This is a genomic window from Neorhizobium alkalisoli, from assembly GCF_007829835.1.
In the GTDB taxonomy this organism is placed as follows: domain Bacteria; phylum Pseudomonadota; class Alphaproteobacteria; order Rhizobiales; family Rhizobiaceae; genus Neorhizobium.
In genome coordinates, this window is the sequence record NZ_VIWP01000006.1 from 114177 (window position 1) to 171569 (window position 57393).

At 60.7% G+C, this 57393-nt stretch carries 50 protein-coding genes, 1 tRNA gene, 1 pseudogene and 2 riboswitches (2 of these 54 running past the window's edge); of the genes and pseudogenes, 19 read left to right on the plus strand and 33 right to left on the minus strand.

The genetic code is table 11. The annotated features are described in order from the left end of the window. Positions 1–2120, plus strand: the final stretch of a protein-coding gene (locus tag FHW37_RS22180) for a GH36-type glycosyl hydrolase domain-containing protein (RefSeq protein WP_145640343.1). Its footprint begins 6331 nt before the window's first position; only the last 2120 of its 8451 coding nucleotides appear in the window; its start codon lies beyond the left edge, outside the window; it ends in the stop codon at positions 2118–2120. A gap of 104 nt (positions 2121–2224) precedes the next feature. On the opposite strand, the gene FHW37_RS22185 is transcribed toward FHW37_RS22180, so the two are convergent. The 6 genes from FHW37_RS22185 to tesB form a co-directional block, all read right to left on the minus strand. Then, on the minus strand, positions 2225–3025 hold the full coding sequence (locus FHW37_RS22185) for an exodeoxyribonuclease III (protein WP_145640345.1): 801 nt from the start codon (positions 3023–3025) through the stop codon (positions 2225–2227). Between the two features lie 105 nt (positions 3026–3130). After that, positions 3131–3736, minus strand: a complete 606-nt coding sequence (locus FHW37_RS22190; RefSeq protein WP_246690878.1) for an outer membrane lipoprotein carrier protein LolA — start codon at positions 3734–3736, stop codon at positions 3131–3133. 118 nt (positions 3737–3854) lie between these two features. Continuing rightward, positions 3855–6545, minus strand: a complete 2691-nt coding sequence (locus tag FHW37_RS22195) for an FtsK/SpoIIIE family DNA translocase (protein WP_145640348.1) — start codon at positions 6543–6545, stop codon at positions 3855–3857. A gap of 232 nt (positions 6546–6777) precedes the next feature. Beyond that, complete coding sequence (locus tag FHW37_RS22200) at positions 6778–8139, minus strand: ammonium transporter (RefSeq protein ID WP_145640349.1); 1362 nt, start codon at positions 8137–8139, stop codon at positions 6778–6780. 28 nt (positions 8140–8167) lie between these two features. Next, the gene (locus FHW37_RS22205) at positions 8168–8518 is read right to left on the minus strand and encodes a P-II family nitrogen regulator (protein ID WP_186458356.1); all 351 of its coding nucleotides are present in this window, start codon (positions 8516–8518) and stop codon (positions 8168–8170) included. Positions 8519–8727: 209 nt separating this feature from the next. Continuing rightward, the gene (gene tesB, locus FHW37_RS22210; protein ID WP_145640353.1) at positions 8728–9615 is read right to left on the minus strand and encodes an acyl-CoA thioesterase II; all 888 of its coding nucleotides are present in this window, start codon (positions 9613–9615) and stop codon (positions 8728–8730) included. Between the two features lie 85 nt (positions 9616–9700). Between tesB and FHW37_RS22215 the strand changes: the two are divergent. Beyond that, a pseudogene (locus FHW37_RS22215) lies at positions 9701–10918 on the plus strand (ubiquinone biosynthesis hydroxylase); the annotation flags it as partial. A 40-nt stretch (positions 10919–10958) separates the two neighbouring features. On the opposite strand, the gene FHW37_RS22220 reads toward FHW37_RS22215, so the two are convergent. The 4 genes from FHW37_RS22220 to FHW37_RS22235 all read right to left on the minus strand — a co-directional run bounded on the left by FHW37_RS22220 (position 10959) and on the right by FHW37_RS22235 (position 13520). Then, the gene (locus tag FHW37_RS22220; protein WP_145640356.1) at positions 10959–11147 is read right to left on the minus strand and encodes a Trm112 family protein; all 189 of its coding nucleotides are present in this window, start codon (positions 11145–11147) and stop codon (positions 10959–10961) included. Positions 11148–11155: 8 nt separating this feature from the next. After that, positions 11156–11830, minus strand: a complete 675-nt coding sequence (locus tag FHW37_RS22225; protein ID WP_145640358.1) for an LON peptidase substrate-binding domain-containing protein — start codon at positions 11828–11830, stop codon at positions 11156–11158. A 138-nt stretch (positions 11831–11968) separates the two neighbouring features. Then, positions 11969–12952 (minus strand): thioredoxin, encoded by a 984-nt coding sequence (gene trxA, locus FHW37_RS22230; RefSeq protein ID WP_145640359.1) that lies wholly within the window; start codon positions 12950–12952, stop codon positions 11969–11971. 58 nt (positions 12953–13010) lie between these two features. Further along, entirely contained in the window at positions 13011–13520 is a 510-nt protein-coding gene (locus FHW37_RS22235; RefSeq protein WP_145640361.1) for a prolyl-tRNA synthetase associated domain-containing protein, read from the minus strand. Between the two features lie 278 nt (positions 13521–13798). On the opposite strand from FHW37_RS22235, the gene FHW37_RS22240 reads away from it, so the two are divergent. Continuing rightward, a tRNA-Gly gene (locus FHW37_RS22240) sits at positions 13799–13873 on the plus strand. 136 nt (positions 13874–14009) lie between these two features. Here the strand turns inward: FHW37_RS22240 and FHW37_RS22245 are convergent. Together FHW37_RS22245 and metA are read right to left on the minus strand one after the other, a co-directional pair. Next, positions 14010–15032 (minus strand): aldose epimerase family protein, encoded by a 1023-nt coding sequence (locus FHW37_RS22245; RefSeq protein WP_145640363.1) that lies wholly within the window; start codon positions 15030–15032, stop codon positions 14010–14012. 763 nt (positions 15033–15795) lie between these two features. Then, on the minus strand, positions 15796–16716 hold the full coding sequence (gene metA, locus FHW37_RS22250; protein WP_145640365.1) for a homoserine O-acetyltransferase MetA: 921 nt from the start codon (positions 16714–16716) through the stop codon (positions 15796–15798). Positions 16717–16788: 72 nt separating this feature from the next. Then, a riboswitch (SAM riboswitch) is annotated at positions 16789–16866 on the minus strand. A gap of 306 nt (positions 16867–17172) precedes the next feature. Between metA and FHW37_RS22255 the strand changes: the two genes are divergently transcribed. The 7 genes from FHW37_RS22255 to FHW37_RS22285 all read left to right on the plus strand — a co-directional run bounded on the left by FHW37_RS22255 (position 17173) and on the right by FHW37_RS22285 (position 25644). Continuing rightward, positions 17173–17829 (plus strand): thiamine diphosphokinase, encoded by a 657-nt coding sequence (locus FHW37_RS22255; RefSeq protein WP_186458357.1) that lies wholly within the window; start codon positions 17173–17175, stop codon positions 17827–17829. A gap of 6 nt (positions 17830–17835) precedes the next feature. Then, positions 17836–19659: an ABC-F family ATP-binding cassette domain-containing protein gene (locus FHW37_RS22260; protein WP_145640369.1), complete on the plus strand. Its 1824-nt coding sequence runs from the start codon at positions 17836–17838 to the stop codon at positions 19657–19659. 181 nt (positions 19660–19840) lie between these two features. Continuing rightward, on the plus strand, positions 19841–20293 hold the full coding sequence (locus tag FHW37_RS22265; RefSeq protein ID WP_145640371.1) for a response regulator: 453 nt from the start codon (positions 19841–19843) through the stop codon (positions 20291–20293). Positions 20294–20347: 54 nt separating this feature from the next. Further along, a riboswitch (TPP riboswitch) is annotated at positions 20348–20453 on the plus strand. Positions 20454–20492: 39 nt separating this feature from the next. Next, positions 20493–21503, plus strand: coding sequence for a thiamine ABC transporter substrate binding subunit (gene thiB, locus FHW37_RS22270; protein WP_145640373.1), 1011 nt, complete (start codon positions 20493–20495; stop codon positions 21501–21503). Positions 21504–21521: 18 nt separating this feature from the next. Continuing rightward, positions 21522–23150: a thiamine/thiamine pyrophosphate ABC transporter permease ThiP gene (gene thiP, locus FHW37_RS22275; RefSeq protein WP_145640792.1), complete on the plus strand. Its 1629-nt coding sequence runs from the start codon at positions 21522–21524 to the stop codon at positions 23148–23150. After that, positions 23143–23859, plus strand: coding sequence for a thiamine ABC transporter ATP-binding protein (locus tag FHW37_RS22280; RefSeq protein WP_145640375.1), 717 nt, complete (start codon positions 23143–23145; stop codon positions 23857–23859). The genes thiP and FHW37_RS22280 overlap by 8 nt, the downstream gene beginning before the upstream one ends. A 327-nt stretch (positions 23860–24186) precedes the next feature. Continuing rightward, on the plus strand, positions 24187–25644 hold the full coding sequence (locus FHW37_RS22285) for a M48 family metalloprotease (protein ID WP_145640794.1): 1458 nt from the start codon (positions 24187–24189) through the stop codon (positions 25642–25644). Between the two features lie 104 nt (positions 25645–25748). Here the strand turns inward: FHW37_RS22285 and FHW37_RS22290 are convergent, their stop codons facing one another. The 5 genes from FHW37_RS22290 to FHW37_RS22310 all read right to left on the minus strand — a co-directional run bounded on the left by FHW37_RS22290 (position 25749) and on the right by FHW37_RS22310 (position 31976). Next, complete coding sequence (locus FHW37_RS22290; protein ID WP_145640376.1) at positions 25749–26612, minus strand: RNA polymerase factor sigma-32; 864 nt, start codon at positions 26610–26612, stop codon at positions 25749–25751. 310 nt (positions 26613–26922) lie between these two features. Continuing rightward, the gene (locus FHW37_RS22295; RefSeq protein WP_145640378.1) at positions 26923–27498 is read right to left on the minus strand and encodes a CarD family transcriptional regulator; all 576 of its coding nucleotides are present in this window, start codon (positions 27496–27498) and stop codon (positions 26923–26925) included. 392 nt (positions 27499–27890) lie between these two features. Next, positions 27891–28229 (minus strand): ferredoxin FdxA, encoded by a 339-nt coding sequence (gene fdxA, locus FHW37_RS22300; RefSeq protein WP_145640380.1) that lies wholly within the window; start codon positions 28227–28229, stop codon positions 27891–27893. A gap of 236 nt (positions 28230–28465) precedes the next feature. Continuing rightward, complete coding sequence (locus FHW37_RS22305) at positions 28466–28873, minus strand: RNA-binding S4 domain-containing protein (protein WP_145640382.1); 408 nt, start codon at positions 28871–28873, stop codon at positions 28466–28468. A 4-nt stretch (positions 28874–28877) separates the two neighbouring features. Beyond that, positions 28878–31976 carry a helicase-related protein gene (locus tag FHW37_RS22310; RefSeq protein WP_145640384.1) on the minus strand — a complete coding sequence of 1033 codons (3099 nt, stop codon included), beginning with the start codon at positions 31974–31976 and terminating at the stop codon, positions 28878–28880. Positions 31977–32481: 505 nt separating this feature from the next. On the opposite strand from FHW37_RS22310, the gene FHW37_RS22315 reads away from it, so the two are divergent. Then, positions 32482–32637, plus strand: a complete 156-nt coding sequence (locus tag FHW37_RS22315; RefSeq protein WP_145640386.1) for a DUF3309 family protein — start codon at positions 32482–32484, stop codon at positions 32635–32637. Positions 32638–32676: 39 nt separating this feature from the next. After that, complete coding sequence (locus FHW37_RS22320; RefSeq protein WP_145640388.1) at positions 32677–32931, plus strand: YMGG-like glycine zipper-containing protein; 255 nt, start codon at positions 32677–32679, stop codon at positions 32929–32931. Positions 32932–33122: 191 nt separating this feature from the next. On the opposite strand, the gene FHW37_RS22325 is transcribed toward FHW37_RS22320, so the two are convergent. Then, positions 33123–33851 (minus strand): beta-ketoacyl-ACP reductase, encoded by a 729-nt coding sequence (locus FHW37_RS22325; RefSeq protein ID WP_145640390.1) that lies wholly within the window; start codon positions 33849–33851, stop codon positions 33123–33125. Between the two features lie 146 nt (positions 33852–33997). After that, on the minus strand, positions 33998–35179 hold the full coding sequence (locus FHW37_RS22330; protein ID WP_145640392.1) for an acetyl-CoA C-acetyltransferase: 1182 nt from the start codon (positions 35177–35179) through the stop codon (positions 33998–34000). Between the two features lie 254 nt (positions 35180–35433). On the opposite strand from FHW37_RS22330, the gene phaR reads away from it, so the two are divergent. After that, positions 35434–36018, plus strand: a complete 585-nt coding sequence (gene phaR, locus FHW37_RS22335; protein WP_145640394.1) for a polyhydroxyalkanoate synthesis repressor PhaR — start codon at positions 35434–35436, stop codon at positions 36016–36018. Positions 36019–36036: 18 nt separating this feature from the next. On the opposite strand, the gene FHW37_RS22340 is transcribed toward phaR, so the two are convergent. The 4 genes from FHW37_RS22340 to mtgA all read right to left on the minus strand — a co-directional run bounded on the left by FHW37_RS22340 (position 36037) and on the right by mtgA (position 38322). Continuing rightward, on the minus strand, positions 36037–36444 hold the full coding sequence (locus tag FHW37_RS22340; protein ID WP_145640396.1) for a hypothetical protein: 408 nt from the start codon (positions 36442–36444) through the stop codon (positions 36037–36039). Positions 36445–36569: 125 nt separating this feature from the next. Then, a complete protein-coding gene (gene rpmF / locus FHW37_RS22345) occupies positions 36570–36755 on the minus strand; it encodes a 50S ribosomal protein L32 (protein ID WP_118850970.1) in 186 nt (61 codons plus the stop codon). 166 nt (positions 36756–36921) lie between these two features. Continuing rightward, on the minus strand, positions 36922–37569 hold the full coding sequence (locus FHW37_RS22350) for a glutathione S-transferase family protein (RefSeq protein WP_145640397.1): 648 nt from the start codon (positions 37567–37569) through the stop codon (positions 36922–36924). 69 nt (positions 37570–37638) lie between these two features. Further along, positions 37639–38322, minus strand: coding sequence for a monofunctional biosynthetic peptidoglycan transglycosylase (gene mtgA / locus FHW37_RS22355; RefSeq protein WP_432442890.1), 684 nt, complete (start codon positions 38320–38322; stop codon positions 37639–37641). A 243-nt stretch (positions 38323–38565) separates the two neighbouring features. On the opposite strand from mtgA, the gene FHW37_RS22360 reads away from it, so the two are divergent. Beyond that, positions 38566–39480 carry a polyprenyl synthetase family protein gene (locus FHW37_RS22360; RefSeq protein WP_145640401.1) on the plus strand — a complete coding sequence of 305 codons (915 nt, stop codon included), beginning with the start codon at positions 38566–38568 and terminating at the stop codon, positions 39478–39480. A 22-nt stretch (positions 39481–39502) separates the two neighbouring features. Beyond that, the gene (locus tag FHW37_RS22365) at positions 39503–40144 is read left to right on the plus strand and encodes a LysE family translocator (protein ID WP_145640403.1); all 642 of its coding nucleotides are present in this window, start codon (positions 39503–39505) and stop codon (positions 40142–40144) included. A gap of 30 nt (positions 40145–40174) precedes the next feature. Here FHW37_RS22365 and FHW37_RS22370 read toward each other — a convergent pair whose 3' ends face one another. The 3 genes from FHW37_RS22370 to FHW37_RS22380 all read right to left on the minus strand — a co-directional run bounded on the left by FHW37_RS22370 (position 40175) and on the right by FHW37_RS22380 (position 43603). Further along, positions 40175–40834, minus strand: a complete 660-nt coding sequence (locus tag FHW37_RS22370; RefSeq protein WP_145640405.1) for an OmpA family protein — start codon at positions 40832–40834, stop codon at positions 40175–40177. A gap of 180 nt (positions 40835–41014) precedes the next feature. Then, on the minus strand, positions 41015–42265 hold the full coding sequence (gene ispG / locus FHW37_RS22375) for a flavodoxin-dependent (E)-4-hydroxy-3-methylbut-2-enyl-diphosphate synthase (RefSeq protein ID WP_145640407.1): 1251 nt from the start codon (positions 42263–42265) through the stop codon (positions 41015–41017). A gap of 147 nt (positions 42266–42412) precedes the next feature. After that, positions 42413–43603 (minus strand): MFS transporter, encoded by a 1191-nt coding sequence (locus tag FHW37_RS22380; protein ID WP_145640408.1) that lies wholly within the window; start codon positions 43601–43603, stop codon positions 42413–42415. 212 nt (positions 43604–43815) lie between these two features. Between FHW37_RS22380 and FHW37_RS22385 the strand changes: the two genes are divergently transcribed. After that, complete coding sequence (locus FHW37_RS22385) at positions 43816–44715, plus strand: DMT family transporter (protein WP_145640410.1); 900 nt, start codon at positions 43816–43818, stop codon at positions 44713–44715. Here the strand turns inward: FHW37_RS22385 and pyc are convergent. Further along, positions 44703–48164: a pyruvate carboxylase gene (gene pyc, locus FHW37_RS22390; protein ID WP_145640412.1), complete on the minus strand. Its 3462-nt coding sequence runs from the start codon at positions 48162–48164 to the stop codon at positions 44703–44705. The genes FHW37_RS22385 and pyc overlap by 13 nt on opposite strands. A 122-nt stretch (positions 48165–48286) precedes the next feature. After that, positions 48287–49024, minus strand: a complete 738-nt coding sequence (locus tag FHW37_RS22395) for a LuxR family transcriptional regulator (RefSeq protein WP_145640414.1) — start codon at positions 49022–49024, stop codon at positions 48287–48289. A 300-nt stretch (positions 49025–49324) separates the two neighbouring features. On the opposite strand from FHW37_RS22395, the gene FHW37_RS22400 reads away from it, so the two are divergent. Further along, positions 49325–51100 (plus strand): glucan ABC transporter ATP-binding protein/ permease, encoded by a 1776-nt coding sequence (locus FHW37_RS22400; RefSeq protein ID WP_145640416.1) that lies wholly within the window; start codon positions 49325–49327, stop codon positions 51098–51100. A 110-nt stretch (positions 51101–51210) separates the two neighbouring features. Here FHW37_RS22400 and FHW37_RS22405 read toward each other — a convergent pair whose 3' ends face one another. Together FHW37_RS22405 and FHW37_RS22410 are read right to left on the minus strand one after the other, a co-directional pair. Further along, complete coding sequence (locus tag FHW37_RS22405; RefSeq protein ID WP_145640418.1) at positions 51211–51666, minus strand: cyclic nucleotide-binding domain-containing protein; 456 nt, start codon at positions 51664–51666, stop codon at positions 51211–51213. A 22-nt stretch (positions 51667–51688) separates the two neighbouring features. Beyond that, positions 51689–52369: a response regulator transcription factor gene (locus FHW37_RS22410; protein WP_145640420.1), complete on the minus strand. Its 681-nt coding sequence runs from the start codon at positions 52367–52369 to the stop codon at positions 51689–51691. A 114-nt stretch (positions 52370–52483) separates the two neighbouring features. Between FHW37_RS22410 and FHW37_RS22415 the strand changes: the two genes are divergently transcribed. Then, positions 52484–53035 (plus strand): L,D-transpeptidase family protein, encoded by a 552-nt coding sequence (locus tag FHW37_RS22415; protein ID WP_145640422.1) that lies wholly within the window; start codon positions 52484–52486, stop codon positions 53033–53035. Positions 53036–53239: 204 nt separating this feature from the next. On the opposite strand, the gene leuC is transcribed toward FHW37_RS22415, so the two are convergent. Next, the gene (gene leuC / locus FHW37_RS22420; RefSeq protein ID WP_145640424.1) at positions 53240–54649 is read right to left on the minus strand and encodes a 3-isopropylmalate dehydratase large subunit; all 1410 of its coding nucleotides are present in this window, start codon (positions 54647–54649) and stop codon (positions 53240–53242) included. Positions 54650–54974: 325 nt separating this feature from the next. Between leuC and ppk2 the strand changes: the two genes are divergently transcribed. Next, positions 54975–55889 carry a polyphosphate kinase 2 gene (gene ppk2, locus FHW37_RS22430; RefSeq protein WP_145640428.1) on the plus strand — a complete coding sequence of 305 codons (915 nt, stop codon included), beginning with the start codon at positions 54975–54977 and terminating at the stop codon, positions 55887–55889. 9 nt (positions 55890–55898) lie between these two features. Here the strand turns inward: ppk2 and FHW37_RS22435 are convergent, their stop codons facing one another. Together FHW37_RS22435 and FHW37_RS22440 are read right to left on the minus strand one after the other, a co-directional pair. Next, positions 55899–56699, minus strand: a complete 801-nt coding sequence (locus FHW37_RS22435) for an amino acid ABC transporter permease (protein ID WP_145640430.1) — start codon at positions 56697–56699, stop codon at positions 55899–55901. Positions 56700–56759: 60 nt separating this feature from the next. Next, on the minus strand, positions 56760–57393 hold the 3' portion of the coding sequence (locus FHW37_RS22440) for a basic amino acid ABC transporter substrate-binding protein (protein WP_145640432.1). The gene runs 164 nt beyond the window's last position; only the last 634 of its 798 coding nucleotides appear in the window; its start codon lies beyond the right edge, outside the window; the stop codon is at positions 56760–56762.

Consider the following 57393-nt stretch of genomic DNA (forward strand, 5'->3'; position numbering starts at 1 on the left):
GTCCCGGCGAAGGTTTCTATGTCGCCGACACCGAGACGTCGAAGGTCTACACGCCGTTCGCGGCCCTGTCGCGCCGGCCGGAAGTCACGTTCGAGACCCGCCACGGCCTCGGTTACTCCGTCTTCACGGCGGAAGAGGATGGCCTGAAGCTTGAAGTCACCCAGACCGTCGATCGCAAGCGCCATGCGAAATTCTCGCAGATGGTGCTGAAGAACTCCGGTTCGGAAACGAAGAAGCTGCGCCTCTACGGTTATGTCGAATGGCTGCTCGGCTCCAATCCGGCAAAGACGGTGTCCTACATCCTGCCGTCGCGGGACGAGGCGACCGGCACGCTTCTCGCCACCAACCCGTTCAGCATCAACTTTGCCCGCTTCGCCTTTGTCGGCATGGCGGAAATGCCGAGCGGCTTCACCGTCAGCCGCCGCGAGTTCATCGGCCGCTTCGGCTCGGTGCAGCTGCCGGCAGCCGTCACGAGCGGTTCGGCTCTCAGCGGTTCGCTCGATCTTGACGGCGATCCGTGCGCAGCACTTGCCTATGATGTCGAACTGGCGCCGGGCGAGGAAAAGAAGGTCACCTTCTTCCTCGGCGATGCCAAGACGCGCGAAGAGGCCGTCAGCCTCGCTGCCGAGTTGAAGGTGGCGAAGTTCGACGAGATGCTGGCGGCAAACCGCGGCTTCTGGACCGAGTTCACCGGTCGTGTGAAGATCTCGACGCCGGACAAGTCGCTGAACAACATGGTCAACCACTGGCTGCCCTATCAGGCACTCGGTTGCCGTATCATGGCCCGTACCGCCTTCTACCAGGCATCCGGCGCCTTCGGCTTCCGCGACCAGCTGCAGGATACGCTGGCCTTCCTGGTGCACGAGCCGTCGCTGGCCCGTCGCCAGATCATCAACGCCGCTTCGCACCAGTTCCGCGAAGGCGACGTGATGCATTGGTGGCTGCCGCATAACGACTCCGGCGTCCGTACGACCATCTCGGACGACGTCGTCTGGCTCGCCTATGCGATCCATCAATATGTCTCGGTTACGGGCGATGCGTCGCTGCTCGAGGAAAAGCTGCCCTTCCTGGCCGGCCCGATCCTCGAAAAGACCAAGCACGACGCCTTCATCCAGCCGGAGGTCACCGACGAGATCGGCAGCCTCTACGAACATGCCGCACGGGCGCTCGATCTTGCGATCGACCGGACCGGCGACATGGGCCTGCCGCTGATCCTCGGCGGCGACTGGAACGACGGCATGAACCGTGTCGGCGTCAACGGTCGCGGCATGAGCGTCTGGCTCGGCTGGTTCCTGGCAGCAGCCCTGCGTAACTTCATTCCTTATGCGGAAGAGCGCAAGGACGCCAAGCGCGCCGATCGCTGGCGGAAGCATATCGATACGTTGCGGGACGCGCTGGAAACCGACGGCTGGGACGGCACCTATTATCGCCGCGGTTATTTCGACGACGGTTCACCGCTCGGCTCTGCCAAGAGCGATGAATGCCGCATCGACAGCCTCGGTCAGACCTGGAGCGTGCTGTCGGGTGAAGGTAATCACGAGCGTTCTGTCCAGGCGATGGACGCGGTCATGGAAAAGCTCGTCGACGACGAGGCCGGTATCATCCGCCTCTTCACGCCGGCCTTCCAGAACACCCGTAAGGATCCGGGCTATATCAAGTCCTATCCGCCGGGCGTGCGTGAAAACGGTGGCCAGTATACCCATGCTGCGATCTGGGTGGTGATGGCCATGGCCGGGTTGAAGCGTGGTGACGATGCCTGGAAGTGCTTCCAGATGATCAACCCGATCAACCATGCGCTCGACCATCAGTCGGCCGAAAAATATCGCGTCGAACCCTACGTGGTCGCCGCCGATATCTATGGCGCCGGCTCTTATGAAGGCCGTGGCGGCTGGACCTGGTATACGGGTTCCGCAGGCTGGCTGCACCGCGCGGCGATCGAAGGCATTCTGGGCATCCGCCGCCAGGGCGACCGTCTTCTGGTCAATCCGGCGCTGCCGAGCGAATGGCCGGGCTTCACCGCTGAGATCACCATCGAAGGCAAGGCACACAAGATCGCCGTCGAGGATGGCAAGGTGACCGTGGATGGCACCGCGGTCGGTGAAGAGGGCTACAAGCTGTAAGGCTTGAGGCCCGCCGATCCCGAAACAGAAAAGCCCGCCTTTCGCTTCCGGAAGGCGGGCTTTTTATTGGTCGGTAGGGAGGCGGTGGAGTTCTGCCCCGAACTTCAGAACTTGAACGTGGCCGTGACTGGCACGTGGTCGGAAGGCTGGTTCCAGCCGCGTGCTTCCTTCAGCACTTCGATATTGGCGAGGAACGGCCCGAGATCCGGCGAGGACCAGATATGGTCGAGGCGGCGGCCCTTGTTGGCGGCTTCCCAGTCTTTCGCGCGGTAGCTCCACCAGGTGTAGATCTTTTCCGGCTCCGGCGTGTGCTGGCGCATCAGGTCCAGCCAGCCGCCCTTGGCGATGACGTCCTTCATGCCCTCGGTCTCGACCGGCGTATGGCTGACGATCTTCAAGAGCTGCTTGTGCGACCAGACGTCGTGTTCCAGCGGGGCGATATTGAGGTCACCGACCAGGATGGAGGAAACGCCCGGCATGTCCGCCTTCAGCGCCTTCATCTCTTCGAGGAAATCGAGCTTGTGGCCGAATTTCGGATTGATCGTCCGGTCCGGCTCGTCGCCGCCTGCCGGCACGTAGAAATTATGCAGGCGGATGCGGCGAGAGCCGCGTTCGAAGATCGCCGAAATGTGTCGTGCATCACCGACATTGCAGTAATTCTGGCGATGGTCTTCGAGAAGCGGCACTTTCGAGGCGATGGCGACGCCGTGATAGCCCTTCTGGCCGTGGATGATGATGTGCTCGTAACCGAGCGCCTTCAGCGGTGCGAGCGGGAATTCCGGCTCCTGGCACTTGATCTCCTGCAGGCAGAGGATATCGGGCTGGTGGCGGACGATGAACTGCTCGACGATCGGCATGCGCAGCCGCACCGAGTTGATGTTCCAGGTGGTGATCGAAAATGTCATGGCCTGCCCTCTGTTTGAGGAGAGGTCTAGGCAATTTCATGGGGCGTGAGAAGCAAAAAGGGCCGCCGAAGCCGCCCTTTGCACGAAGATCGACAGGTAGACGCCTCAGCGGACCTGATCGTAGGGAATGGTGAAAACCTTCTCGTCGAGGTTCACGCCGTTCTGGACGTTGTAGACCATGACCGACGTGTCCTTGTTCTGTGCATCGGTGATCGTCCACTGACGCAGGTCGTAGGTCTTGCTGTCGAACATCATGGTGATGGTCGAATCGCCGAAAATCGTCTTGTTGCCGAGAATGATCGTCGTCAGATCCGGCTCTTCCTTGACGCTGCGAACCGTCTCGTCGCTCAAGTCGATCTTGTCGGCGAGAAGCAGCGTCAGCGGCGTCTTCGACAGCGGATAGATATCCCAGGTCTTCAGCTTCACATTGCCGATGACGACATTGCGGCCGTCGGCGATGACGCGCAGCGGTGACGGATCCTCGAAATTGAAGCGCAGCCGGCCGGGCCGCTCGATGTAAAACTTGCCGCCAGTCTGTTCGCCACGCGGGCCGAACTGCACGAACTCGCCCAGCATCGTCTTCACGGAGGAGAAGTGGTCGGCGATCTTCTGCGCTGCGGCGCCCTTGGCGGCCTGCGCATGAGCTGCGACCGGAAGCATTCCGGCCATGGCCACGCCAGCCAGCCCGAGCGAAAACTGCCGGCGGCCCATCTTTGGGGCTATATTGGCGGAAAGAGTGGTCTTTTCTTGTGTCATTCAGGTCTCCTTCCTGTCTTCCTGCGTCTCAAACACGGCACCTTGATGACGGCCATCAAGGATCACGCAATCCTTACCGTTCGAGGATATCCGCCTCGGTCGGCACCAGGATCTCGCGCTTGCCGGCATGGTTCGCCGGCCCGATCAGGCCTTCCTTTTCCATCCGTTCGATCAGCGAGGCGGCGCGGTTGTAACCGATGCCGAGACGGCGCTGGACGTAGGACGTGGACGCCTTGCCATCGCGCAGCACGACGGCCACTGCCTGATCGTAAGGATCATCCGAGTCCGACAGGTTGGACGTGCCGGCCGGGCCGCCATCATCCTCATCGTCGTCCTCGTCGACCGTGATCGCATCGAGATATTGGGGTGCGCCTTGGGTTTTCAAGTAGGCAACGATCTCCTCGACCTCGTTATCCGAGACGAAAGGTCCGTGAACGCGCTGAATGCGTCCGCCGCCGGCCATATAGAGCATGTCGCCCATGCCGAGCAGCTGTTCTGCGCCCTGTTCGCCAAGGATGGTGCGGCTGTCGATCTTCGACGTCACCTGGAAGGAGATACGGGTCGGGAAGTTTGCCTTGATCGTACCGGTGATGACGTCGACCGAGGGACGCTGGGTCGCCATGATGACGTGGATGCCGGCGGCACGGGCCATCTGCGCCAGACGCTGCACCGCGCCTTCGATATCCTTGCCGGCGACCATCATCAGGTCGGCCATTTCGTCGATAATGACGACGATATAGGGGATCGGCTTCAGATCGAATTCTTCCGTCTCGTAAACCGCCTCGCCCGTCTGGCGGTCAAAACCGGTCTGCACGGTGCGGGTCAGAACCTCGCCACGCTCGATTGCCTGCTCGACGCGGGAATTGAAGCCGTCGATATTGCGGACGCCGATCTTCGACATCTTCTTGTAGCGCTCTTCCATCTCGCGGACGGTCCATTTGAGCGCGACGACGGCCTTTTTCGGATCCGTGACGACCGGAGAGAGAAGATGCGGAATGCCGTCATAGACGGACAGTTCCAGCATTTTCGGGTCGATCATGATCAGGCGGCACTTCTCCGGCGTGTAGCGGTAGAGCAGCGACAGGATCATCGTGTTGATGGCGACCGATTTACCCGAACCGGTGGTACCGGCGACGAGAAGATGCGGCATCTTGGCGAGGTCGGCGACAACGGGCTCACCGCCGATCGTCTTGCCGAGCGCCATGGCGAGCTTCGCCTTCGAGCCCTCGAAATCCTTCGAACCGATCATCTCGCGCAGGTAGACGGTTTCGCGGGTGCGGTTCGGCAGCTCGATACCGATCGCGTTGCGGCCGGGGACAACGGCGACGCGGGCGGCGATCGCGCTCATCGAGCGGGCGATATCGTCGGCCAGACCGATGACGCGCGATGACTTGATGCCCGGTGCCGGCTCGAGTTCATAGAGGGTGACGACCGGGCCGGGACGGACATGGATGATCTCGCCCTTGACGCCAAAGTCTTCGAGCACGCCTTCGAGCATGCGTGCATTCTGTTCCAGCGCATCGGCAGACAGCGAGGCATCGCGGGCGACGGCCTTGGGTTCGGTCAACAGATGCACTGAGGGAAGCTGGAAGCCATCCGGGGCGATGAAGGAGCCTTGAGCATCGCGGCTGACGCGGGCGCTCGGCTTCGGCGGGGCAGCGGCCGGTGCGACACGTTGGCTGCGCTGCGGACCTGCGCCGCCGATCGGTTTTGGCGCACGCGAGGCGACGAAAGGCGCATCGTCATCCTCGTCATCGGAAAGAATGCCATGCGGCCGGCGCGGCATGTCGTCCATGTCGAAGGGCGGATCGTCGTAATCGTAGTCTTCGTCGTCATCGGCCATGGGCGGGGCCGAAACGATGCGGCGGGACGAGCCCTGATCCATGGCCGGTTCGCGGCGCTGACCGCCGATGGACGGAGACTTGGCACGCACCGGCTCGTTCAGCTTGCCGAATTCGTCGTCGTTGAAATCGTAAGGCTGGTCGAAGGCGACGCGGGCACGCGGCTTGACGCCGAACAAGCGGCGCATGCGGGCCTGGGTCATGTACCAGTGATGCGCCATGACGCCGAGCGGAGCTGTCAGGCGGGCAAAGAAACCGTCGCCGTCGTCTTCGTCCATCTCCTCATGGCGATGGCGCGAGCTGACGGCTGCGACCGGCTTGTCGTCGTCTTCGCTTTCCTCTTCGGACAGTTCACCGACGAGACCGGAGGCAAACAGCATCAGGTAGATGCAGGGAATGGTGAAAATGCCGCCGAGCACGGTTGCGACCATGCCGGTGGGGTAGGCGCCGACGAACAGCGCCGGAAACCGCAGGATCATGTCGCCGATCACGCCGCCGATACCGTTCGGGATCGGCCAGGTATGCGGTGCCGGAAAACAGCCGAGTGTCGCCGAGGCAAGCAGCGTTCCGCCGCCCCATGCGGCCAGACGCGCCGGGATACGGTCGTAGCGGCGGCCGGAAATCAGCGCCAGCGCGAAGGACAGGATCGGCAGGAGGGCGAAGACGCTGGCGAGACCCAGGAACTGCATCATCAGGTCGGCAAAGGCAGCGCCGGTATAACCGAGGATGTTAGCGGGCGGATTGTCGGTGGCGTAGGAGAAGCTCGGGTCGGAAATGTTCCAGGTGGCGAGGGCTGCGACGGCTGCCGCAAGAAGCGCAAAGATCGAAAAACCGATCAAAGCCATGGCCTGGCGCCAGACGAAGGCGGTGAGAATCAGGCGGGTGGAACGGTTTGCCATTGCCGCCGAACTGCTTCTGCCCATCTTGCCTGCTCGCTGTTCCTGAAACGTATCTACGAATCGGCCATGCCGCCGATCACGCAATTCCAGAGAAAAGTAGCGCGACGATGGTTAATGCGGCTTTAACCACGAAGTTTTCCACAACCTGCGGGCTGCACGCAAACGGAAAAGGCCCGAACGATTGTCCGGGCCAGTCAGCCTCATGAGAGGCAAATCCTGATTTCGAATGGCCGGCCGAAGCCGGCCATCCTGGATATTACGAGTGATAGGCAGCTTCGCCGTGGGAGGCGAGGTCGAGGCCTTCGCGCTCTGCTTCTACCGTGACGCGCAGGCCGACGATGAGATCGACAACCTTGTAGAGGATGAGCGAGCCAACGCCGCACCAGATGATGGTGGTGACGATTGCCGTCAGCTGGGTCATGACCTGGCCACCCATCGTGACGCCTTCGGCATAACCGACGCCGCCGAGCGATGCGCTGGCGAAGATGCCGGTTGCGATTGCGCCGAAGATGCCGCCGATGCCGTGAACGCCGAAGACGTCGGCCGAGTCGTCATAACCGAACTTGTTCTTCACCACGGAGACGAAGAAGTAGCACAGCGGGGAGACGATGAGGCCCATGATGATCGCGCCCATCGGGCCGACAATGCCGGCAGCAGGCGTGATGGCAACGAGGCCAGCGACCATGCCGGAAGCGCCGCCGAGCATCGAAGCCTTGCCGCGGGTCAGCGTTTCAACGATCGCCCAGGCGACGATTGCAGCAGCCGTTGCGATGAAGGTGTTGACGGTGGCGAGCATTGCGCCGCCCGAAGCTTCGAGGTTGGAGCCGGCGTTGAAGCCGAACCAGCCGACCCAGAGCATCGAAGCGCCAACCATGGTGAGCGTCATCGAATGCGGAGCCATCATGTCCTTGCCGAAGCCGGTACGCTTGCCGACCATGATCGCGCCGATCAGACCGGCAACGCCGGCGTTGATGTGAACGACCGTGCCGCCAGCGAAGTCAAGCGCGCCCATCTTGAAGAGCATGCCGTTTGCGTCCCAGACCATGTGAGCGATCGGGAAGTAGACGAAGGTTGCCCACAGCGCGCAGAAGAGAACGGCTGCAGAGAACTTGATGCGCTCGGCAAAGGCGCCGACGATCAGGGCAGGGGTGATGGCTGCGAAGGTCATCTGGAACATCGCGAAGATGAATTCCGGAATGACGACGCCCTGCGAGAAGGTAGCAGCCGTCGAGTCCTTGGTGACGCCGGCCAGGAACATCTTGGCAGTGCCGCCCCAATAGGCGCTTTCCGAACCGCCGAAGGCGAAGGAATAGCCGTAGATGACCCAGATCAGCATCATGACAGCGGCAATCATCGTGCACTGCATGAGAACCGACAGCATGTTCTTGGCGCGAACGAGGCCGCCGTAGAACAGGGCGAGGCCCGGAACGGTCATGAACAGAACGAGGATGGTGGCGATGAACATGAAGGCGGTATCGCCCTTGTCCGGAACGGGTGCTGCAGCGGCAGCAGCAGCGGCCGGGGCGGCAGCATCCTGCGCAAAAGCGACGGCAGGGGCCAGAACGGCAGCAGCCGCAGCGCCCAGGCGTCCGAAGGTAGAAATTCTGTTGAGTAGCATGATTTGAAAACTCCCCTGTCTGCCGTGCTTAAAGCGCTTCAGTGTTGGTTTCGCCGGTACGGATGCGCACGGCCTGCTCGATCGAATAGACGAAGATTTTTCCGTCGCCGATCTGGCCGGTCTTGGCAGACGACGTGATCGCTTCCACGGCCTTTTCGACGAGGTCGGTCGGAACAGCGATTTCGATCTTCAGTTTCGGCAGAAAGCTGACGGCATATTCGGTGCCGCGGTAGATTTCTGTGTGCCCCTTCTGGCGCCCGTAACCCTTTACCTCGGTAACGGTCAGGCCCTGGATGCCGACAGCAGTAAGGGCTTCACGCACCTCGTCCAGCTTGAATGGCTTGATAATGGCCATCACGATTTTCATCTGGCTTCCCATCCTTGTGTTGTTTTCGGCTGAAGGCCGACTCTCCTGTATCGCCACCCGATCACGGCAGCGACTGAGTACACGCATTCAAGGGGCGTGCCAGTTTGGATCGACGTGTTAACATATTGAAAATATGTAAACTTTCAAAGCAATCTCAAAAAAGCGGCAGTCCGGCCGCGCAATTGCGGCGAAATCTTGTGCATTTTTTAGAAAATGCACAATTATTGTTCATTTGCCCGTTTCCGAATCAAGCCTTCCTGGGCGACCGAGGCGATCAGCACGCCGGAACGGGTATAGATACTGCCACGGGTCATGCCGCGGGCACCGGATGCGCTCGGGCTGTCCTGCGAATAAAGAAGCCAGTCGTCATAGGAAAAGGGCCGGTGGAACCACATGGCGTGGTCGAGGCTGGCGGCCTGGATCGAGGGGTCGAAGACCGAATTGCCATGCGGATAAAGCGAAGCGTCGAGCAGGGTCATGTCGGAAATATAGGCGAGAACGGCAGCACCGGTATGACGGTCCTGCGGCACCTCGCCGAGCGCCCGCACCCAGACATTCTGGCTCGGCTCGAGCTTGTCCCTAGTCAGATAATGCGCGAGCGAAACGGGCCTGAACTCGATCGGCCGCGGGCGCTGCCAATAACGACGCACCGGTTCCGGCGCCTTTTCGAGAAAGGCCTCCTTGAATTCCGCCTCGCCCATCAGGTCTTCCGGCATTGGCACCGATGGCATGGTCACCTGATGGTCGTAACCATCCTCGTCCAGCTGGAATGAGGCCGAGAGCGCGAAAATCGCATGACCATGCTGAACGGCGACCACCCGCCGGGTGCTGAAGCTCGAACCATCGCGGATCCGCTCGACCTGGTAGAGGATCGGCACGGAAGGGTCTCCCGGCAGCATGAAATAGGCATGCAGGGAATGGACGAAACGATCGGCAACGACGGTGCGTTGGGCCGCGACCAGCGCCTGGGAAATCACCTGCCCGCCAAACACTCTTTGCCAGCCGACCTGCGGGCTGACGCCGCGATAGATGTTTTCCTCAAGCTTCTCCAGGTCGAGAATCGCCAGAAGGCGTTGCATCGGGCTGTTTTCGTTGACATCGCGCAACATCTTAAACTCTCTCCGACGATAGGAAGCTGAGACAGGATGATCTATATGGAAGACCTGAGAGTCTCAAGCGTTACAGGAGTGCGGACAAATGCTGGACATGCTGGTTGTTGGCGGAGGTTACGTCGGACTTGCCGCAGCGGTGGCCGTGAAGCAGGCGGCGCCGCATCTCGCCATCGAGGTGATCGAGGCGGCCCCGGCCGGCGTCTGGGAAAAGGATGAGCGCGCTTCCGCGATCATCGCCGCCGCCTCGCATATGCTCGACGTACTCGGCACTTGGGAAGAAATTGTCGCCGACGCGCAGCCGATCAACAAGATGATCGTCACCGACAGCCGCACCTCCGATCCGGTCCGCCCGGTTTTTCTGACCTTTGATGGCGCCGTCGAGGAGGGCAAGCCGTTTGCTCATATGGTGCCGAACGTTTCCATGGTGCGCGCCCTGCGCCGCGCGGCGGAAAAGCTCGGTATTCCGATCCGCCACGGGCTTTCCGCCACATCCTTCAACACCGGCAGCACCCGCTGCACCGTGACGCTCTCGGATGGATCGAACATCGAGACTAAACTGCTCGTTGCCTGTGATGGCGTCCGTTCGAAACTGCGCGACATGGCCGGCATCCGCACCGTCAAATGGGATTACGGCCAGTCCGGCATCGTCGCGACCGTTGCCCATGAGCGTGACCATGAAGGTGTCGCGGAAGAACATTTTCTCCCGTCCGGCCCCTTCGCCATTCTGCCTTTGAAGAACAACCGTTCTTCGCTGGTCTGGACCGAGCGGACGGCCGAGGCCGATCGGCTTGTCGCCTCCGACGATCTCGTCTTCGAGGAAGAGCTGCAGCGCCGCTTCGGCCACAAGCTCGGCGAAATCCGCATCGAGGGTGGCCGCCGTGCCTTTCCGCTCGGCCTGACGCTTTCTCGCGCCTTTGTCGCGCCCCGATTCGCGTTGGCCGGTGATGCTGCGCACGGCATCCACCCGATTTCCGGCCAGGGCCTTAATCTCGGTTTCAAAGATGTCGCGGCGCTGGCCGAAACCGTCGTTGAAGCCGACCGCCTAGGCCTCGATATCGGCGCGCTCAACGTGCTGGAGCGCTATCAGTCCTGGCGCCGTTTCGACACGTTCCGCATGGGCGTGACGACGGATGTGTTGAACCGCCTCTTCTCCAACGACGTGACGCCGATTCGCATCGCCCGCGATTTCGGCCTGGGCATGGTCGAACGCCTGCCGAAGCTCAAGAACTTCTTTATCGGTGAGGCTGCAGGCACGACCGGCGAGGGCAATCCAAAACTGTTGGCCGGCCAGCAGATCTGAGAAGAGAATTCACGCATGCGGGCCACAAAACGTGGCTCGCTCAGTCCTCGATCTTGCGCGCTTCCGAAATCAGCATGATCGGAATGCCATCGCGGATCGGATAGGCGAGCCTTGCGCTTTCCGAGATCAGCTCATTGGTATCGCGGCTGAAGGACAGCCGACCCTTGGTCAGCGGGCAGACCAGGAGATCGAGCAGTTTCGGATCCACCTTGCTGAGCTTCTCGTCCATCAACAACCCTATTGCAGCACGGTATCGGTTTCGTTGAGGCCGCGCGCCAGCATGATCTCGGTGATGGCGATCAGCGTTTCCGCGCGGGTCTTGAGATCGGGTGCTTCAAGCAGCGCCTGCTTTTCCGCCGGGCCGAAGGGCGACATCATCGAGAAGGAATTGACCAGCGTGCGATTGCCGGCAAGCTCGACGCTTTCCCAATCCGCTTCCAGCTTGTTGGCATCGAGATAGGCGCGGAAGACGCGCAGAAGCTCGCTGCGGTCGACCAGTGCCTCGTCATCGTCCGACGACAGATCGGTCATGAACGGCGCGGTCTTGAACATGCGGTACGGATGACCGCCGCCGACTTCCTCGATCAGCCGGAACCGGCAGATGCCGCTCAGCGAGCTGATGTAGCGGCCGTCGCCGGTTTCGGCAAAGGAGGTGATCCGGCCGATGCAGCCGATCGTGGAAAGCGGCGGGCGGGGGTGCCCGGTCTCTTCCGGCTCGGTCAGGGACGGCTGCACGATGCCGATCAGCCGGTCGCCGGCGAGCGCCGCATCGAACATGGAAAGATAACGCGGCTCGAATATGTTGAGCGGCAACTGGCCGCCCGGCAGAAGAAGGGCGCCGGTCAGAGGAAAGACCGGAACAGTTTCCGGCAGATCCTCGCGTTTGACATATCGCGCATTTCCTACGTGCATCGGTCCGATACCTCCCAGACCCCATTTCCAGCCGCCGCATCACATTTGCAGCCGCTTCAGAGGTAATGTGGTGCGGTGGCGGCGGAACGCAAGCCTCTCCGCCGGCCAACCGATATTCAGCCGGCAAAACGCCGACGATCACGAGAACAGGATCGACGAAAGACGGCGGCGGGCCGAAATCGTCGCCGGGTCCTTCGGTCCCCAGACATCGAAAAATTCGAGAAGCTGGCGGCGCGCGCCATCGTCCTCGAAAGTCCGGTCCTTGCGCATCAGCGTCAGCAGGTGTTCGGCCGCCTTGTCGCGGTCGCCCTGCACGTTGAGGATTTTTGCAAGCTTCATGCGGGCCGCATGATCGTCCGGATTGGCGGCAAGCGCCTGTTCCAGCGCGACGGGATCGCCAAGCTTGCGGGCTTCCTCGATCTGCTCGATCTTCTTGGAGACCGCCTGCACGGCCGGATCAGCGGCAAGCTCCGGCGGCAGCGAGGCCAGCATCTGGCCGGCACGTGCCGTATCGCCCATGGCAAGCAGGCATTCGATCATGCCGGCGGCAGCCTTGGCATTTTCCGGATCGGCCTGCAGCACGGCGCCGTAAAGCTGGGCCGCACCCTGGATATCGCCTTCTGCAAGCATGGTTGCTGCATCACCGAGTGCTGCCTCGATCTCGGCTGCCTGATCGGCACCGGCCGGACCTGCAACCTTGTCGATGAACTCGCGCACCTGGCTTTCCGGAACGGCACCCATGAAACCGTCGACCGGGCGCCCATCGGCAAAGGCGATGACGGCCGGGATCGACTGGATGCCGAGCTGGCCGGCGATCGACGGATGATCGTCGATATTCATCTTCACCAGCCTGACGCGGCCCTGGGCCTCGTTGACGACCTTTTCGATGACGGGCGTCAGCTGCTTGCAGGGGCCACACCAGGGCGCCCAGAAATCGACGAGAACCGGCTGGTTGCGCGATGCCTCGATCACGTCCTTGGCGAAGGTGGCAGTGGTCGTGTCGGAAACGTAGCCGCCGGCGGAGGCGGGCGCTGCGGCAGCGGCAGGTGCCGCGCCGTAATGCGCCGTTGCGTTGACCTGGCCGCCATAGGAGCCGCCATAGGGGTTGTCTGTGCCGCTCATGATGTTCTCCCGGAAAACCGATCTAATCTAATGAAATCTAGGGCTAGAAGATCGTATGTCAGCCCGTCACTTTCAAGACAAGCGGGGTGTGACCCGTCGCCTCCATAAATCGGATCAGGTCATTGCTGCTGATCGATGTCGTCGCATCATTGGAGAGCGGGTGGCCATTGATGATCTCCTCGCGCATCAGTTCCTCGTCGAGCACGAAGGTGACATTGCCGCCGGTATCGTTGATGGCGCCGAACACCGTGACCGAGCCCGGCACGACGCCGAGATATTCCAGCATCTTTTCCGGGCTGCCGAAGGAGACGCGGCTCGAGGCGCCGATCACCTTGTGGATCGTCTTCAGATCGACCGTGGCATGTTCCTCGACTGTGACGACGAAGAACTGGTCCTTCTTGTCCTTCACGAACAGGTTCTTCGTATGGCCGCCGGGGATCTCGTCGCGCAGGCTTGCCGATTCGGCAACGGTGAAGACCGGCGCATGCTCTTTCGTCTTGTGCGGGATATTAAGGCTGTCGAGGAGGGCGAACAGGTCTTTTGCAGTTTTCGGCGCGGTCTCGGTCATCGTCTGAATGCTCTGTTTCAAGATTGTGGCGGGACTATAGACAGAATGTTCCAGCCGTCCAAGGTGACGGAGCGACCGGCCGCCATCATTGCCGCGACATTGCGCATCGCCAAAAAGCCCGGCGCGTAAGGCCTTTCCACAGCGTCGAAATTTTTCTCACAAACTTCGTCATTTCCCTGTTGCATTTGAAAAAAGTCTGGGCCATATAGCGCCCACCGCAGCAGACAAGCAGCGGCGCCAAGGTCCAGCTTCACTACCCCGGACCGAGGAATTGATGAGCGGGTGTAGCTCAGGGGTAGAGCACAACCTTGCCAAGGTTGGGGTCGAGGGTTCGAATCCCTTCGCCCGCTCCAAATTCTCCCAAAGAGAAATTCAAGACGATACAAAGCAGCCTAGGGCTGCTTTTGTCGTTTCCGGGCTTTCGAAAAAAAACGCCACCGGCAAAACCGATGGCGCTGCGAATCATCTCACGTTTGCGACCTTCCGGCCTCAGCTCTTCGAAAATACGTAATCCGTTTCCTGACGCAGCACTTCGCCGGGGCGCAGAATCGCATTCGGGAAGCCGGTGTGGTTGATTGCGTCCGGCCAGATCTGGGTTTCGAGGCAGAAACCGGCATAGGGGCCGTAACGGCGGCCGTCATGGCCCGGTACGGGGACGTCGAGCTTGACGCCGGCATAGAATTGCACGCCGGGTTCGGTCGTGCGCACTTCCAGCGAGACGCCGGAATAGAGGCTGCGTACGAGGACGACGGAGCGCTTTTCCGTCCGCTCGGTGGAGAGGCAATAATTGTGGTCGAAGGGCACCTGCTGGCCATCGGCGCCAGTGCGCTTTACCGGCCCCATGTCGCGCAGGTCGAAAGGCGTGCCGGCAACTGCCATCAGCGCGCCGGTCGGCACCAGCCGGTCGTCGACGGCCGTCAGGTGGTCGGCGGCGATCATCAGGTCATGGCCAAAGATGTCGGCATGGCCGTCGAGGTTGAAATAGGAATGCTGGCAGACATTGGCGATGGTCGGCTGGTCGGCCACGGTTTCGTAGGCGACGGAAAGCACGCCTTCCGGCTTCAGCTGATAGGTCATCTTCACGGTGCAATTGCCGGCATAACCAGCGCGACCATCCGGATCGGTGACGGTCATGACGACCTTGTCGTCCGCGACCTCGAGGATCGTCCAGTTCTGGCGGCCGAGACCGTCCGAGCCGCCATGCAGATGGGTGATACCGCGTTCGTTCAGCTCAAGCTGAAAATCCTTGCCGTCCAGCGAGAAAAGGCCGTCGCCGATACGGTTGGCGCAGCGTCCCGGCGTCGCGCCGAAATAGGGGGAATGGGCCGGATAATCGTCAAAATTCTCGAAACCGAGCACGAGCGGCGGTTCATGGCCTTCAAGCCGCAGGTCCTGAATGACGGAACCCCAGGTGATGATTTTCGCCGTCAGCCCGCCACCGGTGATGGTGACGCGATGGACGGTCTCGCCCTTGTCCGTGGTGCCGAAAATCTCGAAATCCTGGCCTGCCATGCGTATCTCCTCCACGCCCTTCGCGTTTTTCGGCAAACTGCTTGATTCCCGGGATTGCTGCAATGACAACGGGCCGGAATGGCAACGGGCGGCGTTGTCATCCTTAACGTTTTGCCCATCGGGGTCGATCAGGCAGAGTCGTCCCTTGGCGATCTTGGGCCTTTCAGTTTCGGCCGGGACACGTCGGGTGCCTCGAATTGAAATTTTATATGTGACACGCGCCGTGTCCCGTTCGGTGGTTTTTCCGCGCAACTCCGGTCCGTCTGCGGCGATCCAAGCCCCAATCGGGACAAGCCCAACCGGAACCAGCTATCGCATGTGTGCGACACACGCACGTCCCTCCTTGTTCAGGCGAGAGGCAGACCATTTTCTGCGCAGCCTCCGGCTTTGCGCCTGCATCACAGCGCTTAACCGGATCACCGGCCCCACCTCGCCGGCGATGCGTGCCGGTGTAGCCGAAGCGGGACGGGAGTGATTTTAGGGGCGGTGGGAAGTAGGTGAAGGTGAAATCGTGCAAGATGTTGATTTTGCTCGATCTGGTGTTTTGAACTTCCCCATATTCGCCCACCTCTGTGTGTGTGCGTCAGCCCCTCACCCTAGCCCTCTCCCCGCTTGCGGGGAGAGGGGACGTGCCCCAAGCGAGGTGGTGGGCAGGTTATTGTCGCGCTTTAAATAAGGAGCGAGCGGGGGCGGCATACCCTTCTCCCCGCGAGCGGGGAGAAGGTGGCGGTAGCCGGATGAGGGGCGGCTGGGCGTAGGGCCCTCACTCCGTCCCGATCTTGTCCATATCGTACGGCGTCGTCTGATAGATCTCGTTGATCCAGTTGCCGAACAACAGATGCGCGTGGCTGCGCCAGCGGTTTTGCGGCGGCAGGGTGTCGTCATTGTGCGGAAAATAATCGTGCGGCATCTTGATCGGGATGCCAGCCTTCACATCGCGGAAATATTCGTCCGACAGGGACGTGGAATCATATTCCACATGGTTGAACATATAGAGCCGCTTGCCCTTTTTCTCATGCACGAGGCAAAGGCCCATTTCGTCGGATTCCATCAGGATTTCCAGGTCGTCATGCTTCTGCACATCGGCGCGGCGCACCTCGGTCCAGCGCGAGACCGGCACCTGGAAATCGTCGGAAAAGCCGTTGAGATAAACGGAGGACGGCGCAAGGTTGCGGTGACGATAGACGCCAAACGCTTTCTCCTTCAACGCGTGTTTCGGCACGTCGTGGAAATGGTAGATGGCGGCCATCGCGCCCCAGCAGACATTCATCGTCGAATGGACATTGGTTTCCGTCCAGTCGAGGATCTTCTGCATCTCGTCCCAATAGGTGACGTCTTCGTACGCGATCGTCTCCACCGGTGCGCCGGTGATGATGAAGCCGTCGAACTTGCGATCCTTCACCTCGTCCCAGGTCTCGTAGAAGGACAGGAGATGTTCTTCCGACGTGTTCTTAGCCTTGTGGTTGCCGATACGGACCAGCGAGAACTCGACCTGCAGCGGCGAGGCGCCGACGAGGCGCGCCATCTGCACCTCGGTCTTGATCTTGTTCGGCATGAGATTGAGCAGCCCGATCTGCAGCGGACGAATGTCCTGCCGCACCGCATTGGTCTCGGTCATCACCCGCACGCCCTCGGAAACGAGCGTGTTGAAGGCGGGAAGCGTATCGGGAATCTTGATCGGCATGTCTTTAACCCACAAACGAAAATCGGCATCGACAGAAAAGTCGCGACCGGTCCGTGGGATGATGATCTGGAAAGATATCGTCTCGCGGCCCTTTAGCGACTTTTTTAACGTGGCTGCAAGCCGGCCGGCCAAATCACCACGAATTCTCGGGATCTCAGATAATCCTTGCCAGGCTAAACGTCAATGGGAGCAAGATTTGCTCGTGGGGGGCTTGGGCATATGGAGCAAAGACCCTCTCTGGCCTGCCGGCCATCTCCCCCACAAGGGGGGAGAAGATTTGCAGCGCCCGATCGCTCAATAATTGAGCGCCGACGCGGTGGCCTGGTTAAGCCCTCCCCCTTGTGGGGAGGGTGGGGAGGGGACTTTTTTGCATATGATATAGCCCTGTATTCACCAGCCACCCGGCATATCCGGACATAACCGGCTTTCCCTTTTCCCGCGCTTTACGCTATGGGCATGCGGATGAACCAGGCGACCTTCACAATCCTGCTCGGCGGCAATCTTGTCGTGACCGACCGTCTTCGGGCGCAGCTTGAAGGCTGCCGCTTTATTGCGGCCGATAGCGGCATGCGCCATGCGCAAGTTCTGGATGTCGTTCCCGAACTCTGGGTCGGTGATTTCGATTCCACCGATGCGGCGCTGGCCGCCCGTTTCCCTGAGGTCGAACGCAAGGATTTTCCGCCCGCAAAAAACGAGACGGATGGCGAAATTGCTACGGCCGAGGCGATCGGGCGCGGCGCAACGCGGCTGATCTTCGTCGGCGCGCTCGGCGGCGAGCGCAGCGACCACGCGCTTCAGCACCTTCTTTACGCGATCAGCCTTGCCGAGCGCGGTTTCGATATCCTGCTGACCTCGGGCGAGGAAGAGGCGGTTCCGCTGCTGAAGGGCGAGAAGACACTCGACCTGCCAAAACGTTCGCTCTTTTCCATTCTCGGCTTTTCACCCCTCGAAGGCCTCGACATTCTGGGCGCACGATATCCGTTGAAGGACTTTTCCTTGCCTTTCGGTTCGTCCCGCACCGTTTCAAACGTTGCGGAAGGGCCTGTCACCTTCCATCTAAGAGAAGGCAGGGCGATGATCCTTGCCCGCCCCCACGATTTTTCCGGAGCATAAGGCCAGATGGCACCGCCAATTCTGAAACTCGACGACATTTTCCTGAGCTTCGGCGGCACGCCGCTTTTGAACGGCGCCGGCCTGCAGGTGGAACCGGGCGACCGCATCTGCCTCGTCGGCCGCAACGGTTCCGGCAAGTCGACGCTGATGAAGATCGCAGCCGGCATGGTCGAGGCGCAGTCGGGCGAGGTTTTCCGCCATCCGGGCGCGACGATCCGCTATCTCGAACAGGCGCCGGATTTTGCCGGCTACACCACGGTGCAGGCCTATGCCGAGGCGGGGCTTGGACCGGGCGACGATCCCTATCGCGTCACCTATCTGCTGCAGCATCTTGGCCTCACCGGCGAGGAAGACCCGAACAATCTTTCGGGCGGTGAATCCCGCCGTGCCGCACTTGCCCGCGTCATGGCACCGGAACCCGATATCCTGATGCTGGACGAACCGACCAACCATCTCGACCTACCGACCATCGAATGGCTGGAAGACGAACTGCGCCGCACCAAGAGCGCGCTTGTCATCATCTCGCACGACCGTCGTTTCCTCGAAAAGGTCTCTAACGCCACCGTCTGGCTCGACCGCGGCACATCGCGCCGGCTCGATCGTGGTTTCGGCCATTTCGAAGCCTGGCGCGATGAGGTTCTCGAAGCGGAAGAGATCGAGCAGCACAAGCTCGGCAAGGCGATCGAGCGCGAAGAACACTGGATGCGTTACGGCGTCACCGCACGCCGCAAGCGCAATATGCGCCGCGTCGGCGAGCTGCAGGCCATGCGTGCCAATTATCGTGGTCACAAGGGGCCTCAGGGCTCGATCCAGGCGACGGCTGCTGAGGGCAAGGAATCCGGCAAGCTGGTGATCGAGGCGGAAAACATCACCAAAACCTATGACAAGCCGATCGTCACGCCGTTTTCGATCCGCGTCCATCGTGGCGACCGGATCGGTCTCGTCGGCCCGAACGGCGCCGGCAAGACGACGCTTCTGAAAATGCTGACCGGCCAGATCGAGCCCGATTCGGGCTGGATCAAGCTGGGAACCAATCTCGAAATCGCAACCCTCGACCAGAAGCGCGAAGACCTCGATCCCGCCGATACGCTGTCCCATTATCTGACGGATGGCCGCGGCGAGACGCTTCTCGTCAATGGCGAGCAGCGGCATGTCGCGGGCTACATGAAGGATTTTCTGTTCCAGCCGGAGCAGATCAGGACACCCATCAAGAACCTGTCGGGCGGTGAGCGCGCGCGGCTGATGCTGGCCCGCATCATGGCGCGGCCCTCCAACCTGCTGATCCTCGACGAACCGACCAACGACCTCGATATCGAGACGCTGGACCTGTTGCAGGAAATCGTTGCGGGTTATGCCGGAACCGTCATCCTCGTCAGCCACGACCGTGACTTTCTCGACCGCACCGTGACTTCGACCATCGCGCCGGCCAATCCCGATGCGCCGGATGGCCGCTGGATCGAATATGCCGGCGGTTACACCGACATGCTGGCGCAGCGCAAGGGCGCCGCCGAAGAGAAGCGCAAGGCTGAAAAGGCCGAGAAGGCGAAGAGCGACACTTCTTCGCCGGCCGTGACGGAAGCGCCGAAGGCCAAGGGCAAGCTTTCCTACAAGCAGAAATTCGCGCTCGAAAACCTGCCGAAGGAAATGGAAAAGGCCGAAGGCGAAATCGCTATTCGCGAAAAGAAGATGGCTGATCCGAACCTCTTCTCCAAGGATCCGACGCTGTTTTCCAAACTGGCCGCAGAGACGGAAAAGCTGCGCGCCAGCGTGACCAAGATGGAAGAAGAGTGGCTCGAGCTGGAATTACTTCGCGAGGAACTCGAAGGTTAGATTAACTACTTGTTAGGCATAACGAATAGTTATCAACAACAATAATTGTCGCGCAGCGGAACAAACCTGCCCGGTCCACGTTCGATCTCGGTAACAACCAGCCGTGCCGGCCTTTCAGGCGGTACGGCGCCATGGGAACCGACTTGAACAAAGTGGAACCGAGTGCGTATGGGGATGTCCAATGCTGACAAATGTAAACCGTCGTCGGCTGGCCAGTGAAGCCATGAATCAACGTGTTCTGATCATCGAGGACGAATTTCTGATTGCCCTCGACGTTGCCGAAACCATCGAGAGCATGGGCCTCAAGGTCGCCGGCTTTGCCAGTGCCCGCAGCCATGCGATGCAGCTTGCGGCCTATGCCGATATCGCCCTGGTCGACGTCAATCTTTCGGATGGCGCGACGGGACCTCAGATCGGCCGCGAGCTTGCCGAGCAATACGGCATTACCGTCATCTTCATGACCGCCAATCCGGAAGATGTCGAGGATGGCGTCGAAGGCTCGCTCGGTGTCCTGACCAAGCCGGTCATGCCGCATGTCGTTGAACAGACGATCGATTATGCCGTCGCCAACCGTCTTGGCGGTCTGGCGGTCGTGCCGCGGGAATTGAAGGTTTTCCGCCACAACCATAGCTGACCGAACAAATTGCTCGGCTACTTGCCAGCACGTTCAGCTGCCGCTACATCTTTATCCGCTCTAACGGGGTGCCTTGCTCAAAGCTTGGCTGAGAGGCGTTTGCCAACCCGCGGAACCTGATCCGGTTAACACCGGCGGAGGGATTAGACGGCTCTTTTACCAGCGCCTATTCCCCTTGTTGCAACCAGAGGAGGCGCTGATGCGCAGAACCATCGCTTATCTTTTCGCGGCCGTGGCCGCCCTTCTTCCCCTTTCTGCCGCGCAGGCGCAGCAGAAGACGCTGACCGTCTATACCTATGAAAGCTTCACCTCCGAATGGGGACCGGGGCCGAAGGTGAAGGCGGCGTTCGAAAAGACCTGCGGCTGCACGCTGAATTTCGTCAGTGTTGCGGATGGCGTTGCCCTTCTCACCCGGCTGAAGCTCGAGGGCGAAAAGACCGATGCGGATATCGCGCTCGGTCTCGACACCAACCTGATCTCGGAAGCCAAGGCGACCGGCTTGTTTCAGCCGAGCGGCATTGACGGCGCTTCGGTCAAGGTTCCGGGCAATTATGCCGACGATACGTTCGTGCCCTATGACTACGGCCATTTCGCCGTCGTTTATGACACGCAGACGATCAAGAACCCGCCGAAGAGCCTGAAGGATCTCGTCGAGGGCGATCCCTCGCAAAAGATCGCCATCGAGGATCCGCGGACCTCGACGCCGGGTCTCGGCCTGCTTCTCTGGGTGAAATCCGTCTATGGCGACAAGGCGCCGGAGGCCTGGCAGAAGCTGAAGAAGCGTGTGTTGACCGTCACGCCCGGCTGGTCGGAAGCCTATGGCCTGTTCACCAAGGGCGAAGTGCCGATGGTCCTCTCCTACATCACCTCGCCGGCCTATCACATGGTCGAGGAAAAGACCGACCGTTATCAGGCTGCCTCGTTTTCGGAAGGTCATTACATCCAGATCGAAGTCGCCGGCATGCTGAAGGGTGCGCATGACAAGGATCTGGCCAAGCAGTTTCTGGCCTTCATGATCTCGCCCGCCTTCCAGGACGTCATCCCGACGACCAACTGGATGATGCCTGTGACGAAGACGTCCGAGCCGCTGCCGGACGCGTTTGGCAAGCTCGTGCAGCCGCAAAAGACCCTGCTGATCGGATCGGACGAGGTCGCAAAGAACCGTCAGGCCTATATTGCTGAATGGCTCGATGCGATGAGCATGAAGTAAGCGGATACTGACCGGTTGATGCTGACAAAAGGCGAGCGCAGAGGACGGATCGGTGGCGGGGTTTTGGCGCTCGCCGCCATTCTCGTTTTCGTCGCTGCGGCGGTCTGTGCGCTGGTTTCATGGAAGGGCGGCGCGTCCGATGCGCCGCTTTTCACTGCCTATACCTGGAGCATCCTCCGGTTCACGCTGTGGCAGGCGGCGCTTTCGACGCTTTTATCTGTCGGGCTCGCTCTGCCGGTGGCACTGGCGCTGGCGCGGCGTGCCATCTTTCCCGGAAGAATCTGGATCCTGCGGCTGATGGCCTTGCCGATGGGCCTGCCGACCCTGATCGGCGCGCTCGGGCTGATCGGCATCTGGGGCAGGCAGGGGGTGGTCAATGGACTGCTGATGCGCCTCGGTCTTGACCAGCCGGTCAGCATTTATGGCCTGTCGGGCATCCTGATCGCGCATGTCTTCTTCAACCTGCCGCTCGCGGCCCGGCTTCTGCTGGCTGCGATCGAGCGCTTGCCACCGGAATATTGGCGGCTGGCGGCCGAACTCGGCATGCGGCCGTTTTCCGTCTTCCGTTTCATCGAATGGCCGGCGGTGAAAAGCGTCATTCCGGGTGTCGCCAGCCTCGTCTTCATGCTTTGTGCCACCAGTTTCACCCTCGTCCTCGTTCTCGGCGGCGGGCCGGCTGCGACCACGCTGGAAGTCGCGATCTATCAGGCGTTGAGTTTCGATTTTGACCCGCCGCGGGCGATCGGACTGGCCGGCCTTCAGATCGCCGTCACCGCTGCCATTCTCGGCCTTCTCGCGCTGTTGCCGCGTCCCGCTGACGGCAATGCCGCGAGCGGCCGCGCTGCCCGCCGTCTCGATGGCCGGCGTGTGACGGCGCGCCTATGGGACGCCGTGGTGATCATGATCGCAGGCCTGTTCCTCGTCTTGCCGCTTGGCTCGGTTCTTGTCGCAGGGCTGAAAGCCGATCTGCTGAAGCTGCTCGCTAGCCCCGCCTTTTTGAATGCGGCGATGACCAGCCTGAAAATCTCGGCCATGGCCGGCATATTGACGATCCTTCTTTCGCTGGCGCTGATCCGTGCAGCCGGCGCATTGGGTGATATGAAAAGACCCGGTATCGCAGCCAAGGGGCTGACACTTCTGATCGGCTCATCCTCATCGCTCGTGCTTCTCATCCCGCCGGTCGTGCTTGGCACCGGCTGGTTTCTTCTTTTGCGGCCCTTCGGTGAGGTTGGTCGTTTTGCGCCGCTGCTGGTCGCCATGATCAACGTCCTGATGGCGCTGCCCTTCGTCATGCGCGTTCTGTCGCCGGCGATCGAAAGCCATCGTGCCCGCACGGCGCGGCTTGCCACAAGTCTCGGCATATCCGGCTTTACGCGCCTGCGCAGGATCGATCTGCCGGTTCTGGCAAGGCCGCTGCTGACCGCGCTGTCCTTCGCCATGGCCCTGTCGCTTGGAGATCTCGGCGCCGTTGCCCTGTTCGGTTCCAACGACCTTGCCACTCTGCCCTGGCTGATCTACAGCCGGCTCGGCAGCTATCGCAGCAATGACGCCGACGGACTGGCTCTGCTTCTGGCGCTGATATGCCTCGCCCTTGCCGCGATCGGAACCTGGGGGCAGCGAGCGCGGCGGGAGGAGCTGCATGACTGATGGGATTACCCTCGACGGCGTAAAACTGCGGCTTGGCGAACGGGATTTCCGTTTCGACACCCGCCTTGCGGCCGGCCGGATCACCGCTGTCACCGGCCCTTCCGGTTCCGGCAAATCCACCCTGCTCAATCTCGTCGCCGGTTTCGACCAGCCCGATTCCGGCTCGATCAAAATCCTCGGTGAGGATGTGACGGCAAGGCATCCTTCGGAACGTCCGGTCTCGCTGGTCTTTCAGGACAACAATCTTTTTGCCCATCTCGACCTCTTCACCAATATCGGGCTCGGCATCAGCCCCTCTCTCAAACTTTCGAAAGAGGATCGGCTGGCGATCTCAACGGCATTGGACCGTGTCGGACTTTCAGGCTTCGAAAAGCGCAAACCAGGAACGCTTTCCGGTGGCGAACGGCAACGTGCCGCTTTTGCCCGTGCCCTTGTGCGCAAGAAGCCGGTTCTGCTGATGGATGAACCCTTCGCCTCGCTCGATCCCGGCCTGCGCCGCTCGATGGCTGACCTGCTGGTCGAGCTTCATCGCGAGACCGGCAATACGGTGCTGATCGTCACGCATGATCCAGAAGACGTGCGTGTTCTCGCCGATGATGCGATCTTCATAAATGCTGGTGAAGTGCGGCTGCATGCCCCTGCCGAGAGCTTCCTTGAAAGACACGACATCGACGGGCTGGATCTTTTCCTTGCTGCGCGGCACAAATGATGGCGGAGCATCTGCCCGATTCTGTTTCACGTTTGAAAACAAGCGCAAACCAACGTTATCCGGGCGCCACAATTTGGTCGCGCCGCGATGGCATCGGCAACAGACGGTAAGGATATCTTTGCAAAAGCACCGGTGGAGCCTATCTCTTTTTTAACTGTGCATGGGCCGCGAGAAACGGTAAGCGGAACATGGAATAAGACTTGCTTGGCTAAGGCATATTACCGAGGCCGAATGGAACTGACAGGGTAGACGGTGCAAGAGAGACAGGTTCAGCGGCGCGATGATGCGACCCATCCTGCGGGCAAAAAAGGCCCGGTCAGGCGCCGCCTGCGCACGGGTGCCGCTCTGCTTGCCACGATCGCACTTCTGGCAGGCTGTCAGTCGGTCTTCGATCAGGCCTATACGCCGAATGTTTCGCCCTCGGATTCGCCGCAGATCGTCGACGAGGTGCAGAAGGACGATCCCCGCGCCCAGATGGGTGCCCGCGAGCATCCACGTATCGTCGCGAGCTATGGTGGGGAATATCGTGATGCCAAGACGGAACGGCTGGTCGCCCGCATTGCCGGCGCGCTGACGGCGGTTTCCGAAAACCCCAACCAATCGTTTCGCATCACCATCCTGAATTCGCCGGCCATCAACGCCTTCGCGCTGCCGGGCGGCTATCTTTATGTCACGCGCGGTCTTCTGGCCCTGGCGAATGACGCCTCGGAAGTCGCAGCCGTGCTGTCGCACGAAATGGGCCATGTCACCGCCAATCACGGCATCGAACGCCAGCGCCGCGAAGAGGCGGAAGTGATCGCGAGCCGGGTCGTGGCGGAAGTTCTCTCCAGCGATCTGGCCGGCAAGCAGGCGCTGGCCCGCGGCAAGCTCAGGCTCGCCGCCTTCTCGCGCCAGCAGGAGCTGCAGGCAGACGTGATCGGTGTGCGCATGCTGGGCGAGGCGGGTTACGACCCTTACGCCGCAGCGCGTTTCCTCGATTCCATGGCTGCCTATTCCCGTTATTCGGCGGTCGATCCCGACAACGACCAGAGCCTCGACTTCCTCTCGAGCCACCCGAACTCGGCGCAGCGCGTCGATCTCGCCCGCCGTCACGCCCGCAACTTTGGCGTCGAAGGCTCGGTTGGCGATCGCGGCCGCGACTATTTCCTCGCCGGCATAGACGGGCTTCTTTACGGCGACAGCCCGCAGGAAGGTTATGTCCGCGGCCAGACCTTTCTGCATGGCGGGCTTGGCATCCGTTTCGACGTGCCGGAAGATTTTCGCATCGACAACAAGGTCGAAGCGGTTCTGGCGACCGGTCCTGGCGAAACCGCAATCCGTTTCGACGGCGTGGCCGCAGGCGACAATAACAGCCTGCCTAATTACCTGACCAGCGGCTGGGTCGCCGGCCTGCAGCCGGAAACCGTGCGCGAAATCACCGTCAACGGCCTGCCGGCGGCAACTGCCCGCGCTTCCGCAGAACGCTGGGATTTCGATGTCACCGTCATCCGCGTCAACGACCAGATTTTCCGTTTCCTGACCGCCGTGCCAAAGGGCAGCACGGCGCTGGATTCGACCGCACAGCTGCTACGCAACACCTTTCGCCGCATGACGCCTGCCGAGATCAGCGCCCTGAAGCCGCTGCGCGTCCGGGTCGTCACCGTCGGTCCGGAAGACACCGTCGCCTCGCTTTCCGCCCGCATGATGGGCACAGACCGCAAGCTCGATCTGTTCAAGCTGATCAACGCCCTGCCTGTCGGCGCAACGCTGTCACCGGGGCAGAAGATGAAGATCATTTCCGAATAAGAGCGCTCAGTTTCCATCTTTCAAAACGATATCAGCCTGGAAATCGGTCTCGATTTCCAGGCTGATATCGTCGTGTGTATGAATACGAACAGACCGGGCTGGTCTCAGCAGACGGCGGCCATTTGCGGGTTGGCGGAAACCAGCGCCGATTTCAGTTTTTCGATGGCGCGGCTTTCGATCTGGCGGACACGTTCCTTGGAAATGCCGAGTTCGGCGCCGAGCGATTCCAGCGTGGCACCATCATCGGTAAGCCGCCGGGCGCGAATGATCTTCTTTTCGCGGTCGTTGAGCTTGGTCAGCGCGCCCTGCAGCCATTTCAGGCGGCGCTCGCCGTCGATCATGCCGGAAACCTGTTCGTCCGGAAGCGGCTCGCCGCTTTCCAGCATATCCAGCCGTTCGCCGCTATCGGCATCGCCTGCAATCGTCGGGGCCTGCAGCGAGGCGTCATTGCCGGAAAGGCGTGCATCCATGGTCTGGACGTCGGCAACGCTGACACCGAGGGCGGTGGCAATCTCTTCGTGGATCGCCTGGGCGGTGAGGCTGGAATCGCCGCGGGCGAGTTTTGCGCGCAGGCGGCGCAGGTTGAAGAACAGAGCTTTCTGGGCAGAACTGGTGCCGCCGCGCACGATCGACCAGTTGCGCAGAATGTAATCCTGCATCGAAGCGCGGATCCACCAGCTGGCATAGGTGGAAAAACGCACATCACGGGCCGGTTCAAACCTTGCCGCAGCTTCGAGCAGCCCTACATAGCCTTCTTGTACAAGGTCGCCCATAGGCAGACCGAAGCCTCGGAACTTGGAGGCCATGGCGATCACCAGGCGCATATGCGCGAGAGCGATCTGATTACGAGCATCCTGATCCTGGCTGTCCTTCCAGCGAACCGCCAGGTCGCGCTCTTCTTCTCGCGCGAGATACGGAGCCGACATCGCTATCTTGATCATCGCGCGGTCTGCGTGCATGGCTGTCATGGTGTTCTCCGTAAGACGATATCGTTCGACAGGAGGCAGGCCCGAAATCGGTTTTGACCCGTCTTTTCAAGACGCGGCTGGATATTTCGAGATTGCCCCTTATGTCCCCTCTCAGAAAAGACGGAGGTGATTGGCCTTACCGGTCAACTCTCCCCGCCAGCGACGCGGACGGGAAAAGATCAGCCGATACGCAGAATCAATTCGCCGTTTCCGGCGGGTTAACGCTGCGCGACGGAAAAAGTTCCAATAAAAAAACCCGGCACAAAGGCCGGGCTTTTTGTTGTTCCGAACCGAAGGTTCAGAAGAGATGTCAGGCTGCTTCTTCTTCCTGTGCGTCGTCTTCTTCGACAACCTTGCCGCGCTTGGGGCCCTTGGCGAGGTTGGTTTCGACGAGACGGACAGCTTCGGTTTCCGACATCTTGTTGACGGCGGCGATTTCGCGCGCCATGCGATCGAGGGCAGCTTCATAAAGCTGGCGCTCGGAATAGGACTGTTCCGGCTGGTTTTCAGCGCGGTAAAGATCACGGACCACTTCGGCGATCGAGATCAGGTCGCCAGAATTGATCTTGGCATCGTATTCCTGTGCGCGGCGCGACCACATCGTACGCTTGACGCGAGCCTTGCCCTGAACAACCTTGAGGGCGCGCTCGACGAAATCGGTCTCGGACAGCTTGCGCATGCCAATGCTGACGGCCTTTGCGACCGGCACCTTGAGGCGCATCTTGTCCTTTTCGAAATCGATCACGAAAAGCTCGAGCTTCATGCCCGCAACTTCCTGTTCTTCAATAGCCGTGATCGTGCCGACGCCATGCGCGGGATATACGATCTGTTCGCCGGTCTTGAAGCCATGGCGTGCGGGAGAATTCTTTTTCTGTAGGGTCGTCATTCGTTTCACAAACTCCCTTTAACTCACCCTTTAACCGGGTCGGGAAAGCCGGGTCTGTCAGGCCCGGATGAGACGGGGGAAACCGTCGGGTCACTCCATTACTCGCCCCACCAACGCGCGCGAAAAACCAACCCCTATCGCGAAACAGCGACGACAACAGTCTAGTGTTGTGATGTCACGGAGGACGCGCTAAGCGGTCTGTTGCTTTCGTGATGTTTTTTGGGCACGCGAGTGCCGCCTTGTGGAACAGTAGGATCTGTCTACCACAAAAAAGTGCGGAAATCAATAATTTGCTTTTGCATGTGCACAGTCCGCCACAATCGGGCCATGCTCAAGGAAAAGGCACGACACGTCAGCGAATGTGCAAACGAGACCTCGCCCCATGCCGGGACTTAGTCTCCGGAGCCCGGCTCGGCCGAGAAGAACTTCTCGTATTTGCCTTCGACGCCGTCCATTTCCTTGGCCTCGTCCATCGCATCACGCTTGACGGTGATGTTCGGCCAGATCTGTGCGAATTCCGAATTGATCTTCAGCCATTTGTCGAGACCTGGCTCGGTATCGGGCTTGATCGCCTCGGCGGGACATTCCGGTTCGCAGACGCCGCAATCGATGCATTCGTCGGGATGGATGACGAGGAAATTCTCGCCTTCATAAAAACAATCGACCGGGCAGACTTCGACGCAGTCGGTATATTTGCAGCGGATACAATTGTCTGTGACGACATACGTCATGCGGCACTCCAGAATGTCACGAAACTGCGGCAGGCTGTCGGGCAGACATGCCGGAAGCCCGCGTGATCCGGCGAAACGGACGAGCGGCTATTCGACAGTCACGTAATGCCTTTGCCCTTGCTTCGCAAGAATAAACCTTGCTGAAAGCAGCCAGGCAACGGGTGGTTTTTTCCAAACTGTGTTCGCGGAAAACCCGAACCGTGCTTTTGAAAAAACGATCGGCGGATGAAAGCGGCTCAGTCTTCGCCGATATCGGGAAACAGCCTGTCCGTCTGGCGCCGCTCGCGCTTGGTCGGCCGGCCGGCGCCGGGCATGCGCTGCGCCTGCTCGAAGGCGCTCAGTTTTTCCCACTCTTCCGGTGGTGGCGTCAGGTCTTCGTAAAGCAGGCGCGCTTCCTCGAAAGGACCGCGCCTTGCGCCACCGGATTTGACAACGAGGATGAGATCGCGCCTCTCGAGCGTAAGCTCGATCCTGTCGCCGGGCTTCACCTGAAAGCTCGCCTGCGAGACCAGGCCGCCATTCACCCGCACGTGGTTCGAATTGACGAGTGCCTGGGCGATCGAGCGGGACTTTGCCATACGCGCGAAAAAGAGCCACTTGTCGATGCGCTGGCGCGAACCGGACTGCAGCTCTTTTTCACTCATAAGCTTACTTCTTCATCTGCTCCTTCAAGGCGGCGAGCTTTGCGAAAGGCGAATCCGGATCGATCGGCTTTTCCTTGCGCGGCGGCTTTGCCTCGAAGCGAGCGGGCTGCTGGCTCTTGTTGCGGTCCGGACGATCGTTGCGATCGCCACGGTCCGGTCGTTCGCCACGATTGTCGGGGCGACGATTGTTGTCACGCGGCGGACGACCACCACCGTCTTCGCGGCGATTCTGGTTGCGATCGCGGTCACCGCGGTTGTTGTTGCCGTTCGGGCGGGCGTCACGACGCTCGCCACCTTCGCGCTGCTGGTTCTCGCCATTGCCGCCGGAACGCTGTCCCTGGCCCTGGCCGCCACGGCGATCGCCATGACGCTCGCCCTGCGGACGGCCGCCACGCTGGTTGTTTTCACGACCACCGCCCGGACGCCACAGAAGAACCGGCTTCGGCTCTTCGGCTTCCGCGGGCTTGGCTTCGGCAGCTTCGCCACCTTCGGCCGGAGCCTCGGCAACGGCTTCTGCCGGAGCAGCTTCGGCTGCAGCAGCAGCCGGCTCTTCGGCACTTTCGGCCGGAGCGGCTTCTGCAGTCTCGGTGGCTTCAGCCGTTTCAGCGGGCGCAGCTTCAGCGGCAGCCGGCGCTGCCGGTTCCTGCGCACCGAGGAAGGCCGCCGCTTCTTCCGGCTTCACGGCATCGGCGCGATAACCGAGGCCCTTCAGGATTTCTTCCATATCGTCCGGCGTTGCGCCGAGAATGGAGAGCATGGCGGTCGTCGTCGTGAAACGGCGGCCGTCATAAGCGCCTTCCGGACGCGTACCCGAACCCGGCTTCCACTGCAGGAGCGGACGGATGAGGTCGGCAAGGCGCTCGAGAATGTCGATACGCACGGCGCGCTTGCCGAGGAAACGGAAGCCGGCGAGCTTGTAGAACATCCGCTCGAAGGTGGGATCGGCAACGACCGAGGTGCGGCCGGCGGCCAGTGCCGGGATCAGGTCGCCGTAACCCGGCTTGTCGAGGCCGTCATTCTTCAGCGCCCAGAGGAGCGTGATGAGTTCGGCCGGAGCCGGCTTCAGGAGCGCCGGCATGAAGACGTGATAGGCACCGAAGCGGATGCCGTAACGGCGCATCGAGGCGCGCGCATCCTGTTCGAGCGACTTCACTTCTTCGGCGACGTCACGACGGAAAAGAACGCCGAGGTTTTCGACGATCTGGAAAGCGAGGCCCTTGGCCAGACCCTGCAGGTCTTCGGCGCGCGACAGATCGTCGAGCGGCTTCAGGATCGTTGCGACGTGATGGTTCACGAAACGCTCGATACGGGCGACGACATGTTCGCGGGCCGGACCGGTCAGCTGTTCGTCTGCCAGCAGAAGAACGCGCGGACGCATGACATGGTCGCTGGCCGCAAGGCGGGCAACCGGCTCGCCGAGCCAGCGCACGAAACCGTCGGAGCCGACAGCAAGGTCGCTATTGCCCGATGCATAAAGCCGCGCGGCGCGCGCCTCGAACTCCAGCGCCAAAGCCTTCTGGGCAGCCGTCTGCACGGCCTTGGCATCCGGGCCTTCGGCACCGGCAATCGGAGTGAACCGGAAACCGGCCAATTGCCCCACGTGATGTCCTTCCACGAAGACATCGCCATTCACACTGATTTCAGCTTCCAGCATCGCATTCTCTCTTAGGCGCCTCATGAGCACAGATGTCCTGCGGTCAACAAATCGTTTCGTCAACCGTTCATGTAACGCGTCCGACAACCTATCCTCTATTTCCCGCGTCTTTTCTTGCCAGTGTGTCGGATCGGCAAGCCAGCCAGGGCGGTTCGAAACATAGGTCCATGTACGGATTTGCGCAATTCTTGCGGACAGCGTGTCTATTTCCCCGTCTGTCCGGTCGGCACGGCGCACCTGCTCGCCCATGAACTCTTCGTTGACCGTGCCGAAGCGCACAAGATCGGAGAAAAGAGTCGAAATGAGGTCCGCATGCTGCGCCGGTGCAATTCGGCGATAGTCGGGAAGCGCGCAAGCTTCCCAAAGTTTTTCGACGCGCTCGGGCGTCGTTGCCGCATCCTTGATTTCCGGATAGCGGGAAAGATAGTCGAGCGCCTGACTGTCGGTCGCCGGCAGCGCGCGCGTCAGGCCCTGAATTTTCGGCGCCGCATCGAGGCTCGCCCGAAGTGCTGAGATGGACGAAAAATCCAGCTCCTTCGAGCGCCATTGCAGCACTTTTACCGCATCGAAATGATGGCTTTCGATCCGCTCGACGAGTTCTTCGTCGAAGGGCTGGACCTGGCCGGTCACGCCAAACGTGCCATCGCGCACATGCCGGCCTGCGCGGCCGGCAATCTGCGCCAGTTCGGACGGATTGAGATTGCGGAACTGGTAACCGTCGAACTTCCGGTCCTGCGCGAAGGCGACATGATCGACATCGAGATTGAGGCCCATGCCGATCGCGTCAGTCGCAACGAGATATTCAACGTCGCCGGCCTGATAGAGCGCCACCTGGGCATTGCGGGTACGGGGGCTGAGTGCGCCGAGCACGACGGCGGCACCACCGCGCTGGCGGCGGATCAGTTCGGCGATCGCATAAACCTCGTCAGCCGAGAAGGCGACGATGGCGGTGCGCTGCGGCAGGCGGGTAATCTTCTTCTGGCCGGCATAAAACAGCTGCGAAAGACGCGGCCGTTCGATTGTCGTGATGCCGGGCAGAAGTTTTTCGAGGATCGGCCGCATCGTGCCGGCGCCGAGAAGCAGGGTTTCCTCGCGACCACGCAGATGCAGGATGCGGTCGGTAAAAATGTGGCCGCGCTCGAGATCGCCGGCAAGCTGCACTTCGTCGATCGCGACAAAGGCGGCCTTGGTCTCGCGCGGCATGGCTTCGACAGTACAGACGGAGAAACGCGCTTTCGGTGGCGTGATCTTCTCCTCGCCGGTGATCAACGCCACCTGCGACACGCCGACCTTCTCGACGACCCGCCCATAAACCTCGCGCGCCAAAAGCCTGAGCGGAAGGCCGATCACCCCGGAACCATGGGCGACCATTCTCTCGATGGCATAATGGGTCTTGCCGGTATTGGTGGGACCGAGCACGGCGGTGACGCCGCGTCCGCTGGTTATCATGGGCTGAAAATTCAAAGCCGGATCCCGTCTGTCGACTGATCCATTTCAAGGATCGGCGAAAGACATGGCGATCCGCAACGACAAACGCAAGCCGCGATCGTGATTTTACCTCGATAATCCTCTCATTCGCAGCTGTGCGAACAGGCTTTTGCGATGTTGAGTCGAACAAAAGCGAACGAATCGGCGACGAAGGACGGATTCAGCTTTTGTTCACCGCTACTAATGGAAGCGCAGGCATGCAGACCTACGAAATGCTGAATCTTTGGTGCTGAAACCGGTGCTTTCGTTGACGTTTGAGCCTGATGGCTCGGAGTCACGTCCACCATAGAGAGTCAAGCGGGCAGGCTTGCAACGACCACGATATCTGTCACCCGTTTACCACACGTGATGGCGCGGCAATAAGCCTTTGGAACAAAACTTACAAAGACACGTTTTCCCCGCAATTCCAAACGGCTGCGATCCCATAGAGGCGGTTGCAGTGGAACAGGCAGCGGAGATATAAAACATGCTCGGAACCGTATTACTCGTTATCCTTATTCTGCTGTTGCTTGGCGCATTGCCAAATTGGGGTTACAGCCGGAGCTGGGGATACGGCCCGTCCGGTGGTCTCGGACTGGTCGTGATCATCATCATCATTCTCCTGCTGATGGGCAGGATCTAAAGCGCCAACACGCGCAACACAAGGGAAGGGAAAACTGACATGAAGAAGATCTTGCTCGTAGGCGCCATGATGGCAGCTCTGGCATCCTGCACCTCGACCGAAAAGGGCACCGCAATCGGCGCCGGCACCGGTGCAGTTATCGGCGGTGCAGTCACCAACAGCTGGGGTGGTGCAGCAGTCGGCGCCGTTGCAGGCGGCCTGGTCGGCGCAGCCATCGGCGAATCGCAGAAGCACCCGGGCTATTGCGTCTATCGCGACCGTTACGGCCGCACCTACGAAGCCCGTTGCCGCTAATCGCAACCGGTCTTCGATCAATCAACCGGCGTCCGAAAGGGCGTCGGTTTTTTCATGTCTGAAGGATCGAACAGACATTGGGCCAAAGCCGGAACGAATCGCTGACGAATCGGCGACATCTTCGTTTTCCGGGTTTGTTCACGCCAATATATTGTTATTTATGAATATTTTAACCATAGAGCCGAAGCCGGTCAGCCCGCAAAAAACTGTCCGCCATTGGCTGTCAGGGTCGAGCCGGTGATGAAGCCGGCCTCATCCGAGACCAGGAACACGACGCAGCGGGCAACTTCTTCCGGTTCGCCGAGGCGGCCGACCGGGATCTGCGGCACGATCTTCTCCGCCAGCACCTTTTCCGGAATGGCCCGCACCATTTCGGTGGCGATATAACCGGGGCAGATGGCGTTGACGGTGATGTTGCGGGTCGCGCCTTCCTGCGCCAGTGCCTTGGTGAAACCGAGATCTCCGGCCTTGGCCGCCGAATAGTTCACCTGCCCCATCTGGCCCTTCTGGCCATTGATCGAGGAAATATTGACGATCCGCCCGAAACCGCGATCACGCATGCCGGTCCAGACGGGATGCGTCATGTTGAAAAGACCGGTCAGGTTCGTATCGACCACTTCCTTCCATTGAAGCGGCGTCATCTTGTGAAACATGCTGTCGCGGGTAATGCCGGCATTGTTGACGAGGATTTCGACAGGCCCGAGCATGGCCTCGACCCGGGCAATGCCGTCGACACAGGCTTCATAATTCGAGACATCCCATTTGAAGACCGGGATGCCGGTCCGCTCATGGAAGGCGGCGGCCTTTTCCTCGTTGCCGGCATAGTTTGCCGCAACCGAATAACCCGCGGATTTGAGAGCGATACTGGTTGCCTCGCCGATGCCGCGAGTCCCTCCCGATACCAATGCCACGCGACCCATCAGCCGTTCCTCCTCAGCGTTGTATCCCCATGCCAAAAATGGATGGCAGGCGATGTAACTCGCCTCACTATGCCAGAGAAAATGCAACCCGCCAGTCTTTCATGACGGGAAGCGCATAAACAAAGATCCGAAGCCAAAGTTGAAACTTAAAGCGTCTCCAGGCACATGGCGATGCCCATGCCACCGCCGATGCACAGCGTCGCCAGCCCCTTCTTGACGCCCCGGCGCTTCATTTCGAAGACCAGCGTGTTGAGAATACGAGCGCCGGATGCGCCGATCGGATGGCCGATCGCGATCGCGCCGCCATTGACGTTAACGATCGAAGGATCGAAGCCGAGATCGCGAACGACCGCGCAGGACTGTGCCGCAAAGGCCTCATTGGCTTCAACGAGTTCGACATCGCCGATCCGCCAGCCAGCCTTTTCCAGCGCCTTGCGCGAGGCCGGGATCGGTCCGGTGCCCATGATCTGCGGATCGACGCCAGCCGTTGCCCAGGACACGATCCGGGCAAGCGGAGCGATGCCGCGCCGCGAAGCTTCATCCTCGGCCATCAGGACGGCAGCGGCTGCGCCGTCGTTCAGGCCGGAAGCGTTGGCTGCCGTGACCGTACCATCCTTGTCGAAGGCGGGACGCAGCTTGGCCATCGCCTCGATCGTCGCACCGGCACGGATATATTCGTCCGCATCGACCGTAACGTCACCCTTGCGGGTGCTGATGACGAAGGGAACGATCTCGTCCTTGAACCGGCCTGCGAGCTGGGCCGCTTCGGCCTTGTTCTGCGAGGAGACGGCGAACTGGTCCTGTTCCTCGCGCGTCAGCTGCCACTGGCGGGCGATGTTTTCCGCCGTGATGCCCATATGGTAGCCGTAAAAGGCGTCCGTCAGGCCGTCCTTGATCATCGTGTCGATCATCTTGAAATCGCCCATCTTCACGCCGCCGCGCAAATGCGCGCAATGCGGTGCCATGGACATGGATTCCTGGCCGCCGGCCACGATGATCTGCGCATCGCCCAGCGCGATCTGCTGCATGCCGAGCGCGACTGCGCGCAGGCCGGAACCGCAGAGCTGGTTGACGCCCCAGGCGGTCTTTTCCTTCGGAACGCCGGCCTTCATCGCCGCCTGGCGCGCCGGGTTCTGTCCTTCGCCTGCCGGCAGGACCTGACCGAGGATAACCTCATCCACCTCGGCCGCATCGACGCAGGCGCGCTCGAGCGCTGCCTTGACGACACTTGCACCCAGCTCGTGGGCGGCGACATTGGCAAAGGCGCCGTTGAAGGAACCGACGGCGGTTCTTGCTGCAGATGCGATGACGATCGATGGGCTGGTCATGACTGTTTCCTCCTGAACTCTGTTTGGCGCGGAGAGTGTCAAAGCGCGCTGCGATAGTCAAACCCGCGGGGACTGCCGCCCGGTTACCTCAATGGCAGAAATACCCGCGAAAATTCATGGATTTGCTGCGCAGCACGGGGTCGCCGCGTTGCACAAAATAGATTGTCAGCACCCTTCATTTAGGCTTACATTCGCAATGGGAGAAGTGCCGCCGCATAAGAATGAACGATATCGACGGCCGGAGGAGGGCAATCATGGCGAAAATCGAAGGCGAAGTGGTTATCAAGAAATACGCCAACCGGCGTCTCTACAATACCGGTACCAGCACCTATGTGACGCTCGAAGATCTGGCCAAGATGGTCAAGAAGGGCGAGGAATTCATTGTCCAGGACGCCAAGAGCGGCGAGGACATTACCCATTCGGTTCTGACCCAGATCATTTTCGAGCAGGAATCCAAGACCGGCAACACGCTTCTGCCCGTTTCCTTCCTGCGCCAGCTGATCTCCTATTATGGCGACCAGATGCAGATGGTCGTGCCGACCTTTCTCGAACATTCGATGAAGACCTTTACCGACCAGCAGGCGCAGATGCGCGAGCAGATGACGCGCGCCCTCGGCGACACGCCGCTGGCCAAGAACCTGCAGGCGCCGATGCAGCTGATGGAAGATCAGGTGCGCCGCAATACCGAGCTTTTCCGCCAGACGCTGCAGATGTTTTCGCCCTTCACGCCCCAGCCGAGTGCGCCTGCCGCAAAGAAGCCTGCGGACGCCAAGGATATCGACGACCTGAAGGACCAGCTGCGCGCGCTGCAGGACCGTCTGGACAGCATGGGAAGCTGAAAGCTTCCCTTCCCAGCCTTACAATCCGATCGAGACATCCCGGCCGGCGGCGCGAATTGCCACCGCAAAGCCGCCGATGACGTCGACGAAGGTGATCGTCATCAGGATGAAGAAGGTCTGCGTCGCCGCATTCCGGACCAGCAGGAACTCGACCAGAAAAGCGATGAAGACCAGCATGGACAGCATGTGATTGAGCAGCGAGCCGCGCCCATTGCGGCTGGCCTTCAGGATCTCGATGAACAGGAAGAAAAGTGCGACGACGATCAGCACGTCGCCGAGGTTCATCGTCCAGTTGGCGCCCGACAGCATCTGCAGCGAGATCACCACATCCTCAAGCGCGGCCACGCCGCCTGCGCCGAACAGGCCGATCATCGCAAGATTGTAGAGGATGAACGGGATGATCATCAGCGGCAGGGCAACAAGCATGACTGGCTCCGCAAAGGGTAATCTCGGGGCCCGGACTTTGCTGTCTCGAGCCGCTTTCCGCAAGGTCGTGCAGAAACAAAAAAGGCCGGCAAAGCCGGCCTTTCAAGTAGAACAAGGAAAAACGCTTATGCGCTTTCCTTCGGCGTCAGAACCTGACGGCCGCGGTACATGCCGGTCTTCAGATCGACATGGTGCGGCCGGCGCAGTTCGCCGGAATTCTTGTCTTCGACATAGGTCGGAGCCTTGAGCGCGTCGGCGGAGCGGCGCATACCGCGCTTGGACGGGCTCGTTTTTCTCTTCGGTACAGCCATTTTCGTTACTCCACTTCGTGCAAAACGTAATCTCCGGCCGCTGTGAGGCCGAACTCATCACGTCTCGATCTCGGAAATTGGAGCGGCTTATACATGCGCATAGGGGCTTTGACCAGTCCTTGGGCCCTATTTTTTCGAGGGATCGGCATTTTCAGGTTGAAACGCTTCAGGCCTCGTCTTCTTCGACGATCCAGGGCTCCTTCAATGCCGCTTCCTGCCATGCCAGCCAGGCCGGGTGGGATTTGACCGCGTCCATATAATCAAGCGTCTCCCGGTCGTCCACGAGATGATAGACATCGAACCGGTTGACGACGGGCGCAAACATCGCGTCAGCCCCGGAAAATGCGCCGAAAAGGTAAGGCCCGCCGGACTTTTGCCTGAGCTCCCGCCAGATCGCCGAAATCCGCGCGACATCATCCATCACACCATCCGGCAGGGCGATCTTGCCCTTCGGCCGGCGGATATTCATCGGGCAGGCATTGCGCAGTGCCCGGAAGCCGGACAGCATTTCCATGGAAATGGAACGGGCAATTGTGCGGTCCGCCGCAGCTTTCGGCCAGAGGCCGCTTTCCGGAAAAAGCTCGGCCGCATATTCGATGATCGCCAGCGATTCCCAGACGCGCACATCGCCATGATGCAGGACGGGGACGCGGCCGGTCGGCGAAATCGGCTTGAACTTCGGATTGCCGGCGGCCATTTCGAACGGTATCAGCACTTCCTCAAACGGGATGCCGGCCGCCGTCAGCGCGATCCATGGACGCATGGACCAGGACGAATAATTCTTGTTGGCGATATAAAGGACGAGCTTTTCCATGGCGATCTCCCGATTGGTCTTGGCAGGCTATACGCACACGGCATGCCCGACCAATGAATTGCCGGAAACTCAGTCATAAATGCATTTGATATAGGCGCCGGAATTACGCGCCCGGCGCTCGACGATCGCTGCCAGCCGCTGCATGCCGCGCGACGGCTTGCTGGCCACGCGCGTGAAAGGGTTGGGCAGGGAGACGGCGAGAAGAGCCGCCTGCCGCGAGGACAGTTTTGCCGCCGAGGTCTTGAAATGATGCTGGGCCGCAGCCTCGGCGCCATAAATGCCCGGCCCCCATTCGGCGATGTTGAGATAGATCTCCATGATCCGCCGTTTCGAAAGAACGAAATCGGTGCCGAGCGCCAATGGCAGTTCCAAGCCCTTGCGGATGAAGGAGCGGCCGTTCCAGAGGAACAGGTTTTTCGCCGTCTGCATCGGGATCGTGCTTGCCCCGCGCGTCGCCTCGCCATCGAGCGCGTCCTGAACGACTCCGCGCATCTGGCGCCAGTCGACGCCGGCATGCATGCAGAACTGCCCGTCCTCCGACATCATCACCGAACGCACGAGCGCCGGCGAAATATCGTCGAGGCTCACCCAGCGGCGGTCATAACCGCGAAACAGCACGAGTTCCGACAGCATCAGCGTCGAGACCGGCCGTGTGAAGGGAAGCGCGTAAACGAAGACCAGCAGATATGGCAGCAGCATCAACGCGATGACGGCAAGCACGATACGGCGGAGCCAGGGCATGGACTGAAACATGGCATTAAGACGCTGAAGCCAGGCCGGCTTCATCGCGTCCTCCTCTTGTGCAGGTTGTTCCTGCGCAGGCTGTTCAGGTGCAATGTCCAATAGCGCGGCCCGATGCCATTGTAGACCAAGGTTTTGTTTTTCATAACCGCTGCGGGTGGCGATGGCGAGTCCGCTGCGGCAAACTTCCACCTTTCTGGTAAATCGCCGCTACGCCTGCTTGCCCGCGCCTTTTCGCCATGCCAGATAGCGGCCATGACGATATCAGACGCCGCATTCGAAAGCCGATTGAAGGAAAGCGCCGCTGCGACGCAGACGATGCTGCTCACCCTTCTTTCCGACGCTGTCCTGCCCGATGAACTGGCCCGTCCGGAGCGGCTGATGGCGGCGATGCGGCACGGTTCGCTGAATGGCGGCAAGCGGCTGCGACCGTTTCTGGTGCGCGAAAGCGCGCTACTTCTCGGTGGCGATGACGACGCCGCCCTGCGCGTCGGCACGGCACTCGAATGCCTGCACTGTTATTCGCTGATCCACGACGACCTTCCGGCCATGGATGATGACGACACCCGTCGCGGCCAACCGACCGTCCACAAGGCTTTCGATTACGCCACCGCCATTTTGGCCGGCGACAGCCTTCTGACCTATGCCTTCGACATCATCGCCGCGCCCGAAACGCAGCTGCCGGACCGTGCCAAGACCGAGCTTGTTCTCGCCCTCGCGCGCGCCGCCGGCGCAGGCGGCATGGCGGGTGGACAGGCGCTCGATCTCGCCGCGGAAACATCGCCACCGGATGAGGCCGGCATCCGCATGCTGCAGGCAATGAAGACCGGCGCGCTGATCCGCTTCGGCTGCGAGGCGGGCGCCATCATTGCCGGCGCATCTGCACATGACCGTCAGACCTTGCGGCTGTTCGGCCAGAAGATCGGCCTCGCTTTCCAGCTGGCCGACGATCTTCTCGACTTGACCGCCGACGCCGCCACCATGGGCAAGGCGACCGGTAAGGATGCGGCCCGCGGGAAGGGCACGCTGGTCGGCCTGCACGGCATAGACTGGGCCGAAAAACACCTGGACGAATTGACGGCCGAGGCCGTGGAACTGCTTGCGCCCTATGGCGAAAAGGCGATGATGCTGCAGGCGACGGCCCGCTTCGTGGCAAACCGCCAGAACTGATCGGGCATTATCGGGGGAAAACATGTCGGAAGCGCTGGGTTACCTGCCTTATATGTGGCCGGCTTATATTGCCTATCTGATCAATGTCGTAAGCCCCGGCCCCGCCAATTTCGCCATCATCGGCACTGCCATCTCGCAAGGCCGCCGCGCCGGCCTGATCACCGCGCTCGGCATTGCCGGCGGCTCCTTCACCTGGGCCTGCGCCGCAGCCCTTGGCCTCGCCGCCCTGTTGCGCAATTACGCGATTGCGCTGGAAATCCTGAAAATCGTCGGCGGGGTCTATCTTCTTTATCTCGCCTTCAAGGCCTATCGCTCGGCCAGATTGCCGAATGAAAAGATGGCGATCGGCAATACGCGCACGAATTACACGGCAAGGCAGCTGTGGCTGCGCGGCTATGCGATCCACCTGACCAATCCGAAGGCGATCTTTGCCTGGCTGGCGATCATTTCGCTCGGCCTGCCGGACCATGCGCCGACCTCTGCTATCGTGATGATCATCACGGTCTGCATGACATCGAGCCTGATTATTTTCACGGGATATGCGCTGGTGTTTTCAACGCCGCATGCGCTGCGCGGCTACCGGGCGGCAAGACGCTGGATCGAAGGCGCCATGGTGCTGATCTATGGCGCGGCCGGCATCAAACTGCTGACGAGCCGCATCTGAAAGACACGGCCCGCCGGATCTTCAAGAAGATCAGTTCTGGGTGATCGGTGCGATCTGCACTTCGACGCGGCGGTTGAGCGCGCGGCCGTCCGGGGTCGCATTGGTGGCGACCGGCTGCGACGGACCGAAGCCCATCGTGGACATGCGGCGCTGGTCGACGCCACGGCTGCCGAGATAATTGGCGACCGAAGCGGCGCGGCGCTGCGACAGATCCTGGTTGTGCTGCAGGCTGCCGGTCGAGTCGGTGTGACCGTTGACGTCGATATAGCTCTTGTTGAACTTGTTGAGCACGATCGCGACCGAATCCAGCGTGCGATAGAACGGCGGGATGACCTGGTCCTGATCCGTCGCAAAGGTGATGTTGGACGGCATGTTGAGGATGATGCGATCACCCACGCGCGTCACCGAGACGCCGGTGCCCTGCAGCTGGGCGCGCAGTTCGGCTTCCTGGTTGTCCATGTAGCTGCCGATCGCGCCGCCGGCGAGTGCGCCGATACCGGCACCGATCAGTGCATTGCGGCCCTTGTTGCCGCCGCCGATCAGAAGGCCGCCGACTGCGCCGAGACCGGCACCGATGGCAGCGCCACCTGCGGTATTAGACATCTTCTGCTGGCCCGTATAGGGGTCGGTCGTCGTGCAGGCAGACAGATAGGTTCCGCAAAGCGCGACAATGGCAATTTTCTTGAACATGTGAATCAGAATCCCCGTCGTCCGTGATAGCCCTCATTTACCATCAATTGCGGCAATAGCGAGGAAAACCACCGGACGCGGGTTTAAGGATTTTTACCTAGGCAAGTAACGCCTGGTGTGCCGGCCATTTCGGCTCGCGAAGCTATCTGGGACAGAGAATGCAAAGTCCGGTAGGAAATCTTACTCCGCCGCGGTCTTCTGACCAAACCGGTTCTCGATATACTCGATCACCAGCTTCTCGAAATCGGCGGCGATATTCGGGCCACGCAGCGTCATTGCCTTCTTGCCGTCGATGAAGATCGGGGCGGCCGGGGTTTCGCCGGTGCCGGGCAGGGAGATGCCGATATCGGCGTGTTTGCTTTCGCCCGGTCCGTTGACGATGCAGCCCATGACGGCGACGTTGAGGGCTTCGACGCCCGGATATTTTTCGCGCCAGACCGGCATGTTCTTGCGGATGTCGTTCTGGATGTTCTGGGCCAGTTCCTGGAAGACGGTCGAGGTGGTGCGACCGCAGCCGGGACACGCCGCGACGACCGGGATGAACTGGCGGAAACCCATGACCTGCAGGATTTCCTGGGCCACCTGGACTTCCTTGGTGCGGTCGCCATTCGGCTCCGGCGTCAGCGAGACACGGATCGTGTCGCCGATGCCGTGTTGCAGGACATAGCCCATGGCAGCCGAGGAGGCGACGATGCCTTTCGATCCCATGCCGGCTTCGGTGAGGCCAAGATGCAGGGCGTGGTTGGAGCGCTCGGCGAGCATCGAATAACAGGCGATCAGGTCCTGCACCTGGCTGACCTTGGCCGAGAGAATGATACGGTTGCGCGGCAGGCCGATCGATTCGGCAAGCTCTGCCGAGATCAGCGCCGACTGCACGATCGCTTCATGCATGACCTGACGGGCCGAGAGCGGCGAGCCGGCTTCGGCATTGCGGTCCATCAGCGTCGTCAACAGATCCTGGTCGAGCGAACCCCAGTTGACGCCGATACGCACCGGCTTGTCGTAGCGGATCGCCATCTCGATGATATCGGCGAACTGCTTGTCCTTCTTGTCCTTGAAGCCGACATTGCCCGGATTGATCCGGTATTTCGCCAGCGCCTCGGCGCAGGCCGGATGATCGGCAAGCAGCTTGTGGCCGATATAGTGGAAATCGCCGATCAGCGGCACGTCCATGCCGAGCCTGAGCAGGCGTTCGCGGATTTTCGGAACGGCGGCAGCGCTCTCGTCGCGATCGACGGTGATGCGCACCAGTTCCGAACCGGACCGGTAAAGCGCTGCAACCTGTGCGACGGTCGCGTCGATATCGGCCGTATCGGTATTCGTCATCGACTGCACGACGACCGGCGCGCCACCGCCAACGATCACACCGCCGACATCGACGGCAACGGTGGCGCGGCGCGGTTTCGGATCGTAATCAAGGGGTGATGTCATCGTTCTGGTCTCGTCGCATTCGACTGGATAGCCATTGGGGCGCTTTTCAGGTGGCGTATGGGTTGCGGCTTGTCAACCGTCAGCACCAATCACTTTGTCACCTGCACTTTACCGCGTGGTTGTGACGCGATCCAGATGAGACATTCATCAGTGATGTGCGCCATCCGCATGCCTCGCCAGCCGTGACAGGAAGAGTACGACGATCAGCAGGCCGGAAAGGCCGATGAAGACGTTTCCGAGCCCCGTATGTTCGGCAATGAAGCCGATGCCCGACGGTGCCACGAGAATGCCGGAATACCCCATCGTCGTGACCACCGACAGGCCGACGCCCGCTGCCATGCCGGGCAGGTTGCCGGCGGCCGAAAAGGCGATCGGCACGATGTTGGAAATGCCGATGCCGGCCAGGGCAAAACCGGCAATCGCCATCGGAACGTTTTCGGCAAGACCGATCAGCAGCAGCCCCAAAATGGCAATGACCGCGCAGACCCGAAGCGTCATGACGGCACCAAAACGGTCGCGGATCAGGTCGCCGGCAAAACGCATGACGGCCATGGTGAGCGAGAAGGCGGCAAAGGCGAAGCCGGACAGGGTGACCGAGGCGGAAAGCTCATTGCGCAGATAAAGCGCGCCCCAGTCGAGAATCGAGCCTTCGGGGATCATGCAGAACAGCGCCATGATGCCGATCAGCCAGGGCAGGGGCGAGCGCGGCAGGCGGCTTCTTTCCGCATGGGCATGGTCTTCCGGATGCGGCGCATCATGCAGAACGATACGCCACGCAAAGACGATCGTGACCGCAGCGAAAACCGTGGCGATGATGGCATGGGGCATGGTGCCGATGCGCTCGATCAGGAAACCGCCGGTCGAGGAGCCGATCAGGCCGCCAAGGCTCCAGAATGCGTGGCAGGAGGACATGATGGCGCGCCGCATGCCTTTTTCGGTGGCGACCGCATTCGCGTTCATGGCGACATCCATGGCGCCGAGCAGTCCGCCGAACAGGAAGATCGCGACGGCACCGGTCCAGATATTGCCGGCCAGCGACAGGAGCAGAAGAAGCGGGATCAACAGAACGGCGGTCACCTTCGATACCCGACTGGAGCCGAAACGCGCAATCTGGCTGCCGGCGATCGGCATCATGGTGATCGAGCCGAGGCCGAAGGTCAGGATCATCAGGCCAAGCGATTTTTCACTGAGATCGAGTCTCGATGCGAATTCCGGTATCTTCGGCGCCCAAGCCCCGATCATAAAACCGTTCATCAGAAACAGCAGCGAGACGCCCGCGCGCTCCGGGGTGACATAGGGTGTCACCGCCTTTGGCTTGGCCAGTGATAGATCATCCATTGCGGTTCCTCCACTCGCGGGGAAAATATTTAAATCGATTGAATTTGCAATAATCAAATCCGCTGATGTGAGGCACGATTTGTATCGCGATGAAATTCATTCGTCCCGATGCGATTTGTTGACAGCGGCCAGAATTTGGTTTCTGTCGTAATCACTTCCACACATTCATTTCATGGCTCTGCGCCAAAGGCGTCAGCCAAGCGGTGCTCATCGTGAAAAATTCATATGGTACCGGCATCCTGCTGGTCACGCTCTCCTACCTGCTTTTCAGCAGCCATGACGCCCTGATTAAGATTCTGGTCGTTTCCGTCACCACTTGGCAGATTCTCTTCTTCCGCAGCTCCACGGTTTTGATCGGCTGCCTCATCATCGGCGGGCGGCAGACTGCGACGCGGGCGGTCCGTTCGTCGATCATCAAGCCGATGGCGATCCGCAGCATCTTCCTGATCGCCGCGTGGATCTCCTATTACACGGCCGCGAAATCGCTGCAGCTCGGCCAGCTGACGACGATCTATTTTGCCGCGCCGGTGGTTGCGACACTTCTTGCCGGCCCGATGCTCGGAGAGACGGTCAGCATCTCACGCTGGCTTGCGGTCATCATCGGGTTTATCGGCGTGGTCGTCGCCAGCGATCCGGCGGGCCTGACCATATCGCTGCCCGTCTATCTGGTTTTCCAGGCCGCCTGTCTCTGGGCCTTCTGCATGGTGCTTCTGCGCCGCACGGCCATGCATGAGACGAGCCTCGTGCAGATGATCATCACCAATTTCTTCTTCGTGCTGTTCAGCGGCGGGATGGTGCTGATGAGCTGGACGTCGATCAATCTGACCACAGCCGGCCTGCTGGCCGCCGTCGGTGTCATCGGCGGGCTTGCGCAGTTCACGGCCTTCGAGGCGATGCGCCGGGCACCGGTCTCGGTTCTGGCACCGTTTGAATACTCGTCGCTCGTCTGGGCCTTTGTCCTCGGCTACCTGATCTGGGGCGATATTCCGGCCCTGCATGTGGCGATCGGCGCAGTCCTGATCGGCTGCGCCGGCCTCATCATCATCTTCAACGAAAAGCTCGGCCGGAAAATCCGGTCGAGCGATGATGGCGGTGAGCGTCAGGCGCTGTAGACGACAAGCAGGTCCTTGGCGTCGATCTGATCGCCGGCCTTGACCAGCACTTCGGCGATCGTCCCGTCCTTTTCGGCATGCAGCGCCGTTTCCATCTTCATCGCTTCGATGGAGAGGAGAACGTCGCCCGCCTTGATGGCCTGGCCGGTCGAAACGAAGACGCGGGAGATGACGCCCGGCATCGGTGCCCCGAGCTGGGCGGCGTTGCCGGCTTCGGCCTTGCGGCGGATCGCGCTGCCGGAGGCGCCAACGGCACGATCCGGCACCTTGATGCGGCGCGGCTGGCCGTTCAGTTCGAAGAAGACCGTGACCAACCCTTGCGCATCCGGCGCGCTTGCGGCCTGATTGACGATGACCAGCGTCTTGCCCTTTTCGATTTCCGCCAGCATTTCCTCGCCATCGGCCAGCCCGTAGAAATAGGCATGCGTGGGCAGGACGGAGACCGGGCCGTAGGTGTCCGAAGCGAGCGCGAAGTCGGTGAACACTTTCGGATACATCAGGTAGGAGGCGAATTCGAAATCGTCGACCGCCCGCTCCAGCTTGGTTTCGATCACCTTGCGCTCGGCATCGAGATCGGCCGCAGCCAGAAGCGAGCCTGGCACTGCCGTATAGGGCGCATCCCCCTTCAGCGCCTTCTTCTGGATCGCTTCAGGCCAGCCGCCCGGAGGCTGGCCGAGATCGCCCTTCAGCATCGAGACGACCGAATCCGGGAAGGCGATGTCCTTGGCCGGGTTCTCGACATCGGCAACCGTCAGATCCTGGCTGACCATCATCAGTGCCATGTCGCCGACGACCTTCGAAGACGGCGTCACTTTGACGATATCGCCGAACATCTGGTTCACGTCGGCATAGGTCTGGGCGACCTTGTGCCACTTGGTCTCGAGGCCCAGCGAACGGGCCTGTTCCTTGAGGTTGGTGAACTGGCCGCCCGGCATTTCATGCAGATAGACTTCCGAAGCCGGCCCCTTGAGGTCGCTTTCGAAGGCCGCGTACTGACCGCGCACGGCTTCCCAATAGAAGGAAATCTTGCGGATCCATGCCGGATGCAGGCCCGGATCGCGATCCGTGCCCGACAGCGCTTCGACGATGGAGCCGAGGCAGGGCTGCGAGGTATTGCCGGAGAGCGCGTCCATGGCCGCATCGACCACATCGACACCGGCTTCCACGGCGGCAAGCACGGTCGCGGCCGCGATGCCGGACGTGTCATGGGTGTGGAAATGGATCGGCAGGTCCGTTGCCTCACGCAGCGCCTTGAACAGGACGCGGGCGGCTGCAGGCTTCAAGAGGCCGGCCATGTCCTTGAGCGCGATGATATGGGCACCGGCCTTTTCCAGCTCCTGTGCCAGCGCGACGTAATATTTGAGGTCGTATTTCGGCCGGGCGGAATTGAGCAGATCGCCGGTATAGCAGATCGCTGCCTCGCAGATCCGGTTCTCCTCGTTCACCGCATCCATCGACACGCGCATATTGTCGACCCAGTTCAGGCAGTCGAACACGCGGAACACGTCGATACCGCCCTTGGCGGCCTGGGCGACGAAATATTTGACGACATTGTCAGGATAGTTCTTGTAGCCGACGCCGTTTGCGCCGCGCAGCAGCATCTGCAGAAGAATGTTCGGTGCTGCCTCGCGGATATTGGCGAGCCGCTCCCAGGGATCTTCGGTGAGGAAGCGCATCGATACGTCGAAGGTTGCACCACCCCAGCATTCCAGCGAGAACAGGTTCGGCAGCGCACGGGCATAAACGCCGGAGATCTTGGCTATGTCATAGGTGCGCATGCGGGTGGCGAGCAGCGACTGATGGCCGTCGCGCATCGTCGTGTCGGTCAGCATGACCTGTTTCTGCGCGCGCATCCATTCACCGAATTTCTTCGGGCCGAGCGCATCGAGCTTCTGCTTGGTGCCGTCGGGAATGGCGGTGTCGATATAGGGCAGGACAGGTTTTGCCGCATGTTCTGCGGGTGCCGGCCGGCCCTTCACTTCCGGATGGCCGTTGACGGTGACGTCGGCGAGATAGGTCAGAAGCTTGGTGGCGCGGTCCTGCCGCTTCACCTGCTCGAACAGTTCCGGCGTCGTGTCGATGAACCGCGTCGTATAGGTATTGTCGCGGAATTTCGCATGCCCGATGATCGCTTCGAGGAAGGTCAGGTTGGTCGCGACACCGCGAATACGGAATTCGCGCAAGGCGCGGTCCATGCGGGCGATCGCTTCCTGCGGGTTCGGCGCCCAGGCCGTGACCTTGACGAGCAGCGGATCGTAATAACGGGTGATGATCGCGCCCGAATAGGATGTGCCGCCGTCGAGACGGATGCCGAAGCCGGAAGCCGAGCGATAGGCAGTGATACGGCCGTAATCCGGGATGAAATTGTGTTCCGGATCTTCGGTCGTGATGCGGCATTGCAGGGCATGGCCGTTGAGCCGGATGTTTTCCTGGGCAGGTACCCCCGATTCCGGCGTGCCGATTGCAAAGCCGTCGAGGATATGGATCTGCGCCTTGACGATATCGATGCCGGTGACGACTTCGGTCACCGTATGCTCGACCTGAATGCGCGGGTTGACTTCGATGAAGTAGAATTTGCCGCTATCGGCATCCATCAGATATTCGACGGTGCCCGCACCGACATAACCGGTGGCGGACGCGATCTTCAGCGAATAGGCGGCCAGTTCCTGCCGCTGCGCTTCCGAAAGATAGGGCGCAGGCGCGCGCTCGACGACCTTCTGGTTGCGGCGCTGGATGGAGCAGTCGCGCTCGAACAGATGCACGACATTGCCATGCGTATCGCCAAGAATCTGGCTTTCCACGTGGCGGGCACGCTCGACCAGCTTTTCCAGATAGACCTCGTCCTTGCCGAAGGCGGCCATCGCCTCGCGCTTGGCTTCGGTCACTTCCTTGGCAAGATCCTTCGGGTCACGGATGGCGCGCATGCCGCGACCGCCGCCACCCCAGGAGGCCTTCAGCATGACCGGGTAACCGATCTCCTCGGCCATCTTCGCCACTTCAGCCATATCGTCCGGCAGCGGCTCGGTGGCGGGCACGACCGGCACGCCGACGGAGATGGCGAGATTGCGTGCGGCGACCTTGTTGCCGAGCTGGCGCATCGTGCCCGGACGCGGGCCGATGAAGATGATGCCGGCTTCGTCGCAGGCATCGACGAATTCCGGGCTCTCGGACAGAAGGCCGTAACCGGGATGGATGGCATCGGCGCCGGAAAGCTTGGCGACACGGATCACTTCCGAGATCGAAAGATAGCTTTCGATCGGGCCCATATCCTTTTCCAGATGCGGCCCACGGCCGACCTGATAGCTTTCATCGGCCTTGAAACGATGCAGGGAAAGTTTGTCTTCCTCCGCCCAGATCGCCACGGTCTTGATGCCGAGCTCATTGGCGGCACGAAAGACGCGGATGGCGATTTCAGAACGGTTGGCGACGAGTATCTTCGAAATTGGCAAAGCAGAACCTCCCCAGGATGCCATCGAAATGCTGCACCGCAGGAGATCAATATCGCCTTCGTTACGCAAGTACTATTTGAGGGAGACCTTGCGATAAAAAGGCCCGGGAAGGATATGCTGCTTCAGGTGACGAGGCCGAGCCGGAAGGCCATGGCGACAACGTGCTGGCGGTTCTTGGCGCTGAGCTTTTCCTGCAGGCCGTTGATGTACCAGTCGACGGTGTGGCTGGAAATGTCGAGCGTGCGGGCGATCTCGTTCGAGGTCAGGCCATCGGCGAGAAGACCGATGACTTCCATCTCCCGTCGTGTCAGCTGAGTATCGAGCTTGGCGGTCTGTTCGAGCGCCTCCGCTTCGCCGCGCAATTCCAGATAACGCCAAAAGACGCGCTTGGCCGCTGCATCGAACAGTGCACATTCGCTCGGCGAGAGATCGACCGGCCGGCCGCTGATCGTCACGCTTCCCAGCACGCCGTTGCGGCCATGCACCGGAAACAGGTAACCGTCGTCCAGCCCATGCCGCGCGGCTTCCTGCATCATCCGTTCCATGCGCTGGCGATGCGGATCGCCCTGAAAGGCCTGCAAAGCCTCACGCCAGCGAAACGGCCTTTGCGCCATTCCCAGCATCCGGACGGTCGGATCGATCAGGACATATTTGCGGGCCTTGTAGACGTCCATCCAGCCTTCCGGCCAGCGTCCCGCAATCATGCTGTTATCCGGCTCCTGGTGGCGTTTGCGCAGCATGACGGAATAGAATGAGAAACCGTAGGCTTTCAGCAGTGATTCAAGATTGGCGGTAACATCTTCTTCCGTTCTCGCCTCCCCGACCAGAACCAGAAGCTGTACAATCAACTGGATGTTCAAATTTTTCCCCTAGCCCGCCTTGGCGACAGGCATATTTTACATTTGGGTTTTGCTCAAATGCTCTTCTATAATCGATTAGCATAACCATCATTCGCTCGGCGTACATGGCGAAATCTAGGTATTGACGTTTCAAAAAAGTACTTGCCGTGTTTGATCCTGCGGCAAATGCGGGGCCTTGCCCTTGCCGGAACATTTCTGGCAAAGAAATGTTCATGCGATTTCCGTCTCGGATTTGCCGTTCTTGTCGATAAGGCTTTCCGCCTGTCGTTTCATGCGTTCCATCAAAGGGGGTTGCCCGCGTTGACGCTATTCCAGATTTACGCCCGGGCTCTGAAATATCTGGCGAAAAATCGCTGGCGCGTTGGCGCCGTCGTCGTCGCCAACATTATTCTTGCTGTCATCACCATTGCGGAGCCGGTTCTTTTCGGCCGGATCATAGATGCCATGTCATCGGGTGGCAACGTCACCAACTGGCTTCTCGCCTGGGCAGGTTTTGGCGTCTTCAACACGATCGCCTATGTTCTCGTCGCCCGCGAGGCCGACCGGCTGGCGCATGGCCGCCGCGCCTCGCTTCTGACGGAAGCTTTTGGCCGCATCATTTCCATGCCGCTTGCCTGGCATCACCAGCGCGGCACGTCGAATGCGCTGCATACCCTGCTGCGCGCTGCCGAAAGCCTGTTCACCCTCTGGCTGGAATTCATGCGCACGCATCTGGCGACGGCCGTCGCGATCGTGCTTCTCGTGCCGACCGCGATCTCGATGGACTGGCGGCTCTCGATCGTGCTGCTCGTGCTCAGCATCGTCTACTGGATCATCGGCGTCACGGTCATGAACCGGACCAAGGAAGGCCAGGCTTCCGTCGAGAACCATTATCACACGGTGTTCTCGCATGTGAGCGATAGCATCAGCAACGTCTCGGTGCTGCATAGCTACAATCGCATCGAGGCCGAGACGCTGGCGCTCAAGGACTATACCAAGGACCTGCTTGCGGCCCAGTATCCGGTTCTCGACTGGTGGGCGCTTGCCGGCGCTCTCAACCGCACCGCCTCGACCGTTTCCATGGGCGTCATTCTCGTCATCGGCACGATGCTGGTGCAGCAGGGCCAGATCCGCGTCGGTGACGTGGTCGCCTTTATCGGCTTCGCCAACCTGTTGATCGGCCGCCTCGATCTTCTGCGCCAGTTCTCCACCCAGATTTTTGAGGCGCGCGCCAAGCTCGAGGACTTCTTCATCCTTGAGGACTCGGTTGAAGAACGCACCGAGCCGGCCGATGCGAAGGAACTCGGTGCCGTCAGTGGCCAGGTGGAATTCCGCGACGTGTCCTTCGGTTTCGCCAATACCAGCCAGGGTGTGCACCACGTCTCGTTTACCGCAAAGGCCGGCGAGACGGTTGCCATCGTCGGCCCGACCGGTGCCGGCAAGACGACGCTCATCAACCTCCTGCAGCGTGTCTACGATCCGCAGGAAGGCAAGATCCTCGTCGACGGCACGGATATTTCGACGGTGACCCGCAAGTCGCTGCGCCACTCGATCGCCACCGTCTTCCAGGATGCCGGCCTGCTCAACCGCTCGATCAGCGAAAACATCCGTCTCGGCCGCGAAGGCGCCACCGACGAGGAAGTGTCGCGGGCGGCGGAAGCGGCTGCTGCCGCGGAATTCATCGAGGACCGGCTGAACGGTTACCAGACGGCAGTCGGTGAGCGTGGCAACCGTCTGTCCGGCGGCGAACGCCAGCGTATCGCGATTGCCCGCGCCATCCTCAAGAACGCGCCGATCCTCGTGCTCGACGAGGCGACCAGCGCGCTCGATGTCGAGACCGAAGCACGCGTCAAGGCGGCGATCGACAAGCTGCGCCAGGACCGCACGACATTCATCATCGCGCACCGCCTGTCGACCATCCGCGACGCCAACAAGGTGATCTTCCTCGAAAACGGCCGGATTTCCGAAATGGGCAGCTATGACGAACTCAGCCACAAGGGTGGCCGTTTCACGTCGCTGCTCAAGGCAAGCGGCATCGTCACCGACGAAGACGAAAAGGCGCTGCCTGCGCCTGAGGTATCACCGCAGCAGGTCTGAGCGTTATAAGAGCGTTTGACGTTGAAAGGCCCGTCCGGAGAAATCCGCACGGGCCTTTTCTTTGAACGCATTGGAAGTGTTGGAGATAATCGCCCGTCCGCCTGAAAAACTCAGTTGAAGCGCGATTGCATCGCGAGCGCCGCCTTGGCGAGGCCGGCGATATTGTCCCGAATGCGGGCTTCGATGATCCGGCCGACCTGCGGATATTCTTCCAGCAGGCGCTGGAACAGCGGGCGGCCGATCCTGAGCGTTTCCGCATCCTCCGCGGCAAGCGCCGTGAACTTGCGCTCGACCATGGTCACCAGTGCGAGCTCCGACAACAGCGTGCCGGGGCCGACGGTCTTTTCGATCTGCGACTTGCCGGTGCGGTCGGTGGAATAGAGGTCGAAACGACCCTTGGCGACGATGAAGGCGGATTCTGCCGGTGACTGCTGACGGAACAGTTCCTGGCCGGCTGCCGTCGAGCGCCGCTCAGCGCCGAACGCGATCAGCCGCAGCTGATCGGCGTCCAGTTCCCTGAAGAGCGGCACCTGCGAGAGGAGCCGGATATCATCGGTCAGTGCCATCGTCGTATATCAGTTGCCGTGTTCAGGGGACGATCTTGTAGCCGCCGTTTTCGGTCACAAGGATCTCGGCATTGGACGGATCCCGCTCGATCTTCTGACGCAGGCGGTAGACATGGGTTTCCAGCGTGTGGGTGGTGACGCCGGAATTGTAGCCCCAGACTTCCTCGAGAAGCACGTCGCGCGTCACGACCTTCTGGCCGGCGCGGTAGAGATACCGGATGATCGCCGCTTCCTTTTCGGTGAGGCGTATCTTCTTGCCGTCGTCGGTCGTCAGCAGCTTCTGGCTCGGCTTGAACAGATAGGGACCGACAGTGAAGGTCGCGTCCTCGCTCTGCTCGTACTGGCGCAGCTGGGCGCGGATACGGGCAAGCAGAACGGCGAAGCGGAAAGGCTTCGTCACATAGTCGTTGGCGCCGGCTTCGAGGCCCAAAATCGTGTCGGAATCGGTGTCATGGCCGGTCAACATGATGATCGGCGCCTTGAAGCCGTTCTTGCGCAGGAGTTTGACCGCCTCGCGGCCATCCATGTCCGGCAGGCCGACATCCATGATCAGAAGGTCGATCTGGGCCGCCTTGGCAGTTGCCATCGCCTTGGCGGCATTGGCTTCCTGCATGATGGAGAATTCTTCGTAGAAACCCAGCTGCTCCACGAGCGTCTCGCGCAGGTCGTCGTCGTCATCCACCAGCAGTATCGTTCGCGCCATGCGTTTTCTTGCCTTTTCTGGGTCCGCAGGATTGTCTGCGGGCTCTTCGATCTAAGTCGTTACGTGATATGAATTCAAATGAATTCATATTCAAAGCAAAATGATGTGAGGAAAATGCAGCCTTTTCGCGATCAGAAGCACAGAAAAGTGTCAGTTCTGACCGTCAGGAGCGCGCCCAGGGATCGAAAACGGGCACTCGTCTCTCTCGGTGGCATCACCGTACCGGCTGCGATCGGGCGATCGGGAACTACCCCGTTCAAGCGGGAAGGGGACGGTGCGACGCCGATCGCGCCGATGCGCATCCTCTCCGGCTTCGTGCGCGGCGAACGTGTCTCGCTGCCGCCGACGCGGCTGCCGATGCGGCGGATCGGCAAGGACATGCTCTGGTGCGACGAGCCGCGGCATCCGGCCTATAACCGCCTGGTCAAGGCGCCGTTTCGTCCGAGCCATGAGGAGATGATGCGAGCGGACGGGCTCTACGACATCTGCCTCGTGCTGGATTGGAATATTTCATCCAGAAAGAGATATGGCGGATCAGCGATCTTCTTTCACCTGATCAAGCCGGGATATCAGCCGACGGCGGGATGCGTGGCGGTCAGCCTGCGGGATATGCAGAGGCTGCTGCGGGTGATGCGGCCGGGGATGGTGGTGAAGGTTTTAGGGTAGGAGAGGTTGGCGATATGCCCCTCACCCTAACCCTCTCCCCGTAAACGGGGCGAGGGGACTTGCCCCGCTTTGGGCATGGAGAGTGCGGCAAATGTCCTTCTCCCCGTCAGAACGGGGAGAAGGTGCCCGGCAGGGCGGATGAGGGGCAATCAGACTCAAGCGGTAGCCGGATGAGGGGCTACCGCGATCGATGAGCTCAGAAGCTTACTTCCACTCGCGGATATCGACGAAGTGCCCGGCAACCGCCGCCGCTGCGGCCATGGCCGGCGAGACCAGATGCGTGCGGCCCTTGTGGCCCTGGCGGCCCTCGAAATTGCGGTTCGAGGTCGAGGCGCAGCGCTCGTAAGGGTTCAGGCGGTCGTCGTTCATGGCAAGGCACATGGAGCAGCCCGGCTCGCGCCAGTCGAAACCGGCATCCTTGAAGATCTTGTCCAGACCTTCTGCCTCCGCCATTTCCTTGACGATGCCGGAGCCCGGAACGACCATGGCGTTGACGGTCGAGGCGACCTTCTTGCCTTCGATCATCTTGGCGGCGGCGCGCAGATCCTCGATACGGCCATTGGTGCAGGAGCCGATGAAGACGCGGTCGATCGCGATGTCGGTCATCTTCGTGCCCGGCTTCAGGCCCATATAATCGAGCGCACGCCATTTCGAGGAACGCTTGTTGTCGTCCTTGATGTCGTCCGGGTTCGGCACGGTGCCTTCGATGGTCGTGACGTCTTCCGGCGAAGAGCCCCAGGAGACGATCGGCGGCAGGTTGGCGGCGTCGAGCACGACGACCTTGTCGTAATGAGCGCCTTCTTCCGTGAACAGCGTCTTCCAGTATTCGACCGCCATATCCCAGGCCTTGCCCTTGGGGGCGCGCGGCTTGTCCTTGATATAGGCGAAGGTGGTTTCGTCCGGCGCGATCAGGCCGGCGCGGGCGCCGCCTTCGATCGTCATGTTGCAGACGGTCATGCGGCCTTCCATCGACAGCGACCGGATTGCCTCGCCGGCGAACTCGATGACATGGCCGGTACCGCCGGCCGTGCCGATCTCGCCGATGATCGCCAGAATGACGTCCTTGCCGGTCACGCCTTCCGGCAGCTTGCCATCGACACGCACCAGCATGTTCTTGGCCTTTTTCTGCGGCAGCGTCTGGGTGGCCAGAACATGCTCGACCTCGGACGTGCCGATGCCATGCGCCAGCGAACCGAAGGCGCCATGGGTCGAGGTGTGGCTGTCGCCGCAGACGATCGTCATGCCGGGCAGGGTAAAGCCCTGTTCGGGACCGACGATATGGACGATGCCCTGGCGAACGTCGCTCTCGTTATAATATTCGAGGCCGAAATCCTTGGCGTTCTCGGCCAGCGTCTCGACCTGGATGCGGCTTTCCTCGTTCTTGATGCCGAGATGGCGATCCGGCGAGGTCGGAACGTTATGGTCAACGACAGCCAGCGTCTTTTCAGGCGCGCGCACCTTGCGGCCGGCCAGGCGCAGGCCTTCGAAAGCCTGCGGCGACGTCACTTCGTGAACCAGGTGGCGGTCGATATAGAGAAGACAGATGCCGTTCTCATCAGTGGAGACGACGTGGTCGTCCCAGATCTTGTCATACAGGGTACGGGGTGCGCTCATGGCTGCCATCCATTTGAACAGGGAATATGGGAACAAAGATTATGAGCGGCGTTGGACGCCGCGCCGGGCATGTCGGCCCGGTCAGCTAAGTCGGCTGCTAAGCGCTCCGGATACGCGCGCGAAAAAGCGTGCCGGCAGACGCTTGTGGTCCTGCAGCACGACAATCTGTTTCGCGAGGCATCCGAATTTCGATCCCATGGGCGTTCATATAGCATTTGCCGATCAAATCGGCAATGTGCAGATGGGCACACATCTGTCGTCTCTTTGTCATAAAGCCTTCGCGCAAACATGCTTGATCTGAGCCTCAAGAAAAGGGAGCCCAACCATGTCCGAACCCATCGAAGAACAGCTCAACCGCATCAAGAACGAAATCGCCGACAGTTTCGACGAAGAGCTGGAAATGCAGATGGAGGAAGATCGGCTGGACGAGCTGGTCGCCGAGGGCATGTCCGAGCCGGCGGAAGTGACGCTGGAACGCCGCGTTTATTTCCGCGAGCTGTTTCGCCTCCAGCATGAGCTGGTGCGACTGCAGGATTGGGTCCAGTACAAGAAGCTGAAGGTCGTCATCCTGTTCGAAGGCCGTGACTCGGCCGGCAAGGGTGGTGCGATCAAGCGCGTCACCCAGCGTCTCAACCCTCGTGTCGCCCGCGTCGTGGCGCTGCCGGCGCCGACCGAGCGCGAGCGGAACCAGTGGTATTTCCAGCGCTATGTGCCGCATCTGCCGACCGCCGGCGAAATGGTGATGTTCGACCGTTCCTGGTACAACCGCGCCGGCGTCGAGCGCGTCATGGGCTTTGCTACGCCGGAACAGGTGGAAGAGTTCTTCCGCGACGTGCCGGAATTCGAGCGCATGCTGGTGCGCTCCGGCATCATTCTCCTGAAATACTGGTTCTCGATCACCGACGAGGAGCAGGAATTCCGCTTCAAGATGCGTATCCACGATCCGCTGAAACAGTGGAAGCTGTCGCCGATGGACCTGCAGAGCCGCGTCCATTGGGAAGAATATACCAAGGCCAAGGAAGAGATGCTGCAGCGGACGCATATTCCGGAAGCGCCGTGGTGGGTCGTGCATGCGGTCGACAAGAAGCGCGCGCGCCTCAACATGATCGACCATCTGCTGAAGCAGGTGCCTTACGAAAACGTGCCGAAGGAAGCAATCGAACTGCCGGAACGCGTCCGTCATTCCGACTACACCCGGCACCCGGTTCCGCCGGAAATGCACGTGCCGGAAGTCTACTGATGCCTATCTTCAGCGCTCGGACCGCTTGCGCAGTGCCTGTTCGACACGGCGCAGCGCAAGCGACAGGCTGATCGTCAAGAGAAGATAGATATAGGCCGTGATCGAATAGGTCTCGAAAAAGCGGAAGGAACCGGCGGCATAGATCTTTGCCGCCTGGGTGATATCCATCACGCCGAGGACCGAGACGAGCGAAGAGTCCTTCACCATCGAGACGAAGTCGTTGGAGAGCGGCGGCAGGATCGTGCGCATCGCCTGTGGCAGGACGACGAGGCGAAAGCGCTGGAAGCGGTGCAGGCCGAGCGCCTTGGCCGCCTCGATCTGTCCCTCATCGACCGACTGGAAGCCGGCGCGAAAAATTTCGGCGATGAAGGCGGCGTAACCGATCGTCAGCGCGATCACCGCCCGCCAGAGCAGCGAAACGTCGCGCACCTGCAGCGCCGAAAGCCAGCCGTTTTCGATCAGCGGCGAGAGCGCCCAGTTCCACAGGGCCACAAGGCCGGGTGCGCCGACAAAGGCGATGTAGAAGAGCAGGACGAGGATCGGGATGCCGCGGATCAGCTCGACGTAAAAGCGCGCCACCTGTCTCAGCACGATATTGCCGGAAAGGCCGGCAAGCGCGATCAGAAGTCCGAGCGCAGTTGCCAGGGTGAAGGCGGCAAGCGTCACGCCGATCGTGACGCCGATGCCCTTCACGACAACCAGAAAGACCTGGGTGTAGAGATCGTTGACGGCGATAACCGCTGCCAGCGTCAGGGCGAGCAGGGCAAAAACCACCAGCCACCAGGGGAAATCCTGATGGTCAGCTGTCATCCTGCGGCCCTTTGACGGCGCGTGTTTCTCGTCTGCCTCGGGTTTGCCCTGCACCTTGGGTTATTGGCCCATCTTGTAATCGGCGAACCATTTTTTGGTCAGCGCGTCGAGCGTGCCGTCGGCCTTCAGGGCAGCGATTGCGGCATTGACCGGGGCGACGAGATCGGAGCCCTTCTTGAAGATGAAGCCGAAATCTTCCGTGCCGAGCGGGCCGCCGACGAGTTTCAGGCCGCCATTGGAAGAATCGACATAACCCTTGCCGGCCGTGCCATCGGTCAGGACCGTATCGACATCACCGGTCTTCAACGCCTGTACCGTGGCGCCAAAGGTCTCGAACAGTTTGATGCGCGGGTTCTGTTCGTTGCCGTCCAGCACTTCGTAGGCGGCGGTATAGAAAGGCGTCGTGCCGGGCTGGGCGCCAACGAGGGCATCCTTGACCGCGGCAAAGCTCTTGGCATCGCTAAACCGCTTTTCATCGCCGCGGACCAGCATGAACTGTTCGGAGCGCATATAGGGATCGGAGAAATCGACCTTCTCCTTGCGGTCGTCCTTGATGGTGATGCCGGTCATGCCGATGTCGTACTGGCCGTCGGAAACCGCCTGGATCATCGCGTCCCAGCTGGTGTTCTGGTATTCGACCTTGAAATTCAGCCGCTTGGCGATTTCGTTGATCGCGTCATATTCCCAGCCGATC

Excerpts from the sequence above, each read along its gene's own strand:
- FHW37_RS22185 (WP_145640345.1), bottom strand. The coding sequence starts at position 3,025 with ATGACATTTTCGATCACCACCTGGAACATCAACTCGGTGCGGCTGCGC.
- FHW37_RS22190 (WP_246690878.1), bottom strand. The coding sequence starts at position 3,736 with ATGGGCCGCCGGCAGTTTTCGCTCGGGCTGGCTGGCGTGGCCATGGCC.
- FHW37_RS22195 (WP_145640348.1), bottom strand. The coding sequence starts at position 6,545 with ATGGGCAGAAGCAGTTCGGCGGCAATGGCAAACCGTTCCACCCGCCTG.
- FHW37_RS22200 (WP_145640349.1), bottom strand. The coding sequence starts at position 8,139 with ATGCTACTCAACAGAATTTCTACCTTCGGACGCCTGGGCGCTGCGGCT.
- FHW37_RS22205 (WP_186458356.1), bottom strand. The coding sequence starts at position 8,518 with ATGGGAAGCCAGATGAAAATCGTGATGGCCATTATCAAGCCATTCAAG.
- tesB (WP_145640353.1), bottom strand. The coding sequence starts at position 9,615 with ATGTTGCGCGATGTCAACGAAAACAGCCCGATGCAACGCCTTCTGGCG.
- FHW37_RS22220 (WP_145640356.1), bottom strand. The coding sequence starts at position 11,147 with ATGGACGAGAAGCTCAGCAAGGTGGATCCGAAACTGCTCGATCTCCTG.
- FHW37_RS22225 (WP_145640358.1), bottom strand. The coding sequence starts at position 11,830 with ATGCACGTAGGAAATGCGCGATATGTCAAACGCGAGGATCTGCCGGAA.
- trxA (WP_145640359.1), bottom strand. The coding sequence starts at position 12,952 with ATGAGCGGCACAGACAACCCCTATGGCGGCTCCTATGGCGGCCAGGTC.
- FHW37_RS22235 (WP_145640361.1), bottom strand. The coding sequence starts at position 13,520 with ATGACCGAGACCGCGCCGAAAACTGCAAAAGACCTGTTCGCCCTCCTC.
- FHW37_RS22245 (WP_145640363.1), bottom strand. The coding sequence starts at position 15,032 with ATGGCAGGCCAGGATTTCGAGATTTTCGGCACCACGGACAAGGGCGAG.
- metA (WP_145640365.1), bottom strand. The coding sequence starts at position 16,716 with ATGCCGATCAAGATTCCCGATACGCTTCCCGCCTTCAACACGCTCGTT.
- FHW37_RS22255 (WP_186458357.1), top strand. The coding sequence starts at position 17,173 with ATGCGGATGAACCAGGCGACCTTCACAATCCTGCTCGGCGGCAATCTT.
- FHW37_RS22260 (WP_145640369.1), top strand. The coding sequence starts at position 17,836 with ATGGCACCGCCAATTCTGAAACTCGACGACATTTTCCTGAGCTTCGGC.
- FHW37_RS22265 (WP_145640371.1), top strand. The coding sequence starts at position 19,841 with ATGCTGACAAATGTAAACCGTCGTCGGCTGGCCAGTGAAGCCATGAAT.
- thiB (WP_145640373.1), top strand. The coding sequence starts at position 20,493 with ATGCGCAGAACCATCGCTTATCTTTTCGCGGCCGTGGCCGCCCTTCTT.
- thiP (WP_145640792.1), top strand. The coding sequence starts at position 21,522 with ATGCTGACAAAAGGCGAGCGCAGAGGACGGATCGGTGGCGGGGTTTTG.
- FHW37_RS22280 (WP_145640375.1), top strand. The coding sequence starts at position 23,143 with ATGACTGATGGGATTACCCTCGACGGCGTAAAACTGCGGCTTGGCGAA.
- FHW37_RS22290 (WP_145640376.1), bottom strand. The coding sequence starts at position 26,612 with ATGACAGCCATGCACGCAGACCGCGCGATGATCAAGATAGCGATGTCG.
- FHW37_RS22295 (WP_145640378.1), bottom strand. The coding sequence starts at position 27,498 with ATGACGACCCTACAGAAAAAGAATTCTCCCGCACGCCATGGCTTCAAG.
- fdxA (WP_145640380.1), bottom strand. The coding sequence starts at position 28,229 with ATGACGTATGTCGTCACAGACAATTGTATCCGCTGCAAATATACCGAC.
- FHW37_RS22305 (WP_145640382.1), bottom strand. The coding sequence starts at position 28,873 with ATGAGTGAAAAAGAGCTGCAGTCCGGTTCGCGCCAGCGCATCGACAAG.
- FHW37_RS22310 (WP_145640384.1), bottom strand. The coding sequence starts at position 31,976 with ATGATAACCAGCGGACGCGGCGTCACCGCCGTGCTCGGTCCCACCAAT.
- FHW37_RS22315 (WP_145640386.1), top strand. The coding sequence starts at position 32,482 with ATGCTCGGAACCGTATTACTCGTTATCCTTATTCTGCTGTTGCTTGGC.
- FHW37_RS22320 (WP_145640388.1), top strand. The coding sequence starts at position 32,677 with ATGAAGAAGATCTTGCTCGTAGGCGCCATGATGGCAGCTCTGGCATCC.
- FHW37_RS22325 (WP_145640390.1), bottom strand. The coding sequence starts at position 33,851 with ATGGGTCGCGTGGCATTGGTATCGGGAGGGACTCGCGGCATCGGCGAG.
- FHW37_RS22330 (WP_145640392.1), bottom strand. The coding sequence starts at position 35,179 with ATGACCAGCCCATCGATCGTCATCGCATCTGCAGCAAGAACCGCCGTC.
- phaR (WP_145640394.1), top strand. The coding sequence starts at position 35,434 with ATGGCGAAAATCGAAGGCGAAGTGGTTATCAAGAAATACGCCAACCGG.
- FHW37_RS22340 (WP_145640396.1), bottom strand. The coding sequence starts at position 36,444 with ATGCTTGTTGCCCTGCCGCTGATGATCATCCCGTTCATCCTCTACAAT.
- rpmF (WP_118850970.1), bottom strand. The coding sequence starts at position 36,755 with ATGGCTGTACCGAAGAGAAAAACGAGCCCGTCCAAGCGCGGTATGCGC.
- FHW37_RS22350 (WP_145640397.1), bottom strand. The coding sequence starts at position 37,569 with ATGGAAAAGCTCGTCCTTTATATCGCCAACAAGAATTATTCGTCCTGG.
- mtgA (WP_432442890.1), bottom strand. The coding sequence starts at position 38,322 with ATGTTTCAGTCCATGCCCTGGCTCCGCCGTATCGTGCTTGCCGTCATC.
- FHW37_RS22360 (WP_145640401.1), top strand. The coding sequence starts at position 38,566 with ATGACGATATCAGACGCCGCATTCGAAAGCCGATTGAAGGAAAGCGCC.
- FHW37_RS22365 (WP_145640403.1), top strand. The coding sequence starts at position 39,503 with ATGTCGGAAGCGCTGGGTTACCTGCCTTATATGTGGCCGGCTTATATT.
- FHW37_RS22370 (WP_145640405.1), bottom strand. The coding sequence starts at position 40,834 with ATGTTCAAGAAAATTGCCATTGTCGCGCTTTGCGGAACCTATCTGTCT.
- ispG (WP_145640407.1), bottom strand. The coding sequence starts at position 42,265 with ATGACATCACCCCTTGATTACGATCCGAAACCGCGCCGCGCCACCGTT.
- FHW37_RS22380 (WP_145640408.1), bottom strand. The coding sequence starts at position 43,603 with ATGGATGATCTATCACTGGCCAAGCCAAAGGCGGTGACACCCTATGTC.
- FHW37_RS22405 (WP_145640418.1), bottom strand. The coding sequence starts at position 51,666 with ATGGCACTGACCGATGATATCCGGCTCCTCTCGCAGGTGCCGCTCTTC.
- FHW37_RS22410 (WP_145640420.1), bottom strand. The coding sequence starts at position 52,369 with ATGGCGCGAACGATACTGCTGGTGGATGACGACGACGACCTGCGCGAG.
- FHW37_RS22415 (WP_145640422.1), top strand. The coding sequence starts at position 52,484 with ATGCAGCCTTTTCGCGATCAGAAGCACAGAAAAGTGTCAGTTCTGACC.
- leuC (WP_145640424.1), bottom strand. The coding sequence starts at position 54,649 with ATGAGCGCACCCCGTACCCTGTATGACAAGATCTGGGACGACCACGTC.
- ppk2 (WP_145640428.1), top strand. The coding sequence starts at position 54,975 with ATGTCCGAACCCATCGAAGAACAGCTCAACCGCATCAAGAACGAAATC.
- FHW37_RS22435 (WP_145640430.1), bottom strand. The coding sequence starts at position 56,699 with ATGACAGCTGACCATCAGGATTTCCCCTGGTGGCTGGTGGTTTTTGCC.